We start from the raw sequence: 57,671 nt of genomic DNA on the forward strand, positions 1-57,671 counted from the left end.
ACCCAACAAAATGTGCTCACGTGTTTGTGGCATAGGACCATCAGCTGCGTTCACAACCAAAATAGCGCCGTCCATTTGAGCCGCACCAGTGATCATGTTTTTCACATAGTCAGCGTGACCTGGACAATCAACGTGTGCGTAGTGACGACCTTCTGTCTCATACTCAACGTGAGCAGTAGAAATCGTGATACCACGTGCTTTTTCTTCTGGCGCGCCGTCAATCTCGTCGTACGCTTTGAAGCTGTCTGAGAACTGCTTCGTAATCGCAGCTGTCAATGTTGTCTTACCGTGGTCAACGTGGCCAATTGTGCCAATGTTAACGTGCGGCTTATTACGTTCAAACTTTTCTTTTGCCATAACTAGGGCCTCCTAGGTTTGTATTCGGTCGGCAGTGCCTGACCTGTTGGTTTCAGATCAGGCGAATTTTGCCTGGATTTCTTCAGAGATATTGCTCGGTACTGCTTCGTAGTGTGAGAACTGCATAGTAAAGTTCGCACGACCTGAAGACATAGAGCGCAATGTGTTGATGTAACCGAACATGTTTGCCAAAGGCACACGTGCGTCGATTGCAATCGCGTTACCGCGAGTGTCTTGACCTTGAACCATGCCGCGGCGTGATGTCAGGTCACCGATGATACCACCTGTGTATTCGTCAGGTGTCACAACTTCCACTTTCATGATTGGCTCTAGCATTTTCGCACCAGCTTTGCGCATACCTTCGCGCATACCCATACGACCAGCGATTTCAAACGCCATAACACTTGAGTCAACGTCGTGGAATTTACCGTCGATCAACTCTACTTTAAAGTCGATCACTGGGAAACCAGCTAATGGGCCGCTGTCCATTACAGATTCGATACCTTTTTCAACACCAGGGATGTATTCTTTTGGAATAGCACCACCAACGATCTTAGATTCGAAAGAGTAACCTTCACCCGGCTCAGTTGGGATGATGTTCATCTTAACTTCAGCGTACTGACCAGAACCACCAGATTGCTTTTTGTGCGTGTAAGAAATCTCAGCTTCGTGAGAAATCGTTTCACGGTAAGCAACTTGAGGTGCACCGATGTTCGCTTCAACTTTAAATTCACGCTTCAAACGGTCCACAAGGATATCTAGGTGAAGTTCGCCCATACCCTTCATGATTGTTTGACCAGACTCTAGGTCTGTTTCAACGCGGAATGATGGATCTTCTGCAGCCAAACGACCAAGACCTTGAGACATTTTCTCTTGGTCAGCTTTTGTTTTAGGCTCAACAGCAATCTCGATCACAGGATCTGGGAAAGTCATTGTTTCTAGAACAACTGGTTCGTTCACAGCACAAAGTGTATCACCTGTTGTTGTGTCTTTCAGACCGGCCAACGCGATAATGTCACCCGCAAATGCTTCTGTGATTTCTTCACGCTCGATTGAGTGCATCATCATCATACGGCCAACACGCTCTTTTTTACCCTTAGTAGAGTTCAATAGAGTGTCGCCCTTGTTCAAAACACCTGAGTAGATACGTGTGAAAGTCAAAGAACCAACAAATGGGTCGTTCATGATTTTAAACGCAAGACCAGAGAAACCCATTGTGTCGTCTGCACGACGTGCAATGTCACGTGTCTCTGTTTCGTCGCCTGGCTTAAAGCCCATGTAGTCAACAACGTCCAATGGAGACGGAAGATAGTCGATCACAGCGTTTAGAAGTGGTTGAACACCTTTGTTTTTGAACGCAGAACCGCCCAATACAGGAACGAAAGACATAGACAAACAGCCTTTACGAACCAATGTACGCAAAGTTGCAACGTCTGGCTCATTACCTTCTAGGTAAGCTTCCATTGCGTCGTCGTCCATTTCAACAGCGTTCTCAACCAATTTGTTGCGCCACTCATCAGCAGTCGCTTGCAAGCTTTCACGGATCGGAGCTTTCACCCAAGATGCACCAAGGTCTTCGCCCTGCCACAACCATTCTTCCATAGTTACAAGATCAACAAGACCTTCAAGCTCTGTTTCCGCACCGATTGGGAAAGCAACAGGAACAGCAGTTGCACCTGTACGCTCTTCAATCATGTTTACACAGTTAAAGAAGTCTGCGCCGATTTTGTCCATTTTGTTAACAAAGACCATACGAGGCACTTTGTAACGGTCAGCTTGACGCCAAACTGTTTCAGTTTGAGGCTCAACACCTGCGTTCGCATCCAGCACACAAACAGCACCATCCAAAACAGCCAATGAACGCTCAACCTCAATAGTGAAGTCAACGTGCCCTGGTGTATCGATGATGTTCAAACGGTGCTTAGGAGTGTCGGCTTTTGTGCCGTCTTCTGTGCGTTCCCAGAATGTAGTTGTCGCAGCAGACGTAATAGTAATACCACGCTCTTGCTCTTGCTCCATCCAGTCCATAGTCGCGGCGCCATCATGCACCTCGCCAATGTTGTGAGATTTACCTGTGTAGTACAGGATACGTTCGGAACAAGTAGTCTTACCAGCATCGATGTGAGCCATGATGCCGAAGTTACGGTATAGTTCGAGAGGATATTCGCGTGCCATCTGACTGAGCCTTTTCCTAAATTACCAGCGGTAGTGGCTGAATGCTTTGTTAGCATCGGCCATTTTGTGCGTGTCTTCGCGTTTCTTAACGGCTGTGCCGCGGCTGTTGATGGCATCCATCAACTCGCCCGCAAGACGCTCTTCCATTGTGTTTTCGTTGCGCTTACGAGAAGCACCGATCAACCAACGAATAGCCAAAGCTTCACGACGCTCTGTACGCACCTCAACCGGAACCTGGTAAGTAGCACCACCAACACGACGAGAACGAACCTCGACAGATGGTTTGATGTTTTCAAGAGCTTCGTGGAATACTTCTACTGGCGCACGCTTTGTTTTGTCTTCAACGCGATCAAGCGCGCCGTATACAATGCGTTCTGCAACGGATTTTTTACCGTCCAGCATCAAGTTGTTCATAAATTTAGACAATACCTTGTCACCAAATTTGGCATCAGGCAAAATCTCACGTTTTTCAGCGCGGTGGCGTCTAGACATATCGTGTAACCCTTATTTCGGTTTCTTCGCGCCGTATTTCGAACGACGTTGTTTACGGTCTTTTACGCCTTGTGTATCAAGTACACCGCGCAAGATGTGATAGCGAACACCAGGAAGGTCTTTTACACGACCACCACGGATCAGAACAACTGAGTGCTCTTGAAGGTTGTGACTTTCACCTGGAATATATGAGATAACCTCGAAACCGTTCGTTAGACGAACTTTTGCAACTTTACGCATCGCAGAGTTAGGTTTCTTAGGTGTCGTTGTATATACACGTGTACATACGCCACGCTTCTGAGGACATGCCTGCAGGTGCATAGACTTTTGACGTTTTACTTTCGGCTGGCGCGGTTTGCGGATCAGCTGTTGTATTGTTGGCATTCGGAACTCCCGTATGACCTTGTTTCAAACTCGAATAGGCGCCTGATCTGTCGATCAAACACCGCGACACGGCAGCCCGCACGTGTTGTGGATGGACTACCGCGGTAAAAACCAGAGGATCGAGACGCAAAGTCTGGATCATGACCGCCAGATTGTGGCTTGTATGAGAAAAAAAGCGGACTTTTCCCCTCAGGTAGCGCGCGTATAGATCGAGTCGGGGTAGGTGTCAACAGTTGCCACACTCAAAGAGGGAAACTGTGTCTATGTGAATATCTTCGATATCAGGCTCTTAACCTCAAATAAACACATATTAATCTGACTATCGTCTAAATTGTTTGGCACATTTAGAAAAGCCTATATATCTAGCCATATGAAAAACATTCAAGCATTAGGCATATTGCGGTTTTCTTATGCTGCAAAAGGCGGGTTTCAGGTAAATCATGACTCTGTTGAGGAGCGATTAGAGTATTTATTCGCCCCTGTCCGCATCGAAGAACGCTTTATGTTGTTTGAACACGTGACTTTACCCGCAATCAAAGCCCAGACTGACCCAAACTTTACGCTAGTGATTGTCACTAGTCAGGCCATTCCTGAGGTTTATCTGGAGCGATTGCTTAGCTTGGTGGATGGCATTCCCCAAATCGCTGTTGTTTTAAAAGGGCCACTCAAACACCGTATGGCAATGCGCCGTGTTGCCCGCCCCTATAAAGATGAAGATGCAGATGTAATCGCGCATTTCCGTTTGGATGATGACGATGCTATCGCGATTGATTTTATCGAACGTACAAAAGCAGGCTTTGAAAAATGTCAGGTTGCATATGAAACCCACGGCAGATGTGCATTGGACTTCAATCAAGGTTATGAATTGATGATTGGAGATGGGCGTTGCACTGCCCAAAAGATGGAAATGAGAACCGCAACTGCTGGTTTAGTCGCATATATTCCACAATCAGAACCGCAAACCATTATGAATTATCCGCACCACCGTCTTCATGAACATATGCCAGTGGTCACAGATGTAACACCCGATATGTTTGTACGGTCGTTTAACACCTTTAACGACTCACCTTGGTCGCGAGGACGTACAGTGCCAGACAAACGTATATTGAAAAAGGATATCGCAACGCTGAAAAAGCGGTTTAAGATTTCAATTCCAGATATTTTGAAAATAATCCAAGAATAGATAGGAGAGATCATGCACATCGGATTGATTGGTGGGATTGGCCCTGCTGCGACTGTTGCCTATTATACTCGGCTGATTGAGGTGTTCAAAAATGAGAATATTCCCCTAGAAGTGACCATAGTACACGCTAATATTTCAACATTAACTCAGAACTCAGGAAGTGACCGACGCCACGAACAGGCCCAAGTTTTTGCACGCCATATTCAACAGCTGAAGGGCGCTGGTTGTGATATCGCAACAATTACCGCACTGACTGGCCATTTCTGTTTTGAAGAAACAGAACAATTGTCGGAACTCCCTTTGGTAAACGCAATCACATTGATAGATGAATTCTGCCTCAATAGTAAAATTCAGACACTTGGGCTTTTGGGCAGTCCACCTGTTCTTATGACAAAACTATTTGGATTATTAAAAACACCAAATACTGTCGTTCCCCTCGATGGTTTAGATGACTTAGGCAAAACATATATGGATGTAGCGATGTCTGGCATATGCTCTGAGGCTAACCGTCAGAAATTCATCACGGTTGGATATTCTATGATTCAAGATCAAAATGCAGAAGCCGTACTTTTAGCGGGTACCGATCTTGGTCTTGCTTTTAATGGGCAGAGTTTAGATTACAAAGTTATTGATGCGTTGGAAATACATGTTGCGGGGTTGGCAAAGCTTGCCTCTGGTTAACTCAGATAAGATCCACAAAAAAAGCCCCAACCAAATGGAGGGGCTTTTTTAATTTAGTATATTTGGATTTAGCTAGGTTGCTCAGTACCGTCGCCGCCAGTACCCAATTCGACAACCAAGTCATCACCCATAACGTCGCTTGTATCATCAAACACAGAGTTTGGATCAACGGCATCGTCAGATGTAGGCGCTGCAAGTGCTGCTGCTTGTTCAGCTGCTTGACGCTTATCTTCCAGAACCACTGCGTCACGATCGGCCGCAATTTTCTTGATTTGATGCGTCGCACCACCCGTACCAGCTGGGATCAAACGGCCAACAATTACGTTTTCTTTCAGACCGATCAGCTTATCACGCTTACCGCGTGTGGCTGCATCTGTCAGAACACGTGTTGTTTCTTGGAATGAAGCCGCAGAGATGAATGAACGAGTTTGCAACGACGCTTTCGTGATACCCAATAGGATTGGGCCACCTTTTGCTGGCTCACGACCAGCTGCCATTGCTTTTTCGTTTGCCTCGTCGAACTCGATCTTATCGACTTGCTCACCTTTAAGAAGCGTTGTGCCACCACTTTCAGAAATTTCCCATTTCTGAAGCATTTGGCGCACAATAACTTCGATGTGCTTATCGTTGATCTTCACACCTTGCAGACGGTAAACGTCTTGAACTTCGTCAATCATGTAGTCAGCCAAAGCTTCAACACCCATGATGTTCAAGATGTCATGCGGAGCTGGGTTGCCGTCCATGATGTATTCACCCTTTTGGACAAAGTCACCTTCCTGAACAGGAATGTGCTTACCCTTAGGCACCATGTATTCAACTTTCACTTCTGCATCATCTACAGACTCGATCGCAATACGACGCTTGTTCTTGTAGTCTTTACCAAAGCGCACATAACCATCGATTTCAGCAATGATCGCGTGATCTTTTGGACGACGAGCTTCAAACAATTCAGCAACACGTGGTAGACCACCTGTAATGTCTTTTGTTTTCGCGCCTTCGCGTGGGATACGTGCCAGAACGTCACCCGCTTCAACTTCTTGTCCATCTTCAACAGACAAAATAGCGTCCACAGACATGCCATGTGTTTCTGGATTGCCGTTGTCCAAACGAACAGGTTCACCAGTTTTTGGATCCATAACGATAATCTCAGGCTTAAGATCGCTACCTTTAGTGGCTGAACGCCAGTCGATAACGATTTTCTGAGAGATACCAGTTGCATCATCCGTTACATCACGAACCGAGATACCAGACGTCAAGTCTACGAACTTCGCAACACCAGCTTTTTCAGCCAAGATCGGCAATGTGTACGGGTCCCATTCAAACAGTTTGTCACCGCGTGAAACTTTAGCGCCATCTTTGACGAGTAGTTTCGTACCGTACATTAGTTTGAATTTCGCACGTTCAACACCGTTTTCATCCATAACAGCCAATTCAGTCGAACGACCCATGATGATTTGCTCTTTATCACGGTTCGTCAAAATTGCTGGATTGCGGATTTCAACAACACCATCTGTGTTTGTGTCTTGGAATGACTGCTGACCACCTTGCGCAATACCACCAATGTGGAAAGTACGCATTGTAAGCTGTGTACCAGGCTCACCAATGGACTGTGCTGCGATAATACCAACAGCTTCGCCAGGGTTAACCATTGTACCACGCGCTAGGTCACGACCATAACACATTGCACAAATGCCGTCTTCTGCATCACATGTCAGTGGTGAACGGATTTGAACAGTCACAACACCAGCGGCTTCGATCATGTCAGCCATACGTTCGTCAACCAACTCACCTGAACGACAAACAAGTTCGTCAGTTGCTGGGTTGATCACATCTTCTGCTGTTACACGACCCAATAGGCGCTCTGACAATGAAGAAACAACTTCACCGTCATTAATCGCTGCTTGTGCAGTGATTGAACGCTCTGTGCCACAATCGTTCTGACGAACGATACAGTCTTGAGCAACGTCAACCAAACGACGTGTAAGGTAACCAGAGTTAGCCGTTTTAAGCGCCGTATCAGCAAGACCCTTACGAGCCCCGTGAGTTGAGTTAAAGTACTCAAGCACTGTCAAACCTTCTTTAAAGTTTGAGATAATTGGCGTTTCAATGATCTCACCAGAAGGTTTCGCCATCAAACCGCGCATACCACCAAGTTGTTTCATCTGCGCAGGGGAACCACGCGCACCAGAATGAGCCATCATGTAAACACTGTTTGGTTCTTCTTCTGCACCAGCATCAGATACTTTAACAGATGACATTTCACCCATCATCGCATCCGCAACTGAGTCAGAACACTTAGACCAAGTATCAACAACTTTGTTGTACTTCTCGCCCTGTGTGATCAAACCATCTAGATACTGTTGTTCGAACTCTTTAACCTGATCACGTGTGTCATTCACAATTGTCCATTTGCTTTCTGGGATGATCATGTCGTCTTTACCAAACGAAATACCAGCTTTGAAAGCTTCACGGAAACCAAGTGTCATGATCTGGTCACAGAAGATAACAGACTCTTTTTGACCACAATAGCGGTAAACAGTGTCAATCACTTCAGCAACTTCAGACTTACGCAACAAACGGTTTGTCAAATCAAACGGTGCTTTTACATTCAGTGGCAACATTGAACCAAGACGCACACGACCAGGTGTTGTCTCGAAACGCTGCCATACAATGTTACCCTCTTCGTCAACCTGCTCTACACGGCAGATGATTTTAGAGTGTAGGTGCACAAGACCATTGTCCAAAGCATGCTCAACCTCTTGCGGGTTCGCAAAAGTCATGCCTTGGCCTTTTAGACCTTCGCGTTCCATTGTGATGTAGTACAGACCCAAGATCATATCCTGTGATGGAACGATAATTGGCTTACCATTCGCAGGGGATAGAACGTTGTTTGTAGACATCATCAATACACGTGCTTCCAACTGAGCTTCTAGGCTTAGTGGTACGTGAACAGCCATTTGATCACCGTCGAAGTCAGCGTTAAACGCAGAACATACAAGCGGGTGCAATTGGATTGCTTTACCTTCGATCAGCGTCGGTTCGAACGCTTGGATGCCCAAACGGTGCAATGTAGGCGCACGGTTCAGCATCACTGGGTGTTCGCGGATCACTTCGTCCAAGATGTCCCACACTTCTGGGCGCTCTTTTTCAACGATCTTCTTCGCTTGTTTCACAGTCGAAGACATACCTTTGGCTTCTAGACGTGAATAGATAAATGGTTTGAACAGCTCCAACGCCATCTTTTTCGGCAAACCACATTGATGCAGTTTCAACTCAGGGCCAGTCACAATTACAGAACGACCCGAGAAGTCTACGCGTTTACCCAAAAGGTTTTGACGGAAACGGCCTTGTTTACCTTTAAGCATGTCTGACAATGATTTCAGCGCACGCTTGTTCGCACCTGTAATCACACGACCACGACGGCCGTTGTCGAACAATGCGTCAACTGACTCTTGCAACATACGTTTTTCGTTACGTACGATGATGTCAGGTGCGCGCAATTCGATCAAACGCTTCAAACGGTTGTTACGGTTGATCACACGACGGTAAAGGTCGTTCAAATCAGACGTTGCAAAACGACCACCATCTAGTGGCACCAATGGGCGCAACTCTGGCGGGATCACTGGAAGAACAGTCATAACCATCCATTCAGGACGGTTGCCTGAATCGATAAACGCTTCAACAACTTTCAAACGTTTGATGATTTTCTTTGGCTTCAATTCGCCAGTAGCTTCTGCCAACTCTTCGCGCAGTTGTTCGGCTTCTGCTTCCAGATCGATGTTTGACAACATCTCACGGATGGCTTCCGCACCGATGCCAGCGTTGAACGCGTCTTCGCCATAGACGTCTTGTGCGTCCATGTACTCTTCTTCGTTCATCATTTGACCGTAGTTAAGGTCAGTCAAACCTGGCTCGATCACAACGTATTGTTCAAAGTACAAAATACGCTCTAGTTCACGCAAAGTCATGTCCAGCATCAAACCGATGCGAGATGGCAATGACTTCAAAAACCAGATGTGCGCACATGGTGCTGCCAGATCAATGTGGCCCATACGTTCGCGACGTACTTTTTGAAGCGTAACTTCAACACCACATTTCTCGCAGACAACGCCGCGGTACTTCATGCGCTTATATTTTCCGCACAAGCATTCGTAGTCTTTTACTGGGCCAAAGATACGGGCACAGAATAGACCGTCGCGTTCTGGCTTGAACGTACGATAGTTGATAGTTTCCGGTTTCTTAATCTCACCAAAAGACCAAGATAAAATACGCTCTGGCGATGCCAAAGAGATTTTAATCTCGTCAAAAGACTTCGGTGGCTGGACCGGGTTAAACGGGTTGTTCGTGATTTCTTGGTTCATGTTTTAGATCCTAATCTCGATTTCCTAAGGGAGCAGGCGCGAGCGCCTACTCAGTCTCCGCGTCCAGCAATTCGACGTTTAAGCCGAGAGAGCGGATTTCTTTGACAAGTACGTTGAACGATTCTGGGATACCAGCTTCGAAGTTGTCGTCGCCTTTAACAATGCTTTCGTACACTTTCGTACGACCTGCAACGTCATCAGACTTCACTGTTAGCATCTCTTGCAACGTGTAAGCTGCGCCATATGCTTCCAATGCCCAAACTTCCATCTCACCAAAGCGCTGACCACCGAACTGAGCTTTACCGCCCAATGGTTGCTGTGTGACCAAGCTGTATGGGCCAGTTGAACGCGCGTGAATTTTGTCGTCCACCAAGTGGTGAAGTTTCAACAAGTATTTCACACCAACCGTTACAGGACGTGCAAACTGCTCACCTGTACGGCCGTCGAATACGATAGACTGACCTGATGTTTCAAACCCTGCACGCATAAGTGCATCGTTCACATCAGCCTCTTTCGCACCGTCAAATACTGGCGTTGCAATTGGCACACCGCGTGTGACGTTACCCGCTGCTTCAAGGAACTGATCTTCGTCCATTGGTTTGATTGCAGCGTCGTAAACTTCGTCACCATAAGCTGTGCGCATGGCTTCTTGAACAGGTGTCATATCACCAGAACGGCGGTATTCCTGTAACGCCTCGTCTACCGAGATGCCCAAGCCGCGTGCGGCCCAACCCATGTGAGTTTCAAGAATTTGCCCTACGTTCATACGTGATGGAACGCCCAGCGGGTTCAAACAGAAGTCTACTGGAGTACCGTCAGCCAAGAATGGCATGTCTTCTTCTGGCACAACGCGTGAAATCACACCTTTGTTGCCGTGACGGCCAGCCATCTTATCACCCGGTTGAAGCTTACGCTTCACCGCGATGAAGACTTTAACCATTTTCATCACACCTGGAGGCAAGTCATCACCACGGCGTACTTTTTCAACTTTGTCTTCAAAGCGCGCTTCTAGTGTTTTCTTTTGCACTTCGTATTGCGCGTTCAAAGCTTCAACTTCCGCTGCTTCTTTGTCGTCGCTCAGTGCAAGCTGCCACCATTGACCGTTGCTTAGAGTATCCAGCAACTCGTCAGTGATTGTTGAACCTGATTTCACACCTTTCGGGCCTTTCACAGCCGTCTTGCCGATGATCATAGATTTCAAACGTGCATAGATGTTGCGATCCAAGATGGCGATTTCGTCATCACGGTCACGTGCTAGACGTTCAACTTCTTCACGTTCGATTTGCAAGGCACGTTCGTCTTTTTCAATACCATGGCGATTGAAAACACGAACCTCAACAACTGTACCATAATCACCCGGTGGTAGACGCAATGATGTATCACGTACATCAGAAGCTTTCTCACCAAAGATCGCACGCAACAACTTCTCTTCAGGAGTCATTGGGCTTTCGCCTTTTGGCGTGATCTTACCAACAAGAATGTCAGATGGGCCAACTTCTGCACCAATGTAAACGATACCAGCTTCGTCCAAGTTACGCAGAGCTTCTTCGCCTACGTTTGGAATATCACGTGTGATTTCCTCTGGACCTAGTTTCGTATCGCGGGCAGCTACTTCGAACTCTTCGATGTGAACAGATGTAAAGACGTCGTCTTTAACAATACGCTCAGAGATCAAGATTGAGTCTTCGTAGTTGTAACCATTCCACGGCATAAATGCGACGAGGATGTTTTTACCCAAAGCCAATTCACCGATATCTGTTGATGGGCCATCTGCTACAACTTCACCAGCTGCAACACGGTCACCAACTTTCACCAACGGGCGTTGGTTGATACATGTGTTTTGGTTAGACCGTTGGAATTTACGCAAACGGTAGATGTCCACACCAGGGTCACCAGCTTCCATAGCATCCGTAACACGTACAACGATACGCATCGCGTCCACTTGGTCGATGATACCACCACGGCGTGCAGCAATTGCAGCACCTGAATCGCGCGCAACAACGCTTTCGATACCAGTACCAACATATGGTGCTTCCGCTTTCAACAGTGGAACAGCCTGACGTTGCATGTTTGAACCCATCAATGCGCGGTTGGCGTCATCGTTTTCTAGGAATGGGATCAGCGATGCCGCAACAGACACAAGCTGTTTCGGGCTAACGTCGATATAGTCGATGTTTTCTGGTGGGTTCAACATGAAGTCACCGCCCTTACGGGTAGATGCCAATTCATTTACGAACTTACCATTTTCATCAAGTGTTGCGTTGGCCTGCGCTACTGTGTGGCGCATTTCTTCGGTTGCAGACATGTAGTTAACTTCGTCTGTTACCTGACCTTCGATCACTTTGCGGTATGGTGTTTCAATGAAACCATATTTGTTCACACGTGCGAATGACGCCAATGAGTTGATCAAACCAATGTTTGGACCCTCTGGAGTTTCAATCGGACACATACGACCATAGTGTGTTGGGTGAACGTCGCGGACTTCAAAGCCTGCACGTTCACGTGTCAAACCACCTGGCCCAAGCGCTGACAAGCGGCGCTTGTGAGTAACTTCGGACAATGGGTTCGTTTGGTCCATAAACTGTGACAGCTGTGATGAGCCAAAGAATTCACGCACCGCAGCCGCAGCTGGTTTCGCATTGATCAAATCTTGCGGCATGATCGCATCGATTTCTACAGATGACATACGCTCTTTGATTGCGCGGTCCATACGTAGAAGGCCAACACGGTATTGATTTTCCATCAATTCGCCAACAGAACGAACACGGCGGTTGCCCAAGTGGTCGATATCATCCACGTCGCCTTTGCCATCACGCAATTCAACCAAAGCTTTTACAACAGCTAGGATGTCTTCTTTGCGCAATGTGCGTTGTGTGTCTTCTGCATCTAGTTCAAGACGCATGTTCATTTTCACACGACCCACAGCTGACAAGTCATAACGCTCAGAATCGAAGAACAATGTGTCAAACAATGCTGATGCAGCATCAACGGTTGGTGGCTCACCTGGGCGCATAACGCGGTAGATGTCCATCAATGCTGTGTCACGACCCAAGTTTTTGTCCGCAGCTAATGTGTTGCGGATGTATGGACCAACATTTACGTTATCGATGTCCAATGTTGGGATGTCTGTTACGCCATTTTCCAACAATGTGTGAATTGTACCACCAACGATGTTTTCTTCTTTGTCGAACTCAAGTGTTAGTTCGTCACCCGCTTCTACCCAGATCTCACCAGTTTCTTCGTTGATGATATCTTTTGCAGAAAAACGACCAACCAAGCCTTCGAATGGCACAAGAACGTCTGTTACTTTGCCTTCTTCGATCAGTTTCTTAACTGCGCGCGGAGTTACTTTTTTGCCTGCTTCTGCAATCACGTCGCCTGTTTTAGCGTCGATGATATCCAAAACTGGTTTTGTACCACGAACACGACCAGGGAAGAATTTAGTCACCCATGACTTTTTCTTCTTGTTGAACTTGTAGTTCACTGTGTCGTAATACGCGTCACAAATGCCTTCTTGGTCTAGGCCAAGCGCATAAAGAAGCGTTGTTACAGGCAATTTACGACGACGGTCGATACGTGCGTATACGATGTCTTTCGCATCAAATTCAAAGTCCAACCAAGAACCGCGGTAAGGGATAATGCGGCTGGCGAACAATAGTTTACCTGATGAGTGTGTTTTACCACGGTCATGGTCAAAGAACACGCCAGGTGAACGGTGCATTTGAGATACGATAACACGCTCAGTACCGTTCACAACGAATGTACCATTTTGTGTCATCAAAGGCATATCGCCCATGAATACGTCTTGTTCTTTGATGTCTTTAACAGAACGTGCGCCTGTATCTTCGTCCACATCAAACACGATCAAGCGCAACGTCACCTTCAGTGGAGCGCTGTATGTCATGTCGCGTTGCTGACATTCTTCAACATCGTACTTTGGTTTTTCAAGTTCGTATTTTACGTACTCAAGAACCGCAGTTTCATTGAAGTCCTTGATTGGGAATACAGATTGGAAAACACCATTGATGCCTTCGCCGTCCATATGTGTGTCTTGATCACCGGAGCGCAAGAAAAGATCGTAAGAGCTTTTTTGAACTTCGATAAGGTTAGGCATATCCAAAACTTCGCGGATTTTGCCATAATATTTACGAATACGTTTTGTACCGGAATGCGTCTGAGCCATGCTCGTCTTCACCTTCTTCTAAATTGTTCACCCTGAACCATCGTCGGGTACCGACGTCCAAAGCCAACGAAACACGCTTCAGTCCTATTCTTGCCAAAGATCCCTAGTGCTCTGGCTCCCGAACTTGAACCGTGTCTTTCAAAGGGTCTGATAAAAGGCCCTTGGAAAGACAGGTTCGGCTGGGCCCACAATTTGCAGACCCAGCCAAATTTTTGTTGGGGTTAAACCCCGAAGATTACTTAAGCTCGACTTCAGCGCCTGCTTCTTCAAGTTTCTTCTTGATCTCTTCAGCTTCTGCTTTTGGCGCGCCTTCTTTAACCGCTTTGCCACCAGCTTCCACTAGATCTTTTGCTTCTTTCAGACCAAGACCAGTGATCGAACGTACTTCTTTGATCACATTGATTTTCTTGTCGCCAGCAGATTTCAAGATAACATCGAATTCATCTTTTTCTTCTGCAGCACCACCAGCGTCACCACCAGCTGCGCCAGCAACCATTACAGCGCCACCAGCAGCAGGCTCGATGCCGTACTCGTCTTTAAGAATTGTTTTTAGTTCTTGAGCTTCCAAAAGCGTTAGACCAACGATTTCTTCTGCAAGTTTTTTAATATCAGCCATTTGATATATCCAGTTCAGTTTTTAAGTTCTGTTTCCAGTGATGTCACTATCCGCGACACCGATATTACATTTGCGTTCTTATGCAGCTTTCTCTTCAACCGTTTCCAAGATGGAAGCGATATTCGAAGCAGGCGCGCCAATTGCACCAGCGATGTTGCTTGCAGGTGCTCCGATACAGCCAACGATAGAAGCAATAAGCTCCTCACGTGACGGCATAGCAGCAACGGCTTTAACACCAGCTAGATCAAGTGCTGTCTCACCCATAGCACCGCCAAGAATAACAAGCTTGTCATTCTCTTTAGCGTAATCGTTGGTAACCTTAGCGGCAGCAACAGGGTCTTCTGAATAAGACATTACAGTCATTCCTGTCAGCATACCTGAAATGCTTTCGCATGGTTTGCCATCAAGAGCGATTTTGGCGAGCTTGTTTTTGGCTACACGTACAGAACCACCCGCCTCACGCATGCGCGCGCGGAAGTCCTGCATTTCTGCAACTGTAATGCCGGCGTAGTGAGATACTACAACAACACCAGAGTCCGTGAAGATTTGGCCAAGTTCATCGACCAGGGCTTCTTTTTGGGCTCTATCCACAGTTTTTCTCCAAATTATAGAAGGCTTACGCCCTCCGGCTCAGTTTTCACCAGATCGGCCTAAACCAACCTAGCATCTTAGGGTCCTATATTACGGGTCCCTCCCAAAGTCGCTCGAGGCATATGCATCGGGCTAATTGTTCGTTCCCCATCTCAGGCAGGAGATTAAGTCGTTTGTAGCGACACCCACCGTCTCGGACAGTATGAAGAGTGGCGAACCACTCTTCGTATCAACCGCACCCCAAAGGACGCGATCAAATTCTTTTACCCAGCAATCGCTGCATCAACATTCAAAGTCACACCTGGGCCCATTGTTGAGCTTACAGCGATCTTTTTCATGTATGTGCCTTTTGCACCTTCTGGTTTAGCTTTTTGAACAGCTGCAACGAATGCTTTGATGTTCTCGGCCAATTTTGCTTCGTCGAAAGATGCTTTACCAACACCTGCGTGCACAACACCCGCTTTTTCAACTTTGAACTGCACTTCGCCGCCTTTAGCTGCTTCAACAGCTGCTTTAACGTCCATAGTCACAGTACCCACACGTGGGTTTGGCATAAGGTTACGTGGGCCAAGTACTTTACCCAAGCGACCAACAACAGCCATCATGTCTGGCGTAGCAATACAACGATCGAATTCGATTGTGCCGCCTTGTACGATTTCCATAAGGTCCTCTGCACCAACGATGTCAGCACCAGCTGCTTTAGCTTCTTCAGCTTTTGCATCACGTGCAAATACAGCTACGCGCATTGTTTTACCTGTGCCGTTTGGCAAAGCAACAACACCACGAACCATTTGGTCAGCGTGACGTGGGTCAACACCCAAGTTCACAGCGATATCTACGGTTTCATCGAATTTAGCATTTGCGTTTGATTTAATCAAAGCTACTGCTTCTTCGATTGTAACGTCTGCTTTGCCAGCGAATGCAGCTTTAGCAGCCGTTGTTCTTTTACCTAGTTTAGCCATTACTTCACCTCGATGCCCATAGAACGCGCAGAACCCATGATGATCAGCATAGCTGCATCGATGTCATTTGCGTTTAGGTCTTTCATTTTCGCTTCAGCGATTTCTTTAACTTGCTTCGCAGTTACAGAACCGACAACTTCGCGACCTGGAAGGTTTGCACCAGACTTAAGCTTTGCAGCTTTTTTCAGCATGTATGATGCTGGTGGTGTTTTAACATCCATAGTAAATGATTTATCAACATAGTATGTGATAATTGTTGGACAAGGCGCACCTGGCTCCAACTCCTGTGTTTTCGCGTTAAACGCCTTACAGAATTCCATGATGTTGATACCGCGTTGACCCAATGCTGGGCCTACGGGTGGTGATGGGTTGGCTTGACCTGCAGGGACCTGCAGTTTCATTGTGCCAGCTACTTTTTTAGCCATAATGGCCTCCTACTTTGCTCCGATCCTCAGGGCGCGTCCCTTTAGACCAATTTGGTGTGGTGCGGTTTCAGATCACGCGTGACCTTAGCCTCCCACAAACACCATACTAAGTGATCTTACTCACCTGCATGTATTCCAGTTCTACAGGCGTCTCACGCCCGAAGATCGATACGGTCACTTTGAGACGTGAATTCTCTTCGTCCACCTCTTCGACCATTCCAGAAAACCCTTCGAATGGTCCATCTGTTACATTCACTTGCTCGCCGATGTCGAACACGATTGTTGAACGCGGGCTATCTGCGCCCTCTTCAACTTGGTTCAAGATCGCTGCAACCTCGCGATCGCGCATTGGGATTGGCTTACCTGGTTGACCCAAGAAACCTGTCACACGGTTCACATTAGAGATCAGGTGATATCCGCGCTCAGTCATGTCCATGCGGATCAAGATATAGCCTGGCATAAAGCGACGTTCTGCTGTCACTTTTTTGCCTTTGCGAACCTCAATTACCTCCTCGGTCGGAACCAAAGCTTCCTCGATTTGGTCCTCTAGGCCTTCTTGTTCAACAAGTTCTTTGATCTGTTCAGCAACTTTTTTCTCGTAATTCGAGAGAACACTTACTGAATACCAACGTTTAGCCATTTAGTCCGACACCTTGTGCACTGGCAGCTTCCTGCCAAAAATTCCATTTATTTCAAATACTTAACGTATCCAAACACTGCAACAAAATAGCGCGCATACCGAATCGTTGCGCGCTAAGATCTGTTGAGTACTGGGCTGATACCGCCCTAACCCTTTAATTTCAAGAGGCTAAGTTCACAATTGCATCCAAACCAGAACGTGCTGTGATGTCCACGATTGAAAAGAAAATCGCAAAAATAGTTGCCATGATAAATACCATGACAGTTGTGATGCCTGTCTCGCGACGAGAAGGCCACACGACCTTAGCCACTTCTGCGCGAACTTGCTGTACGAATTGCATTGGGTTAGCCATTGCTATCATCCTTTATGAATCAAATAATCTGATACGCAGGATTGGTGGGGAATTCAAGAGCTCTGGCACCAGAAGTGATGTTAGAGGCTTCGCAGCCCCCAATTTCACCAAATTACTGCGTAGCATCAGCTAAATACGCCAACAAGTTCTCAACATCAGCTTCTTTTTTCAGACCGCCAAAAGACATATTTGTGCCCTTAACAAATGCTTTGGGCTTGGTCAGAAATGCTGTTAAATTTTCAGCGTCCCAAGTTATACCAGACTCTTTCATCGCCTTAGAGAACTTAAAGCCCTCAACAGCCGCTGCTTGCGCGCCTATGATGCCATGCAATGATGGGCCTGCACCATTTTTACCAGCTTTAACGCTGTGGCATGCTTTACACTTTTTGAAAACTTTTTTGCCTTTCTTAATATCACCCGCAAAAACAACTGCTTCTAAAGTGGCTTCCTCTGTTGCAGCTTCTTCCGTAACTGCTGGTGCCTCTTCTGTTGTTGCTGTATCTTGCGCAATGGCTGCGAAGCTGGTTGATGACATCGCAGTTATAACTACTAACATATTAAGTGTTTTTGGCATTTTGCTTTCCTTAGGTATATAAGTGTAAATCACACCACAGTATTTGTGGCTTTTATTTCGTGTTGAAAACAAGCCGCAATGTCACAGGCGATGTGCGTGTGATACCCGGCAGTTTTGCCAGTTCCATCAACTTAGTCACACCATCATTAATACCAACATCTTCTGAACCGATGAAAATCATATCATTCGTTGTGACCACAGCTTTGTCGTCAGCAATACGTGCCACAAACATTTCTGTTTCAACTTCGATGCTTTGACCCAAGAATGAAAGAACGCCTTCGACATCAACAATAGACATAGCGCCAGCTTCCATGTGGGCAATTTCTTCCATATCTACTGTTGCTGAAAGATTTGCAGTTGCTGCACCTTTGAACACGTGCTCGATCATACGTTCGTTACGAATGTCGATGTTTGTTTGAACAGAGGCTAGATCGATGTCGATTGAAACTTCACCTTTTGCAGACACTGTGCCGCTGATTGTTTCAAAGCTGTGTATTTCGCCAACTTTTTCTTTCTTGATCGAACCAAACGCAACTTTCGAATTTTCGCTATCCAAAGTCCACGCTTTTGCATGACCACCAGCATATGCAGTTGAACCCATTGATACGATAGCAGCGATCGTTGCGCCTTTGATAATTGTCTTGAGCATTTTGCCCTCCCTATAACATTTACTTTAGCTGTTAAAACTAATGCTTGTACTCGTAGACACCTAAAGGTTAGAAATTATTCAATGAAACGCGAAAAAACATATCAACAAAATATGGGAACGGCCCTGCAAGAGCATATGCCAGCAATTTGGCGTTTCGCTTTTTCTTTGGCGGGAACACCCGATGTTGCGGATGATTTGGCCCAAGCCACATGTCTGCGCGCCATCGAAAAATCCCATCAATTTCAAGAGGGTGGTGCCTTAATTGGCTGGTGTTTAACCATCTGTCGGTCAATTTGGCTGAATGAACTGCGATCCAAAGCCGTTCGTAATGCCGGCGGCCTGGAAAGTATCGAAGCAAAAGACCTTGCTGATTTATCTCCGTCTGTAGAAACGAATATTTTCGCGTCTGAGGTGTTTACAAGGATAATGGAACTGCCAGAAGCGCAACGAAGCACAGTGGAAATGGTCTATGTTCAGGGATTCAGCTATAAAGAAGCCGCGGAAACCCTGCAGGTGCCAATTGGTACGATCATGAGCCGCCTTGCAACAGCGCGCAAAGCTTTGGCTGATTTAAACAACGAAGAGTTCATATCTTCGAAGGTCGTTAAAAATGAGATATAGTGACGATACATTGATAGAATTCCTAAACGGCACTTTGGCCGAGGATGATGCACGCGCTATTGAAACAGCATTGGAAACCGATGTTGAATTGGGCGAGCGCATGATGGCTCTTGATACATTTGCAACGCCTGTACGCGAAGTTATGGAAACAATTCCAAGCCAAGAGCGCATTGAACGTTTACAAGCAGAACTTGAAGCAATAGCGGCACCTGCTGCAGCCCCCAAATCCAGTTGGGGCTTTCAAAAAATGGCTGCAAGCATTGCGCTTGGTTTGATTGCTGGCTGGTCTGCAAACGCATATCTGACAACTCCAGAACCAACAAAACCAAGCTGGCGTATGGAAGTTGCGAATTACCAAGCATTATATGTGCCAGAAACAGTCGCACATCTGCAAATCGATCCTGATGCGCTGAAGAACCAATTCGAACGGGCATCAAGCGCTGTTAATTTGGATTTGCCACAAGATGCATTGGATAATGTGGCAGATTTAACATTAGCACGCGCTCAGGTTTTAGGGTTTTCGGGCAAACCTCTGATCCAGATCGCATATAAAGACGCAAAAGGAATGCCAATTGCACTTTGTATCATTGCAAAACCAAATGTTGCGCCAAAAGACAGCACAAAGTTTGAAGTGCTTCAAGGGATGGCAAGTGCAACTTGGGAAACGGCTACACACCAATTCTTGTTGATTGGTAACTCCGAGCAAGAAAACATTAAGAATTGGTCTGATGTTATGCAAAAAGCTTTCACAGAGGTTTAAAAGCACACTCACTTATATAAATTGTTTAAGGTTTGTGTCCCATGGCGGATCACAAACCTTTTTCGTTTTAGAAAGATTTTGATTGTAATTTCATTTCTTTTTTGAAATTATACGAACGTATAATAATGTATGTTCACAGGAAATCAATGGCACCCGAAAGACGCAGCTTTAAAAGGGAAACCGCAGACCAACGCCAAAAGGCATTGATCCAGTCCACCCTACGCTTAATTGCCTCTGGCGGTCCAGAGGCAGCAACAGTACGTACAATCTCCGAAGATGCGGGCGTGACCCAGGGCTTAATCCGTCACTACTTTTCATCAAAAGAGGAGCTGTTTCTGGCTGCATATGAACACCATATGACCGAAATGACAAATACGACCAGCGGCGTATTAGCAGCGGATCATCCCAGCGCAGTCGAACACCTAAAAGCGTTCATCGTTGCCGCACTAACCCCCCCTGTTGTTGATGCCCAAGCCGTCTCAATATGGGCGGGCTTCATTCACATGGTACAACGTGACCCTGCGATGCGCGCGATACACGAAAAAACCTATTACCATTTCCGGGATGAACTACAGGTCTTGGTCGCTTCAGCATGGACAGAGGTTGGGATCGAAAAATCACAGACAGAACACCGCGCAGCCGCGATTGCCTGCAATGCTTTGCTGGATGGTCTTTGGCTAGAAGGTGGCGCATTGCCTGACTCTTTTGAAACAGGTGAATTGGCTAATGTTGGCTTGTCCTCTTTGGGTGCCATCCTAAATGTTAATTTTTCTAACGTGGGGCAGTGATCATGAAATATGCATCCGTTACAGACCGTTTGGCAGATTTGGGCGGGCAAAAATGGGAAATACACGCCCTTGCCCGCAAACTTGTAAGCGAAGGTCACGATATTGTTGAGCTGACGATTGGCGAACCAGATGTGTCAACACCATCAGAGTTAATTCAGATCGCATCAAATGCTATGATCAATGGGCGCACTGGCTATTCCAACGGCAGCGGCGAAGCATCATTACTTGCAGCACTTTCAGAACGATATTCCACGCGCCTTGGTCGTAAAATAAATACGGATCAATTCTTATGTTTACCAGGCACGCAAACATCACTTTACACTGTACTTATGGGTTTAACCGAAACAGGTGATGAAGTGTTGGTTGGCGACCCTATGTATGCAACATACGAGGGCGTCATTGCTGCAGGCGGAGCCACTGTTGTACCTGTTCCTTTAAAACCAGAAAATGGCTTTCGCATTACCGCCGCAGATATTGAAAAACGGATCACATCCAAAAGCCGTGCGATATTGCTAAACACACCGCACAACCCGACGGGGGCTATCTTATCGAAACAGGATATCTTGGATATCTGCCTGCTTGCCCAAAAACATGACCTTTGGATCGTATCGGATGAGGTCTATGAAGAGATGGTTTATGATGGGGAAGTTTTCACATCCCCTCTATCCTTCCCAGAGTTCTCTGATCGTGTTGTTGCAGTCTCTTCGATTTCAAAATCACACGCAGCCCCTGGATTTCGCAGCGGTTGGTGTGTGGGATCAGCTGAATTCAAAGCACGGTTATTACCGCTTGCTGAAACCATGTTGTTTGGCAATCAACCATTCATTGCGGATATGACGGCAGAAGCCGTATCAAAGCCATCCGCAGCCGCCATAGATATGACTGCACGCTTTTCACGACGTGCAGATATGGTGTTTGACGCCTTAAACAACGTTTCAGGTTTGCAGGCGCATCGCCCGCAAGCTGGGATGTTTATGCTGCTGAATGTTGCTTCTACTGGTCTGACAGGCAAAGAATTTGCTTTGGATCTGTTGGAAAATGGGGGGGTCGCTGTCATGCCTGGCGATTCATTTGGCACTGCTTTAACCGATTGGGTGCGACTTGGGTTAACCACTGATGATGAAAGCCTTATGAAAGCATGCCAGCGCATCGTGGATTACGTTTCCAATCGCAATACCAACAAAGGTGCTGCATGAAAAGCATCGGTGAAACACTGATTGATCAGCTTCAGGAACATGATGCAGAGGTTGTATTTGGCATTCCGGGGGTTCATACGGTCGAACTGTACCGCGGCCTATCTTCTTCAAACATTCGCCACATCACCCCACGCCATGAACAAGGTGCAGGCTTTATGGCAGATGGCTATGCCCGTGTTTCGGGAAAAACGGGCATCGCTTTTGTCATCACTGGTCCCGGCCTGACAAACATCCTGACACCTATGGGGCAAGCACGTGCAGATAGTGTGCCTATGCTTGTCGTATCCAGTGTGAATGCCACCTATAATTTGGGTCTCGGCTTGGGGCATCTACATGAGCTGCCCGATCAGTTGAAAATGGCGCAAACAGTTGCGCTATCCTCTGAACAAGTCACCAAGGCCGCTGAATTAGTGCCCGCTGTGGACAACGCTTATCGCATCTTAAATACAGAACGCGGCGGCCCTGTTCATATTGAAATCCCGCTAGATGTGATGGCACATCCATTCGATCATAATCCCAAAGAACACACGGCATCATCAAAGCCGTACACACCCATTGATCAAATAAAAGCCGCTGTTGATCTGTTAGAAACAGCCAAATCACCCGTTATTATTGCTGGTGGCGGGGCAAAGCACTCAGGCGATTTAATTACACAGCTTGCAGACAGTCTGGACGCCCCTGTCGTGCAGACCACAAATGCACGTGGCATCATGCATAAACATCCTTTGGGTATTCCTGCCAGTCCAAGTCTTGCTGCAGTACGTTCATTACTAAAACAGGCCGATGTTGTGTTGGGCATTGGAACAGAAGTTGGGCCAACAGATTTTGATATGTATCAGAACGGGGAATTCCCTAAGCTATCCCGTTTTATCCGTATCGATATCAGTTCTGAACAATTAGCGCGCCATGATACCACGATTGGAATTTGTGGACGCGTAGAGGATATATTGCCAGAGTTGCTTTCTATGCTTCCATCAGAACTTAAATCTGATGGCTTAAACCGCGCATCAACGACTAGGGATGCAGCCTATGCAGAGCTTACAGGTGATATGCGTGAACAAATAGGTTGTCTTGAAACCATACGTGACGCCTATCCAAATGCAATTGTTGTGGGGGATTCCACACAACCCATCTATGCAGGCAATCTATACTATGATCACGACCGTGCAGGTGGATGGTTTAATGCGGCAACAGGCTTTGGTGCGCTTGGATACGGTATTCCTGCTGCAATCGGTGCCGCAATCGCTGATCCAAAAACGCAGGTCATATGTCTTACGGGTGATGGCGGCGCTCAGTTTACATTACCAGAGTTGATGACTGCCAAAGATGAAAAGCTGCCAATCCTCTTTATCGTTTGGAACAACAACGGCTACCGCGAAATAGAAACATCTATGATTGATGCTGGTGTAGATGTTGTTGGCTGCGATCCAAACGCACCCGATTTCAAACACGTCGCGGCCTCTTGCGGGATATCGTATCAATCCTGCACCTTGGACGATGGCACTTTGGAAACCACATTAAAATCAGCAGATATGACAAATGGCCCTGCCATGATTGAAATTAAAATCGCCTAGGCGGACACCATGGAGATATGACAATGGCAGAAACATCATATGAATTCACACGCGCAATCACACGCGCGCCTTGTAAAAGTATCATTGATGGCTTGCGCGCTGTTGATATCGGTACGCCTGATTTGGATCAAATGCGTGCAGATCATGAATTATATGTGGCGACGTTAAAAGAAACAGGCGCAACTGTTCTTGAATTGCCTGCGGTTGATGATTTTCCAGATTCCGTTTTCGTAGAAGACACCGCATTATGCCTACCCCAAGGTGCCGTTTTAATGCGCCCCGGCGCCCCATCGCGTATGGGAGAGGTCGCTCATATGGCACCGCATTTGCGCGAACTTTATGACGATGTTCGTGAAATCAAAGGCCCAGGTCATATCGAAGGCGGAGACATCTTAACCACATCAAGAGAAATCTTAGTGGGATTATCAGAACGCACAGATATGGAAGGCGTCGAGGAATTACGCGCGCTTGTGAAAGATTGGGGACACACAGTGCGTGTCGTTCACACACCCGAAGGCGTGTTACATTTCAAAACAGATTGCTCACTGTTGGATGCAGATACAATTCTATCCACCAAACGCCTTGCCGTTTCTGGGTGCTTTAAAGATTACCGTGTTTTGCATACAGCTGACGGCGAAGAAGCTTGCGCCAATGCAATTCGTTTCAATCAATTCGTCCTGATGCCAGCAGGCTTTCCAAATACACGCGATATGTTGCAGGAAAACGGATACCAAGTCCGCGAAATCGGCAATACAGAATGCGCCAAGTTGGATGGTGGCATGTCCTGCCTGTCGCTTAGGTTCTAATGCAAGCCCTCAGCCGATTTCTTTACAAGTTCAGAAATTAGTAGAAACTGTTCTGTCAATGGACTCGCTTTGCGCCAGATCATACCGATTGTACGAGAAGGTTGTTTTCCCTTAAATCGTGCCGCAGAAACTGGCGCAGAGCGTGTTTCAACGGCAACGGCCATTTCGGGTATAAGTGTAACACCAATACCTGTTCCGACCATTTGAACAAGTGTTGATAAAGAGCTTCCATCAAGACCCTCCCGTGGCAATCCAGAGCGAATATTGCAAAATGACAATGCTTGGTCTCTAAAGCAATGCCCCTCTTCTAAAAGCAGCAATCGCATTTCACGCAAAGATGCGCTGTCAGGGACTGGTTTTTCGGCATCTGCATTACTGCGCACGAGAACGAAGTCTTCCTTAAATAGTTCAACTTCAGTTAAAACTGGCTCAGATATAGGTAGAGCTACGATTGCTGCATCCAGCTTACCATCTTCCAACTCTTGGATAAGTTTTTCTGTTAGAGTTTCTCGCACTTGTATTTCTAGGGTTGGGTAAGTCTGCGTCAGATTTCCAATAATTGCTGGTAATAGATAAGGCGCAATTGTGGGGATTACACCAATACGCAGCTGCCGCATCATGCCATCTGTTGAAGCTCTGGCCAGATCACCCAGCTCGTCAACAGATTGCAGAATATCGCGAACACGAACGGCGAACTGTTCACCGAAATTTGTTAATCTAATTTTTCGAGGGGCACGTTCAAATAGATCCGTTCCCAATGTTTCTTCCAGTTCTTTAATCTGCATAGACAAAGCTGGTTGCGAAATAGCGCAGGCATCAGCGGCATGCCCAAAATGCCCATGTCGTGCCAAAGCTTCAAAATATCGAAAGTGTTTGAGCGTTAAGTTTTTCATAAGTATTCCTTATCAAAATCATCAGAAAATACAACTTCAACCTATCTACTTTTTCGGTAATGATATGCGGGACGATTAAAGATTCTCAATAAATGATTACTCTTCTAAACAGCTAAAACACATACGCCATGATTGGAGAAAATAATGGACGGAAATTCAACAGATAACGGTGGCAAATGCCCAGTGATGCACGGCTCTCGTGCGAATGTAACGACATCAGGCACTTCTAATCCTGATTGGTGGCCAAACCAATTGAACCTAAAAATTCTCCACCAACATTCTTCAATGTCTGACCCAATGGGCGATACATTCAACTATGCCGAAGAATTTAAGTCGCTTGATCTCGATGCTATTAAAAAAGATTTATACGCATTAATGACAGATTCCCAAGATTGGTGGCCTGCTGACTATGGTCACTATGGAGGTCTATTCATCCGTATGGCGTGGCACAGTGCAGGCACATACCGTACGTCTGACGGCCGTGGTGGTGCTGGTACGGGCAACCAACGTTTTGCGCCTGTTAACAGCTGGCCTGATAATGGCAACTTGGATAAAGCACGCCGCCTGCTTTGGCCAATTAAACAGAAATACGGCAATAAGATTTCTTGGGCTGACTTGATGATCCTTGCTGGCAACTGTGCTTTGGAAGACATGGGCTTTAAAACATTCGGTTTTGCTGGTGGTCGTGAAGACATTTGGGCACCAGAAGAAGACATCTATTGGGGTGCTGAAACAGAATGGCTTGGTGATGAACGTTACAGTGGCGAGCGTGATTTAGAAAACCCATTAGCTGCCGTTCAAATGGGTCTGATCTATGTGAACCCAGAAGGTCCTAATGGAAACCCTGATCCAGTCGCTTCTGGTTTTGACGTACGTGATACATTCGCCCGCATGGGTATGAACGACGAAGAAACTGTTGCTTTGGTTGCTGGTGGCCACACATTCGGTAAAGCTCACGGCGCAGGCGATCCTGAGTTAGTTGGCGCAGAACCAGAAGCATCAAGCATCGAAGATATGGGCTTAGGTTGGAAAAACAGCTTTGGCTCTGGCAAAGGTATCCACACAACAACCAGTGGTATCGAGGGTGCGTGGAAAGCCAATCCAACACAATGGGACAACGGCTATTTTGACGCTCTGTTTGGTTACGAATGGGAACTAACAAAAAGCCCTGCTGGAGCACAGCAATGGGTGGCAAAAGATGTGGCTGACGAACATATGGTTGTTGATGCGCATGATCCATCAATCAAGCATGCACCGATGATGACAACGGCAGATATGTCCCTACGTATGGATCCAGCATATGAAAAAATCTCACGTCGTTACCATGAGAACCCAGAAGAATTTGCAGATGCATTCGCACGTGCTTGGTTCAAGCTAACGCACCGTGATATGGGCCCAATTGCACGTTATTTAGGCGCAGAAGTGCCATCAGAAGAATTGATCTGGCAAGACCCGATCCCTGCTGGCAATACTATCAGCGATCAAGACGTTGCAGAGCTAAAAGCGAAAGTTTTGGCTTCTGACCTATCAATCTCTGAATTGGTCTCCACAGCTTGGGCATCAGCATCTACTTTCCGTGGTTCTGACAAACGTGGTGGCGCTAATGGTGCACGTATTCGTTTGGCTCCGCAAAAAGATTGGGATGTGAACCAACCTGCACAACTGGCAAAAGTTCTAGGCGTTTTGGAAGGCATTCAATCTGATTTCCAATCAGATGGTAAAACAGTTTCTATGGCTGACTTGATTGTCTTAGCTGGTTCTGCGGCTGTTGAAAAAGCTGCAAAAGATGGCGGCCATGATGTAATTGTTCCATTCACACCTGGTCGTGGCGATGCCACACAAGAGCAAACGGACGTAGAGTCTGTAGCAATGCTTGAACCAGCGGCAGATGGTTTCCGTAACTATCAAAAAGCCCAATACACTGTTTCAGCAGAAGAGCTGTTAATCGACCGTGCACAATTGCTGACATTGACAGCACCAGAAATGACAGTTCTGGTTGGTGGTCTGCGTGTGTTGAACACAAATGCAGATCAATCCCAGCATGGTGTATTCACCTCAAACCCGGAAACACTCAGCAATGATTTCTTTGTGAACCTGTTAGATATGGGTGCCGAATGGATCCCAACATCTGATGCTGGCATTGAGTTCGAAGCACGTGATCGTTCAACAGGTAAGGTATTGCGCACTGGTACACGTATTGATCTGGTGTTTGGTTCAAATTCACAACTTCGCGCTCTTGCAGAGGTTTATGCTTCTGATGACGCAAAAGGTGCGTTTGTAAACGACTTCGTTGCAGCCTGGACAAAAGTGATGAACTTGGATCGTTTTGATCTGGTTTAGTCCACATTAACGATAAGTGAGCTTAGAACTTCTTATTTAAAAAATGACGGCGTTTCAAAATATTGAAGCGCCGTCATTCTGAGTGTCGATCCTAAGGGCAAGCGCGTAATTTAAAATGCATGCGAATAACTATCTTTTGTAAGGAACAATCTGATCTGCAGCTAGAGAATAAGAAACTTTTGCAAGCTGAGTAGACGTTGATGCAGTTCCAAATTGTCCAATCACATTTACAGCTTCATATAGCCCTGTATTTTCATATGGCTTTTCTGTCGTAACAAAAACCAATTGATTGGCTGGAGGTGGCGGCACATGTACACAGGCGCCCACAAAAGGCACGAGAATAAATGCACTCACACCTGTTCCTGAATAATCGATAGGAACGATATAACCTGGTATGCGAACAATCTGACCATTCCATTCGGTACGTGTCCCAAATGACTTGGGTTGTTGGCTCATAGGGTTCTTAAGTTCGTGATCTATTAGGCTTTGTAGCAATGGTGGGGTAGAAACTTGTCCATCAGGTAAAAGATCCGACCAATCCAGATCAATGAAATCTTTGGCCCAAGCGACCTGTGGCGATGCAGTTAATGCACTTATGCCCGCCAGAACAGCTCTGCGATTTAAACCAAGATTACCACACATAGATATCCATCTTGTCCGCTGTAAGTGTATAGCCAGTTTGCGCAATCTCAGTGGCTTGCAACTCATGCTCCAATCGTCCAGTCACCCAAACGGCCTCCCATAAGTCGTCATTGGGCCATGGTATCTTACTCGTGACAAAAACCAGTTGATTTGGCGGTGGTGGCGGTGTGTGAATACATGCGCCAACATACGGCACTAAAATAAAACTAGTGACACCTTTTGTAGACATATCAATAGGAATAATAAAACCAGGCATCTTGATATATTTACCATTCAAATCATCATTCAGCTTTGTAGCATTGGCATCAAAGATAGGGCGCCATGTATCGTTTTCCACGTCCCGTTCACCTTCACCAATAATCTCAGAATATGGTACACCTGGGGGGATAAGATCATCCCAAGTGATTTCGCTTGGTGTTACCGCAAAAGCGGTTCGTGGAAACGTTGCGAAAGCTGTCGCAGCAGTTACAAGGCTACGGCGCGATATATTCATCTTCTCATACCTTTCACTTAAATTTTGACCATCATACCATCGACCAAAGATAAACGATAGGCTCTTAATGCAGGTACTAAGCTCACAATTGCGCTAGCAGCTATTACGGCGAGCAACACACATACTTCGCGTGCGGTAGGTGCGTCGATCGGAAGCCAAAGCCCAAACGCACTATCGACAAGAGGCTGTGCTATTGCTAGCCCCACATAAAGGAATACAAGACCAAGCACCGCTCCGATTGCAGCCATTAAACTAGCCTCTAACACCAGCAACCCAAGAATCACGCGCGGGCGCGCACCCATAGCTCGAAAGATGGCCATCTCACGACGGCGCTCATTCAAGCTAGAAAAGATTGTTGCCATCATTCCTATGAGGGCTGTGATAACAACCATTCCAGAAACACCGATCAATGCCGTTTCTGCGATGCCGACGATTTGCCAAAGCTCTTGTAAGGCAACGCCTGGTAAAACCGCCAGAAGCGGCTCTTGTTTGTATTCATTAATCGCTCGTTGCAAACCGAATACTTGCAAACGACCTTTGACACCGACCAATGCTGCAGTTACTGCTTGAGGCTGCAATTCCATCTGGCGGATAACGTCAGCAGGTGTAGACTTCCCTGGAATCTTGGCACCGCTTTTCCAATCGACATGAATAGCTTCAATAGCCTCTAGGCTAACCATCACAGTACGATCAACTGGTGTGCCAGTTTTTTCCAATATACCAGAAATACGGAAAGGTTGGTCTTCATGTTCTGTAAACGAAGCTAAACCATGCGCAACTACAATCGGGTCACCAACTCGATAACCAAGTGTTGCAGCAACATCCGCCCCAATCACAGTATCGAAAAGGTCAGACATGACCGCACCATCTTTTAGCTTTATTGATTGGCCAGAACGATATTTATAACGATCAAAAAATGCAGTTGTCGTTCCCATTACACGAAATTGTCGATGACTATCGCCTAACGAAATTGGAACGATCCAATCCACTTCAGATCGTGCTGCAATATCTTGATAGCTTTCCCAGCTTAGGTTGCTCGTTGCATTACCAATTCTGAATACCGAATAAAGTAAAAGTTGCACAGAACCGGATCGTGCGCCAACAATCAAATCAGTGCCTGAGATTGTGTCGGCAAAACTAGCTTTTGCTCCAGTACGGACCTTCTCCACCCCCAGAAACAAAGCAACAGATAAAGCAATTGCTAAAATCGTCATTCCAACGGTCAATGCTCGTGCCATCAATGAGCCAAAGGCAAGACGAAAGATCATGCTGATTGTCTTTCTACCTGAGATATATCCGACATCTGTACAACACGGTCAAATTGATCCGCTAACCGTGCATCATGACTTACCATTAAAAGCGTTGTGCTATGTGCCTTTGACTGCGCAAAAAGCAATTTTAGAAAAGTTGTTTGTGTCGCCGCATCAAGAGCAGACGTTGGCTCATCCGCAATAATTAAAGGGGGTTGCCCGATCAGTGCACGCGCAGTCGCAACTCGTTGTTGTTGCCCTACACTCAGCGTTCCCGCTCGAGCATCAATGACATCGCGAGGCAAGCCTAAGTCTTGGCATAGCTGCTTTGCCTCTTCCTTGGGCGTATTCACACGGCTACGACGTTCAGGCGCAAAATCTAAAGGCAGAAGAATATTATCTAAAACACTTGCATAAGGGAGAAGATTGAATTGTTGGAAAATCAAACCAATCTGTTCAGCACGAAATCTGTCTCGCTCACCAGCCGATAATGATGCAATATCAGTTCCTGACACTGACACCATACCAAATTGCGCAGAAACCGTTCCACAAATCAAAGACAAAAGCGTTGATTTCCCTGAACCACTTTCACCTAGTAATAGAACCGTCTCGCCAGACGTCAGGTCGAATTCAGGAACCGTCAAGCCAAAAGAGAATCGCCCAGGCCAGCTGTAGCGAACATCTTTTAGCTTCAAAATAGATGCTTCTTCAAACAATACGGATTGCCTTAAAACATGCCACGCAAATCAAGCATTGGGTTATCACGCTCCACCTCAAATGCATTAGCACCTGTGTTAGATACAACCTGTACTTCAAGCTCTAACGCGTTTGGGAAAACGTCGAAATATGCAAATTTAATCTCAGAAACTGCAGCAGGTTCAGCGCATGTCAAAAGATATTCGGCATGGAATTCCGTGTGCCCACTTTCATCTTCATGTTTCTCATGATCAGCGTGATCTGCATGTTCGTCCTTATGCTCTTTGTCATGATTTGAATGGTCTTCTTCATGTGCATCCTCGCTTTCCAATGCAGCGCTTGCTTGTACGACACTACATTTAGCCACAGCAGGTAAAACAAACAGGTCAAGTGGTACCGCTAATTTTGCAACTGCAGCATCAACTGCAGCACGGTCTTCTGAACTTTCAGCAGCATATTCAAAACCTACGATATCCGCACCTGGTGCATGTAACTCTATTGCAATCTGTTTATCATCAAACGCAATATCCAACTGACCGACGCCATGTTCGTGTGCATCAACTTGGCGCGTTTCTTCAGCCACGGCTGGTGATACTGCAAGAGCTAAAAATAGGAGTGTTTTCATTTCTAAAATCCTTTAGTTTTCATGATAAATTTCAAGTACTGCATCGCCGACACTGGCCATGAATTTCAACGATATGACGCGCAGCATTAAATTTGCTTTTAGCCGAAATTTCTGACAATTCTGAAAGTAACTGTGTCCCATTATGCTCCTCGACAGTTCCACAGCCTTCACAAATAGCAAGTACAGGAACAGAAGAATCATGATTACAACGGCAAGGCACAAAAGCTTTAATGGATTCTAGTTTATGAGCCCGCCCCTGATCTGTCAGCGCAGCCAAAGCCCGGTAAACTGTAGGTGCCGCAAGATCAGGTTCATCTAGCTTCATATGATCCAAAATAGCATACGCTGTCATGGGCTTATCATGCTTTTGCAAGACACCTAAAACATCTAATTGCCGTGTTGCTGCTTGCTTACGCACTTTATGTTATCCATTTTAGCTTGAATGTTTGTTATTTTATAAAGTAACAAATGACAACATAAGAATAGAAACAAAGAGCTTGCGGCATATTTCAGCGCATATATTTCATATGATATAATTGTACTCCTCATAACTTTTTTGATCAATTTTCAGACTGTATATCTTCATCTTCGATTAAGATACGCGATGCATTGCCATCTGGGTCATCAAATTGCTTGGATTTAAGCGCCCAAAAGAACGCTAGCAATCCTATACCGCCTAACAACATTGATATTGGGATAAGATATAATAAAACTGACATTAAGACCTTTCCTTTAAGCGCAACGCATTCAATGATACACAAATTGATGAGGCTGACATTGCAACAGCTGCGAGTAATGGTGTCGCCAATCCAGTCAACGCAATCGGTATAGCAATCGCATTATATCCCGCAGCAATACCAAAATTTTCCAGCATACGCCGTTTGGCTGATTTTGATAGAGATACACAATCATCAATCAATGTTAAGTCATCTTTTATCAAAACAAAATCAGAGGCAGCACGCGCGGCATCAATTGCAGTTGCAGGGGACATTGATACATACGCTGATGCTAAAGCAGCAGTATCGTTTAATCCATCCCCGACCATTAAAACATGATCACCAAGGCTTTTAACTACAGCCATTTTCTGATCTGGCAAAGTGCCCCCAATTGCTTGATCAACTCCAAGCTTAAGCGCCAACTGATCTGTTGCGAATTGCGTATCGCCAGATAACATAACCACTTTCAAACCTCTTGCCTGCAATCGTTTGATCGTAGCTACTGCCGTATCCTTTAGTGTATCTTCAAACAAGAATGGAACAGGTTGCTCTCCATCAATACACAACCAGCTTTGAACATGATCGGTTTTTGGAGAAACACCAATCCAATCGGCGCGTCCTAGTTTAACTATTCTGCCATCCACTTTGGCTTCAAGACCTTGTCCAGGATGTTCAATAATATCCGTTATAGCCGTTAATTTGTTGCTACCGTAATGGCGCAATATAGCGCGCGATTGCGGATGGTCAGAACTTGCGGCTAAACTGGCAGCTATTTGAAGTGCGCGGCCTGTTGGTGCGGATAGAACTGTCATTTCCCCTTTGGTCAACGTCCCCGTTTTATCAAATACCACTGTATCCACATCAACCAAACGCTCCAGTGCAGATCCGTCTTTAATCAACACACCAGAGCGAAATAAACGCCCGCTAGCAGCAGTCATAACAGCAGGGACTGCCAGACCAAGTGCACAGGGACATGTTATAATCAAAACAGCCGTAGCAATACCTACAGCCAATCTTGTATCCCCTGTCCACAATTGCCAAAAAACGAATGCTGCCAAGGCTAGCAGATGAACCACAGGTGCATAAATTTGTGCTGCACGGTCTGCAAGCGTTGTATATTTTGTTTTAAGCGTTTCCGCGGAGGCGACCAATGCCGTAATCTCTGCCAGCTTGGTCCCGTTCCCTATCTGCGTAACGTCCACTTGGAAAGGTGCCGCCATATTAATGGTACCACTGTAAACAGGATCACCAATTTTCACAACATGAGGCATCGTTTCGCCTGTAATCAGGGACATGTCCAATTCACTGCGGCCCTCAGCAACGACACCATCTACGGGTATGCGTGCACCACGGCGAATTAAAACCCGGTCTCCTATGTTCAATTTTTCGACATCAACCGTTTCAACGATACCGTCTTGCATGCGTTGTGCCGTTGGCATTTCCAAAGCGGATAATTCAACAGCTGCTGAACGTGCCTTTGCCCGTGTTTGATGATCAAGGAAACGTCCCGCTAATAGAAAGAATGTTAACGATAGGGCCGCATCAAAATAAGCGTGTCTTCCACTGTGAATGGTTTCATACAGCGACAAAGCTACAGCCATTAAAATCGCTAAGGATATAGGCACATCCATATTCAACCTCTTAGCGGATAAAGCAGCCCATGCATTTTTGAAAAATGGCTGTGATGCATAGGCAACTGTCGGTAAGGCAATCGCTGCAGAAACCCAATGTAAAAAATCACGTGTAGCTCCATCGGCCCCCGCCCATACAGAAACGGATAGCAACATCACATTCATAGCAGCAAAACCAGAAACACCTAGTCGGATCAACAACCCAAAGGCCACATCATCCTTATTTTTGTTCAACATTTTACGATCAAGGGGCTGCGCGTCAAACCCAAGGTTTACCAAACGATCAAGGATCGCATCATCTATTCTCGGTTGCCCATTGTGGTGTACAGTTGCGCGTTTCATAGATAGGTTTACCCGAACCGCAGTGACGCCCTCTAGCTTACCAATTCCACGTTCGATCGCGCTAATGCAAGCAGCACAGTGCACGGTGGGAATTGAAAATTCGGATTGATGAATGCTCTCGACGATATGGTTGATCTGTTCGCTAGACATAGCTGAGCAAGCTGGACATGCTGCAGTCATTACTTCACCTCGCTTTTAATCAAGAGCGGTAAAGTGCGGCGAAAATCAGTGCCATCTAAAGCCATCGTGTGAATTTGCACCTGCCAATTTCCAGCAGGTAAATCGATATCTACGCTATAAACCTTACCATTAAAATCTAATGTTAAGCTGCGGTCCCATTGATGTCCTGTTGCTTTACCAATGCGCACCTTAATCTCTGGAACAACAACTGTAGCACCACCTATTTCAGTCAGCGATAAAACCACTCTACCATCTTTATAAGACACCAAGCTGGTCCAGTTTAACTGTTCTTGCGCGATGCGTCTGGCTTCAAAGCTCTGCGCTTCAATATATGGCTGACGTGTTTCTAACCCTGGGAACGTGCCAAAGGCAGAATATACCAATGCAGTATTCGCCCCAATAATCGTTATAAAAGCCCCCACAAACATAAGTGCAACTTTCCGACCTGTCAGAGGTTTTTTTGAAGCCTGTGTATTCATCTTACATCTCCTGAAAATCCGCTATCTACATGTGTACGCTCACCTGTTTGTCTATCCTCGACCCAGAACCGCACAGATGATGACTTTGCTTTACTTGCTGCATGTTCTGGCTTTGCAAAGATATAGACACGTTGGTGCAACGTATCATCTGCGGGAACCACGACACTCAATGTATCTGTACCCTGCAAATCAACACGCAAAGGGTCATCCGTTTTGATTGAGATATGAAACCTGCGATCTTGGCCCGTTTGATTACTGATCTTCAAATCATAGGCATTACGTACAGTACCGTCAGACATGGTTACAAACCTAGGGTTACGATCAGGTTTCACCGAGGTTGAAAAATCAGATCTGATGAATAGAGCAACAACCATAGCAACCCCGATCCCTGCCCATAATCCAAAATAGATGAAGTTCCGTAAGCGCAACACATGACTCCATATAGATTTCGGAGGTTTGCCTGCACGCTCCAATGGCTCATCACTAAGCGAGCAGTAATCGATCAAGCCGCGCGGACGACCAATGCGATCCATGACGGTATCACAAGCATCAATGCACAACGCACAAGTTATACATTCCACTTGTTGGCCATCTCGAATGTCGATGCCTTGCGGGCAAACATTTACGCATGCCATACAATCAATACAATCACCCTCTGCCTTATCTAATTTACCACGCGGCTCACCTCGCCAATCACGATAAGCAACGGTTAGTGAATCCTCATCCATCATTGCCGCTTGGATACGTGGCCATGGGCACATGTATGTACAAACTTGTTCTCGTAAAAACCCGCCAAAAATAAACGTTGTGACTGTCATCACTGCAATCGTCCCATAGGCCACGAAAGCTGCTTGGCCCGTTAACAGATCACGTAATAATGTTGGGGCATCGGCAAAGTAGAATACCCAAGCGCCTCCTGTTGCCATTGCTATAAACAACCAGACAATCCACTTTGTTACCCTTAATCGAAGCTTACGAAAGCTCCATTTGGCGCGCAACAAACGAATGCGCTCATTACGATCACCCTCGATCCAACGTTCCACCAAAATAAACAAATCTGTCCAAACAGTTTGGGGACAAGCGTAGCCACACCAAACGCGACCCAGTATAGACGTGAAAAGAAACAAACCAAGGCCAGCCATGATCAACAAACCAGCGACAAAGTATAACTCATGTGGCCAAATTTCGATCCAAAAGAAATAAAATCGCGCATTTGCTAAATCAACCAACACAGCTTGATCCGGTAAGTTTACACCCCGATCCCAACGTATCCATGGTGTTAGGTAATAAATGCTGAGCGTAAAGCCCATTAACCACCATTTAAAACGGCGAAACCAGCCACTTACACGTTGTGGAAATACTGGTTCACGCCCCTCAAATAGACGTGGTGGTTGTTCTGATTGGGATGTCATTCCGTCATCCTTTTGTCCTGTTCAAAGGCAAGATAGGTCTAAAACCCAAAGATGATCCTTGATGCAGATCAAATTTGAAAAGAAAAAGCACCAACCCCGATCTGAACAGGACTAGGGTTGGTGCAGGTCTCCTTGCTATATCGAGACCTATTCTCCGCCACCAAGCTGATGAACGTAGAATGTCACTTGTTTAATTTGTGCTTCAGTCAAACGACCCTGCCATGCAGGCATTACACCAAAACGGCTGTTTTTTATCGTATGTGAAATTGCTTCCCGATCTCCACCGTAAAGCCAAAGTGCATCTGCAAGATTAGGGGCACCTTGTTCACGATCACCTTGTGCAGTTTCGCCATGACAAGAACTACAATTATCAGCAAATAGGGATTGACCCTTTACAACGGCAGAACTGTCGTGATCTTGACTAGAAACTGACAGCACGTATTCCGTCAATTGTGCTATTTCAGCTTCTTCTAGTATTTCGCCAAATTTTGGCATTTCAGAATACCGCGTATCATCATCTGCATCGTGGCGAATACCGTGGCGAATTGTGATTTCAATTGCATCTAAATCACCTCCCCACAGCCAATCATCATCCTGCAAGTTTGGATACCCTTTAAAACCTTGCGCTCCTGCTCCGTGGCATTGTGCGCAATACGTTTTGAATACAGAATTACCTCCTGCTGTCGCAAACCTTGATAAGTCTGCATCTGCAGCAACTTGCTCTAATGGTGTCGATAACAACCGTGCTTCAATCTCAGCATTTTGAGCATTTACAGCATCAATATGCTCTCTGACTTCCATACGTGTGGAATACTTCAACACACCAGGTGTCGCCGAATTCACAAGTGGAATAGCGGGGTAAGCAATCACATATCCGATCGAAAAGATAATCGTTAAATAAAACGTCCATAACCACCAACGTGGCATAGGTTTATCATACTCGCGAATACCATCCCACTCATGGCCTGTTGTAGGATAATCTTCATCCTGAAGTTTCTTTTTCTTACTCATTTTATATCCTCCGCTATCTGCGCGGAACCTGTGAAATCATCACGGCATGGTTTTTCATTAAAAGGTATGTTGGCAGCATCTTTGTGCAATGCTTTTGCACCTGGACGAAACAGCATCAACACCGCACCGATAAAGAACAAAAACATGCCCAATAGTCCCCAACTGTCAGCGAATTCACGGAATATCGAATAGGTATCCATCACGCCCTCCTATCGATTTGCTTCTGGTTGGAAGGTGGAAAAATCAACCAACGTACCAAGCATTTGCAGGTAAGCAACAAGTGCATCCATTTCGGTCAATTCTGGTTGCCCATCAAAATTACGCACTTGCGCTTTTGGATAGCGTTCAACCATCTCTTCCCAATCACCATCAGGATCAACTTGTACTTTGAAATCAGATGCCGCCTGTTCAATCATCTCTGATGTATAGGGAACACCAACACGAGCATTTGCAGTAAGCACCGCCGCACTGTCATCGGCATCTAGTTTATTGTTCAGCAAAAAACCGTATTTAGGCATGATGCTTTCAGGCACAACAGATCGTGGATCAGCCAGATGCGCTACATGCCATTCATCTGAATAACGTGCACCAACACGCGCTAAATCAGGACCTGTACGTTTTGACCCCCACTGGAACGGGTGATCATATATACTTTCAACAGCTAATGAATAATGACCATATCGTTCGACCTCGTCACGTAATGGACGGATCATTTGGCTGTGGCAAGTATAACAACCCTCACGAATATAGATATTCCGCCCAGCTAATTCCAACGGTGTATATGGCCGCATACCTTCGACTTTTTCAATCGTATTTTCTAGGTAGAAAAGGGGAGCAATCTCGACAATACCACCAACAGATACCACACCTAGACTTAAAACGAGCAACACGGTTGCATGTGTTTCAACTTTTTTATGATGTTTTAGAAATGACATAATACGCCCCTACTCTGCTGGAACTGCATCAGCAGTGTTATATTTGCGTTCACCTGCTCCTGTGGCTGTCAACCACAGGTTTACACACATGATAACTGCGCCAGCCAGATACAATATCCCACCCAGTCCACGGACTACGTACATTGGGAATTTTGCAGAGACTGTGTCAGCGAATGAATTTACAAGGAAACCTTGGGCATCAACTTCGCGCCACATCAGACCTTCCATAATACCAGTCACCCACATAGATGCAGCGTAGAAAATGATGCCAATTGTGGCCAACCAGAAGTGCCAATTCACCATACTAATAGAATACAGTTTAGCGCGGCCCCATAAGCGCGGCGTTAGGTAATAAAGAGCCGCAAATGTGATCATACCGTTCCAACCCAGCGCACCAGAATGTACATGGCCGATCGTCCAATCCGTATAGTGAGACAGAGAGTTCACAACCTTGATAGACATCACAGGCCCTTCGAATGTGGACATGCCGTAGAATGCAAGACTGATCACCATCATCTTTAATACAGGATCAGTCCGCAATTTATCCCATGCCCCATTTAAGGTCATCAAACCGTTGATCATACCGCCCCAACTAGGCATCCAAAGCATGATAGAAAACACCATACCCAATGTTTGCGCCCAATCGGGCAGCGCAGTATAATGCAAATGATGCGGGCCAGCCCAGATGTATAAAAAGATCAACGACCAAAAATGAATAATAGACAGCTTGTAACTGAATACAGGCTTATTCGCCTGTTTTGGCACGAAGTAATACATCATGCCCAAGAAGCCCGCAGTTAGAAAGAAACCAACTGCGTTGTGTCCGTACCACCACTGGGTCAACGCATCTTGAACACCAGAGAAAAGTTGCACTGATTTAGAACCAAAGATCGAAACAGGCATACTCAAATTGTTTACAATATGTAGCATCGCAACAGTAACGATGAAGGCTAAGAAAAACCAGTTTGCAACATATATATGGGGTTCTTTTCGTCTTATAATTGTGCCCATGAATACCAGTAAATATGCCACCCAAACGATGGTAAGCCATATATCCACATACCATTCAGGTTCTGCATATTCTTTGGATTGTGTTGCACCTAACAGGTAACCAGTAGCAGCTAAAACGATGAATAATTGATAACCCCAGAAAACAAACCAACACAGATTACCACCCCAAAGGCGTACAGCTGATGTGCGTTGCACGATATAAAAAGATGTAGCAATCAATGCATTCCCACAGAACGCAAAAATCACTGCGGACGTATGCAATGGCCGCAATCTGCCGAACGTTGTGTATGATAAATCTAAGTTCAGCGCAGGAAACGCCAATTGAAAAGCAATATAAACACCAACAAGAAACCCAACGATGCCCCAAAATGCAGTTGCAATTACCCCCGCACGCACGACGTCATCTTGATACCCCGCAGCAAGTGTGGGTATCGGCTCGCCAACCTGCCGCAATGTTCTGATGAACACATAAGCTGCACAAAGCATTATGATAAATGCATGAACTGAATAAGGCCAGTCATGCCCCAGATTTGTGGCCATAGCTGCAAACACAGTTATGAATGCCAAAATGGTTAACTTTAAAATATCCATTTCTACCCCTTAGGTCCTGCTCTTCACCATTTATGCAAAGGGCTAAGGAGAGTTTCTTTGATCCAGATCAAAGTTTATGATCATTTTCCGATCTAGTTTTCATTGAAACTTATTAGGAGTCGTCAAATGGCATATCGATCAATCTTAAGTATTTGGGATGGTAAGAAGAGCAGCCTTTCCTCTTTGAGAAAAGCAATAGAACTAACAAGTGCATCAAATGGGCACCTACATGTTATATGCCCTGCGTACATCAGAGTCCCTAGCCATGATGGGTTTCCGTATAGCGAGCTGCCCACATCACTTAGCATGAGCGAACGGGAAGATGCTTTGGAAAAGGTTGATGCTTTAGGAGCTGGAGCAAAAAAAATCCTTGAAAAAGAGGACGTCTCTTACACTGTTGAAACCGCAATAATGAACCGCGATCAACTGGCCTCGTTTATGTCTAATGCAGTTAAGTATTGTGATCTTACCGTCCTTCCTCAACCTTTTGGTCGTGACCGATGCACAGCGGATGAAAAAATCACTGAAGGAACTTTATTCTCGTCAGATTGCCCTATTTTGATTGTTCCCGAAAAAGTACCCGATAACAATCTACGCGTTCTCATTGCTTGGGATGGAGGACAGGAATCGTTACGTGCCGTACGTTCCGCTATGCCTTTTTTACGAGAGGCTGAAACAGTCGATGCCTTAACCATTTCAAGTAAAAAACCAGATACTAAAGCAAAAGATATAGCTTCTGATCTCGCGATTTTTCTTTCTCGTCACAGGGTTAAATCCAACATTAATGTTATCCCCAAGAAACAACCTAAAATATCGGAAAACATTCAGACATATGCGAAGGATTTAGATGCTAACTTAATAGTAATGGGTGGATACAGCCACTCGCCATTGCGCGAATTCTTCTTCGGCGGGCCAACACGTGATATGCTAAACAATTGTGATGTGCCTATCTTAATGGCCCACTAAGCATCTACTCGAAATAACCACCATCGGCATCATCACCTGTTTCATTCAAAAGGCGGGTGATGTCTTTTACAAAAACATGCCGTTTGCGTTCTAACTCAATAACACCGTCTTTTTTCAGAGCATTTATTTGGCGACTAACTGTTTCTAATGTCAGCCCCAAATAATCAGCCATTGCTTCGCGAGTTAAGCTAAGCTCAAACTTTAACTCCTCCACATTTTCTATGGGCTTCAAAGTGTTTTGACGTTTTGCAATAATCATCAATAGACTAGCAATTTTTTCACGAGCGGTTTTACGGCCTAATAGCAGCATCCATTCACGCGCAGCATCCAATTCATCAAGAGCCATTTCCAACATACGTTCCCGTAAGTGAGGCATATCATTAAGGAGTTTCTCAAACGGTTTGCGTGCAAATTTGCACAAAGTCACGTCAGTTGTCGCTTCAACATTGAACGCAGCATATTCACGGCCAGGCCGCCCGACAAAATCGCTTGGCAATAACAACCCAACCATTTGTCTCCTGCCATCTTCCATTGTCTGAGAAAGTGTTGCTACACCCGTGACAACAGACCCTACAAATTCCATATGATCTCCAACAAAAGTAATCGGTGATCCAGCCTCATATGTTTTATATGATTTGATTGTTTCCAGCAGCAATAATTCAGTTTTATCACAATAAGCACAAACCGCACGATGCTGTATCGGACAATCCGAACATTTTTCAAGAGACTTAGCTGGGCTTATATTTGGCACTGGCTGCATGGCCCTATATGACGCAATAATTTGATCCAGATCAAGGCAGAACATACGGACTGCGCTATCATGCAGCATGACACACGATACAGAACTTTCAAAATTGGGCGTATATGACGCACGTGCGCCGCGATACACGAGTTATCCAACAGCCGTACATTTCGGAAATCAAATTGGCCCTGACTTTACAAAGAACCAATTACAAAACCTTCCTATTAAACAAGCAGTTTCCTTGTACATTCACATTCCTTTTTGTGAACGACTTTGCTGGTTTTGTGCCTGTCGCACCCAAGGTACCAAAAGCGCCTCTCCGATCACAGCATATCTGGACACCTTAGTAAAAGAGATCACAATGATAAGCGATGAGCTTCCAAAGGGCGTTAAAGTAGCAAAAATACATTGGGGTGGCGGAACACCTACAATATTATCACCTGATCAAATCCACAGGCTGGCAACAACACTACAGGATGCAATCCCGCAAACCAAGGATGTTGAGTTTTCTGTAGAGATTGATCCCACTTTAATCGACCCCGAAAAAATTAAAGCATTAGTTGAAACGGGTATGTCACGCGCCAGCATCGGTGTTCAAGATTTCGCCATAGAAGTTCAAAAAGCGATTGGGCGACAACAAAGCTATGAAACAACCAAGCAATGTGTCCAGCTACTTAGAGATGCAAATATCAATTCATTGAACATGGACATTTTATACGGCCTTCCTCATCAAACCAAAGAAAGTGTTCTAAAAACAATTGATATGGTTTCATCCTTGTCGCCAGATCGCATAGCACTTTATGGGTATGCACATGTCCCTTGGATGGCAACTCGGCAAAAACTTATAAATGAAAATGATCTGCCTGATGGAAAGACGCGCCGACACCTATTTAACCTAATGGCTGCAAAGCTTGAAAAGAGTAATTATACGCCCATAGGAATTGATCACTTTGCAAAAGCAAATGATCCAATGGCTATAGCAAAAAATAACGGCAAATTGCGGCGTAATTTTCAAGGATACACTACAGATGAACAAGATTTCCTTATAGGCATAGGCGCTAGTGCAATTTCTAAATACCCAAACGGATACGTTCAAAACATTGCTAAATCATCTAATTATTCACGAGCAGTCCACGATGGTAAATTCCCTTCGTATCGTGGTGTAGAAATGACAAAACAAGACCATCTAATTGCGCGTGTTATTGAAATGATCTTATGTGACTTTGAAGTGGATTATTCAAAATTAACTGATGAATACGAAATTGATTTGAAGCCTGTTATGGAGCCAATGTTTGAGCTTCAGAAGCGTTTCAGTAATGTCGTACAGATTACACAGGACGGTTTTAAAATAATACGCTACAAGCGTGAATTAGCACGTATCATCGCTCAGTTGTTCGATAAATACGATCAAACCAAAGCACGTTATAGCTCGGTGAGTTAAATTCGTTATTTCAATATTGATTGATGGCCGAAAATCTTGGCCATGATACACTTTGGGTATTAAGGCATCCGTTTTTGCCTCTGGGTGTAAAATCAACTTAGCAATACACAATCCACTGCACTTATTATCATTCACGTACGCTTAACAAATAAACCTTTAATTACCACATAGAACACTGGCGTAAAAAACAGACCAAGAATAGTCACACCCAGCATTCCAGAAAACACTGCTGTACCAAGAGCTTGACGCATCTCTGCTCCGGGGCCAGTTGAGATCATCAACGGAACCACCCCTAAAATAAAAGCAAAAGCAGTCATTAGAATAGGACGCAACCGCAACCGGCTAGCCTCTATTGCCGCATCAACAGCGCTCAAGCCTCTTTCTTCTTGTGCTTGCTTTGCAAACTCTACAATCAAAATAGCATTCTTTGCCGCCAAACCAACAAGTACGATCAAGCCAACCTGTGTGAGAATATTGTTGTCCATTCCACGCGTCATGACACCCAAAAGTGCTGCAAGCATCGATAACGGTACAATCAAAATAATTGCGAATGGTAAGGTCCAACTTTCATACAAAGCCGCCAAGAATAGAAACGCAAATAAGATTGAGAATGCAAAAATATAAATAGCGGTATTCCCTTGGTTGCGTTCTTGATAAGCAAGTTCTGTCCATTCATAATCTACACCATGGGGTAAAATTGACTCTGCCAGTTTTTCCATCGCGACTAAAGCCTGACCTGTTGAGATACCAGGTGCAGCAGAGCCTTGAATCGGGACTGAAACCCGTTGATTGTATCTTTGCACCAAAGAAGGTCCCGATGTATCGCGAATTTCCATAATAGTCCCAAGAGGCACCAAAGCTCCCGTCACAGAACGCACTTTCAGAGCTGCAATATCCTCTTTTTCAAGGCGGAATTTTTGATCCGCCTGTGCCCGCACCTGAAATTGGCGACCAAATGAATTGAAATCATTCACAAAGGAGGAGCCCAGATTAATAGCAAGTGTTTCAAAAATAGCACCTATAGGCACATTCAATATCTGAGCTTTTACGCGATCAATTTCTAAGTAAACTTGTGGACTACCTGCGGAGAATGTAGTGAAGACACCAGTCACATCTTTGGATTGGGCAGCAGCTCCCATAATTGCATAAGCGGACCCTAAAACCCGAGACATATCTGAGCCTTCGTTCTCTTTAAGTTGCAATTTAAAACCACCACCATTACCGACACCACGAACTGATGGCGGTGCAATTGCAATAATAAAAGCTTCCCTCAAACCCTGCATACGGCCGAATAGGTTCCCAACAATCTTCTGGGCACTAAGCCCGCTTTTCAATCTATCATCAAAGCTATCAAATGGCGTGAAAATCACGCCTTGATTAGATGCATTGGTAAATGTAGCGCCTGAAAATCCTGCAAAAGCAACGGCATTGGCCACCCCCGGCGTTTCAAGTGCAATCTGCGATGCCTCTCGCATCACTTCATCAGTACGCTCCAAAGACGCACCATCTGGTAATTGAACAACGACAATCGCATACCCTTGGTCTGTCTGTGGAATAAACCCTGTTGGAACTTTTTGTCCAATCCATACTGTACCAACCAACAGAGCAACAAAAACAATTAAGCTCGCACTGATCATCTTCCACGATCCGATCAAAAAGGCGACGATCTTTACATAGACCTGCGTAACCACATCAAAACCCTTATTAAACGCAGTTGTGAAAATAGACAGGAACTGTCCCAAAGGGTTTTGACTGGGCTCTTTGCCTTTGGCTTTCAGCAAAATTGCAGACAATGCTGGAGACAAACTAAGAGAATTGATAGTCGACAGAATGGTAGCAACAGAAATTGTTACCGCAAATTGCGTATAGAATTGACCGGTAATTCCAGGAACAAACGCAGATGGGATAAACACAGCAATCAAGACCAATGACGTCCCAATAATGGCATTAGAAACTTCATCCATTGTGCGGGCAGATGCATCACGTGCAGACTTACCCTCTTCTATGTTCCTCTCAACATTCTCCACCACAACAATGGCATCATCGACCACGATACCAATTGCAAGAATAAGACCAAACAGTGTTAAGAGATTCAAGGAATACCCCAAAGCAAGCATGACGGCAAAGGTACCAACCAACGAAACGGGGATGGCAAGCAGCGGGATAATGGCCATACGCCAACTTTGTAGAAACACCAAAACAACTACAATCACTAGCAATACAGCCTCAAAGATCGTTTTATAAACGGCATTGATTGATGCAGAAATAAATTCCGTCGGATTGTAAACAATTTGATGCTCCAACCCTGGCGGAAAATCTTCACTCAGCTCATCCATTTTATTGATGATCTCTTCAGCTGTTGCTAAAGCATTCGATCCAGGTCGCTGAAATACACCTAAAGCAACAGCAGGCTTGTTATTTAGATAGGAATTAGTCACGTAAGAACGCGCGCCGATTTCTACGCGTGCAACATCCCTAAGCCTTACAACACGACCATCTTCCGTTGCGCGAACAATCACACTTCCAAATTCCTTAGGTGTCTCCAAGCGCCCCGCTGTTGTGACCGTAACCTGAAATGCACTATCGCTATCATTTGGTGGGGCACCAAGGGCACCACCTGAAACTTGTACATTCTGCTCTCGTAAGGCCCCAACGACATCACTCGCGACAAGACCTAATGATGACATCTTATCTGGATCTAACCAAACACGTGCAGCAAATTCACGTTCGCCGAAAATAAGTATATTACCAACCCCATCAGATCGGATCAGTAAATCTCGAACTCTTGCACGCGCATAATTCGATACATAGAGCTGGTCGTACGTTTCATCAGGTGACAACATATGGATCACCATCATCAAATCTGGAGATGATTTAGTTGTCGTCACACCAAGATCACGGACCTCTTGTGGCAATCGTGGCAATGATGTTGTTACTCGGTTCTGAACGAGAACCTGCGCTGAATCCAAATTGGTGCCAATTTCAAATGTAACAGTCAAACTCATTGAACCATCTGCGGTAGCATATGATGACATATACAACATTCCCTCAACACCGTTGATGGATTGCTCAAGCGGTGTTGCGACTGTTGCAGCAACAGTTTCAGCATCAGCTCCAGGATAGTTTGCTTGTACCACAATAGAAGGTGGGGCAATTGGCGGGTATTGTTCTACAGGCAGCTGGGTATACCCAACCGCACCTAGAATTGTCATGATAACAGATAAAACAATCGCAAAAACGGGGCGATCAACAAAGAATCTTCCCATCCTCTTATTCCGCAACCAATGGTAATTCGATTAGTTCAGGCGTTACCGTCGCACCAGGGCGCGCGCGTAATAAACCTTCGATAACGATTTGCTCGCTGCCGTCCAAACCAGAGCGGATGATCCGATAGCCATCATGCATGGGACCTGGGCGAACAACCTTCCCTTTGGCTTTACCCTCTTCATCGATCACCATAACAACGCGTCGGTTTTGATCTGTAGCCAATGCCGCGTCTGGGATAAGGATACCTTTGTAAGGCAAAGACCCAGGAACGATAACTGTACCAAATAAACCTGGTGTTAATATCCCATCAGGATTATCTAAAATAGCACGTACACGCATTGTACCAGTTTGCTCATCTATGCGATTTTCAGAAAAATCCAAAAAACCTTTTTGCGGCGCAATCTTATTGTCAGACAGCTTAATAGTAACTTCAAGTCCACCAGCTCCTTCTTGGATAACACTGCCGCGCGCACGCGCATCTCTTGCATAAGCAAGGAAATAACGCTCATCGATATCGAAAAAGAAATGAATCGGATCGCCAGAGACAATAGATGTCAGCACGGTTTCATTCTGGTTAATTAAGTTGCCCGCAGATACTAGATTTTGATCAATACGGCCTGAAATTGGTGCGCGAATTTCAGTAAATTCCAAATCAATCTTTGCCAATTCTTCTGCAGATTTAGCTTGCTCCAAAGTACCTTGCGCAGCCAAAAAAGCTTCTTGGCGCTCATCCACAGTACTTCGTGAAATATTACCGTTTTTCACTAAAGCTTCAGCACGCTCCAACTGTTCTTTGGCAAATTTATGTGCTGCTGTTGCAATATTAATTTGCGACTGCGCCTGGCGCAAAGCCGTTTCGAATGTGCGTTGATCAATTGTATATAAAAGATCACCTTTATTTACCAATGCACCATCTTTGAAATGTACGGCACTTAAATATCCAGACACGCGTGCACGTAGCATCACCTCAGACTTAGAAGCAAAACGCCCTACGAACTCATCCTGTTCGATAATGTTCTTAACCACAGGTTTTGCAACTGTAACAGGCGGCGGCGGCTGCTGTGCATTTGCAGGAGACATAAAGTTCCCTAATAAAAACAAAGCCGCAAAAGTACTAAATCTCATAGTCGATATTCCTTGGGAGAATCTATAAATCACATAGAGCATTATTAAAAAAATGGTGACACATTTTTAATAACCATAATATATATATTATAGAGTACAATGCGCATAAGTGCACATGTTATGGCAAAATAATTGGCGCCCTTAAAAAAATAGGTGGCATAATGTGCCACCCACTCAATTTATAAGCAATTGTTTAGTATAATTAAAATAGTTTACACATTATTTATATTTTCGCAGAAATTGGGCGCAAAGCATTTAACATATCACGCCCAATTCCAACCATACTCTCTATGTTTGTTTACCAGCGACAATTCGGTCAAGAATTAGAGCACAAAACAGAATTGCTAAACCTGCTAAGATTCCTTGCCCTGCTGCTGCATACTGCAAAGCTTCGAGTACATCTTCACCAAGCCCTTTTGCACCAATAAGCGAGGCAACAACGACCATTGCTAATGACAGCAAAATTGTTTGGTTAACTCCAGCCATGATCGTTTTAGCGGCCAATGGTAAGTCTACACGCCACAATAGATATCGTGGTGTTGCACCGAAAGCCAAAGCAGCTTCACGAACAGTGTCAGGAACTTGCTGAAGGCCTAAAACCGTAAAGCGAATGACAGGTGGGCTACCAAAAATCATCGTTGCCACAACACCGGCTGGTTTACCTGAACCAATAAAAGCAACAACAGGGATAAGATAAACGAAAGATGGCATCGATTGCATGAAATCAAGAATTGGGCGCACAATCGCAAACATCCTTGGACGGCGTGCACAGTAAATACCAAGAGGGATACCAAGCGTGATGGAAATCATCGCCGCAGCACCCAACAAAGCAACTGTTGTCATCGCTTTTTCCCAGAAATCCAAAAGGCCAAGATAAGCCAGCGCAGCACCAGTAAAGATCGCAACTCGGGCACCCGCTGACAGATACGCCAACATAACAATAATCAACGTTACGACAGGCCAAGGAGTTTGAACCAACACAACTTCAATCCAGTCAAGCAGTGTACGCATACCAGTTGTAATCGCATCAAAAAAGCCACGCCCATGAATCTTTGTCCAATCAAAGCCAGCTTGCACTCCGTCACCAACATTCAAGCGCCAATTTCGATCAGTTGGAAATGCAGACAGTATTGGAAAGGCATCGGGTTGCGCAAATTTTGCAGCTGAAATAACGACGACAAAAAGAGTCAAAAGTAATGATACGACCATTCGTCTCATTGAAAACCCATTCAAGACATTACGGTTAGACCGCCACCGTGTAAATTGATTTTCCAATGACCAATTGGCCAATACCGCTGCTCCGAACTTAATGGCAAGCAGTAGAACAATACCCGTTAAGATATATATTGATCCTGTCGCATCCGCAGATGTTGCAGCCTCGCTTGCCTTCGCCAATGCACTCTCTAAGGATGCAGCCGCTCTTTTAAGGGCCTCTAATGATGAGGACCCTGATTGTTCAGCTGCTGCAATCTGCTGGTATCGCAAATCTAATGTTGATGCGATACTTTCAGCACGTTGTCGAAATTCGCGCCCCAAGTCGCCAAACAAACCGCGCCCTATTTGGATATATGCAAAGGTTTCCAATAGCAAAAATGTCAAAAACCATGACCATAAACCACGAGCACCGAACCAAACTGGACCGAGCAAACCCGCGACCCAGTTTATTGTAAACCTATAGCCAGGTGCTTCCATCATATAACCGAAAACTTTCCGATAGTAGCTTTGCCCTTGCCCTACAAATTCATCGATTAGGGTATTCATTTGCTCTTGAGTTTTTTCTTGTATTTGTCCCATCTTATCCCCCGATCACTATTGGCTGTTCTGGATTGCACGGATCAAACCCGCACGATTAATAACGCCAACGGTTTTATTCCCATCAGAAACAGCAACAATACCGTGACCATCCACGCACAAGTCCATCAAGTCATTTAAATCCATCGATGTATGCGCCTCTTTGGCATCCTTAGGAATATCACCATGTTTCTTTTCAAATTCATCAACAGATTTCATCACATTATGCGCCGCAACCATGCTCAACTTGGATATACCAGCAACAAAGTCGGACACGTAATCATCAACAGGGTTCAGAATAATCTCTTCTGGCGTACCTGTTTGAACAATTCGACCATCTTTCATAATGGCAATACGATCACCGATACGGATCGCTTCATCCAGATCATGCGTGATAAACATTGTTGTTTTTTTCAGTTTTTGTGACAGGTCCATGAATTGATCTTGTAATTGCTTACGGATCAAAGGGTCGAGTGCCGAGAATGGCTCATCCATCAATAGAATTTCAGGGTCAGATGCAATCGCACGAGCCAAACCTACGCGCTGCTGCATACCACCAGATAATTCATGGGCGTATTTATCTTCCCAACCTGTCAATTCGACAAGCTCTAGCACACGGTCAGCTTCTTCCCAACGGCGCGCTTTACCTGTGCCACGAATTTCTAGCGGCATAGCAACATTATCTCGCACCGTTCTGTGCGGCATCAAACCAAAACTTTGAAAAACCATGGCGACACGACGGTTGCGCAAATCACGTAATGCAACATCATCCAGTCCCATGACATCGTCATTACCAATCAAAATTTTACCTGCAGTTGGTTCCAACAAACGGTTTACATGGCGAACAAGTGTAGATTTACCCGAGCCAGAAAGCCCCATAACACAAAATAATTCACCTTCCTGAATTTCAAAGCTGGCATCTGCAACACCGACAACACATCCATATCTTTCGAGAACTTCTGCTTTACTCAGCCCTTCGGCATGAATAGCCGCTAAAGCTTCTTCTGCTCTATCTCCAAATATCTTCCACACCCCACGTGCATCGATCGCAATATTATCCGACACTTTTTCATCCTTTCATTTAAAAGCCTTGGCGGTGAAAAACCGCCAAGGAAGTCAGGGAGAGATGCCTTAGTTTACACCAAGCCAAGTATCGACAGTGTCACCATTTGCTGCAATCCACTCAGCAACAACACCATCAATTTCATTGCCTTGCACAACAACTTTATATGTGAGCTCAGACAAAGCGTCAGAATTCATATCGATGTTAGCAAGGAAAGCTGCGGCGGCTTCATTCCGTGAATTCAAAGAATTTGAATACGCAACTTTCACTGTCTTAACTTTATCACCTGTCGTGATTTTTGATTTATTAAACCAGTCCGCATCTTGGTCTGGTGTTACCATTTTAAAGCCATCCTCTGTGTGCTCTGGCTCTTCCAAGATCGTGACAGGATATAATGCATGAACGTAGTGTGGTTTATAGCAATAGAAGACCACGCCTTTTTCATCTGCGATAGCGTCTTTTAAGCCAGCATAAAACACTGTTTCATCCTCTGTTGTTGGCTCAAGGAAGGTATCAATACCATAATCGCGCGCTTTAACTTTGTGGATGTTTGTTGATGCCCAACCAGATGCGCCGATCCAGATTTCACCTTTGCCATCGCCATCTTTATCATACAAATCTTGTGCTTCCGGTGTCCCTAAATCGAATACAGACTTAATATTGTGCTTTTCAACCATATAGTTTGGTGTGCAAAATCCTGTACGACCTTCATATGAACCAGAAGACAAGGAAACTGATTTTTTCTGGTCGACATATTCATCTGTGAAAGATGATTGATTTGGCAGCCAAACATCTGGGTGCACATCGATATCACCACGGCCACCGTCCATAGCAGCAAAAATAACAGCATTTGCGCCTGGTGCGTAGCCCACTTCGCCACCTAAACGATCTGTAATAACTTGGCCGATAAGGTTCGCCATAATTTTAGCACCTGGCCAGCTTGGCTCACCAATCATAACTTTTTCTTGTGCCATAGCGCTTGAGGCAGTTAATGCCACAGTCGCAGCAATGGCGAATGACTTAAGATGTTTCATTATTATCTCCTAGTTGGTTATTTTTTATAATTTACACGTGGTTACGCACGTGCACGTTTACGTTGCGGATCCACAAATGGGATATCCGTTACCGTTGCTTTGAGGCGCTTCATATGACCGCCCATCTGTCCAATTTCTAATATCGTTCCATTTTCAGCTTGCTCAATCGCAACACGCCCGATTGCAATTGCTGTTTCTAATGTTGGGGACCGCGTGGCCGAGGTCACTACACCCACAGGGCGCTCATTTAAATAAATATGTGCGCCATGATGCGGGATATCATCACAGTCTAAAATCAAGCCTTTCAAAACGCGTCTTGGATTTTCAGAATTACGTTCAAGCGCAGCTTTACCGATAAAATCAGCTTTACGCAGATCAACGGCAAAGCCTAAACCTGCTTCAAAAGCATCAACATCTGCTGCAAATTCTGCGCCACCTGCGGCCAAACCTGCTTCAATACGAATGGTCTCTAAGGCCGCAGTACCCATTGGGGCAATCCCAAACTCTTCGCCAGCTTCCATAAGCGCATTCCATAATTCTGGGGCATGTGATTTATCGCAGAACAACTCATAGCCAAGCTCACCAGTATATCCTGAACGAGACAACATAAATGGTATCCCATCTCTATTGTTCAGACGCGCCATAGTCACGCCAAACCATTTCAAATCATCAAGAGCAGGAACGTGAGGCTGTGTAAAAACAAGTTTTCGCAATACATCACGTGATCGCGGGCCTTGTAATGCAAGATTAGGCAAAGCGCTGCGCATTGCATTAATTCGCACTTGTAGGCCATCAGTTTCTGCAAGCTCAGTTAGCACGCGTGCGCTTTCTTCCGTACCACAGCACCAACGGAACAATTGTGGTCCCAACCTAAATAATGTGCCATCATCAATAACCGTACCCTGTGCGTCACAAATCAACAAATAAGAGCCGCGCCAAACTGCCAATTTTGCTACATCGCGCGTCATTGCCTTTTGCAATAATTTTTCAGCATCAGGCCCTACGATATCATATTTTCGCAAGCCACTCATATCTTGTAATGTCACAGCATTGCGACATTTCCAATATTCCCCCAAAGTCCCCAAAGATGGGTATGAAATAGGCGCCCAAAGGTCGCGTGCTGGCGCAAACTGCTGAGTAAGCTTTTCTGTACAACTTTGAAATGCGGACTCTTCACTTATAGACAAAACTGCATTTTCCTTTTCTCTATATCCTATTGACCGTCTTATCGGCTCATCTGATTTATAAATTCTGACGTGAATATCTGTTGGGTTCCAACCATTGATCGGATCAATATCGTCTGGGCAAGCGGTGCTGACACAAACTAAATCATCCATTGCTTTTAACGCAATATAGTCCCCTGCTCGCGACCACGACTCTTCGGACTGGATATGATTATCCCCATGATCGATCCATGAATTGAAAAAGAAATTGATCGCAGGCCATGCATTTCTGCGTTGCACTCCATAGCTTTCAACGGCACTTGAAATATTATCCGAACAATTTACATGCCCTGGAAATCCACGCTCTTCATAACCGCGAGCGGTGCATGCCAATGCAAATGTATCGTGACGCCCTACTGTATCTTGAACAACATTTAAAAGTGGGCGCATTTCCGAATCGTAAAATTTATCGAACATACCAGGTGTTGGGTATGCGCCGCCAACCATAGTACGCGTGACGGTACTATCAATCCGCTGCTCCAACCCTTTCATCAAACCATCTGCACGGAAAGCCATGAAATCTGAACATTGCTGACCTTGCACATCAATGACTTGGACAACCTCACCTTTTTTTAATTCATAAGATTGGGCTGTTGCACGTGAGATCGTAAATTCATCTCTAACCTCAGCTAATGGAGGAGGTAATAATAATGAGTTTGGGCTCGCCCTTTGCATACTGACAGAAATGGCCCCAACAGCACCACCAGCAATAAAGTTATCGACATTTTGGGTAAGTGCAACCCACACTTGGCATTTAGATTTTGCTTTAAGAATTAGAAGGTCTTCATCCGTTAAAACATGTTTACATGGAATGTCTTGATTTAAATCACCACCGTTAGCGACATACCAACCTGTAAATTGCCTCGCATCAAATGATGCTAAATTTAAGCAGGCGTTGGATATCAAATTGATCGCAGATAATGCGTCACGGCCATTATCATCAAAAGCAACGATTGAAATTTGGTCGATGGACGAAAGCCCCGTTAGAGACAACAAATCACCCTCATTAAGATCAAACATTTTCGCTTGGCGCGGGTCTAATTCCCACGATAGCGAAGTATGTGGTGCATCCATTCCAGGAAACACACGCCCAACGGGGTCATGCATCCCATTCTTGAAACTGAATAAATTTTGGATTTCCAATTTTTAACTCCGCAAGTCGAATCAATGTAACCGTTTACATGCGTAATAAATGTAAACGGTTACATGAGTCAATCACCCATTTAACTTTCGAAAGATTTGTTTATTATAGTAGAATGAGCAGTATAAGAAATTTACCCAAAAAGAAGGCAACGCTAAAAGACGTTGCGCGTACAGCAAACGTTTCTATTGCAACAGTTTCACGCGTTTTAAATAATTCACCAAGCGTTACAAAAAAAACAAAAGATCATGTAAATGATGTGATCCAAAAATTAAGCTTTTCACCAAGTCCGATGGCACGCGCCTTGAACTCAGGGCGCACCCGTACAGTTGGCGCCTTAGTGCCAACATTAGATCACGCCATTTTTTCTAAATTTCTGGAAGCATTAGAAAAACGGTTGTCAGATCACAAACATTCCTTAGTTATCTCTACAACCAATGGCAGCCCCAAAACAGAATTCGAACAAGCCACAGCATTGCTAAACATGGGCGCTGAAGCATTGATCGTATCTGGCAAGCAACGTAGCCTAGAATTTGATGCATTAGTTAAACGTTTTAACGTGCCAGTTATCATAACATCATATTATGATCCTAATGCAGATTACCCCTCTATCGGTTATGATAATGCGGCCATATCAAAGCTTGCCTTAAACCATTTTATTGAAAAGCAGTATAATACTGTCGCTGTCATACACGGACCAACAACCGATAATGACCGTACACGTGACCGTTTAGAAGGTATCAAGTCAGATAACCGCTTTAGCGATGTAAACTACATGGAAGTCGCATTAAGTATAGATGGTGGCTGCCAAGCAACTCGAAGAATAATTTCATCGGGCCAAAGGCCAGACGTAATCTTCTGTCTATCAGATGTGTTAGCTTTGGGCGTATTATTTGAATTACAGCGCAACAATATCAGCATTCCAAATGATGTTGCAGTAATGGGTTTTGACAACTTAGAATGGGCTGAGCACACTGTCCCTCCACTGACATCGATTGAACTTTCTGTAAAAGACATGGGAAAACATGCTGCTGACGAAGTCTGTAGTTTCTTAAACACAGGAAAGCCAATTGATAGCGTTAAGTTATCAGGGCATCTTTTAAAAAGAGAAACCACTTAAGTGCGAACAAGCCTATGCTCGCATCAATGTAAAGACCAGCACCAAGCCTTGTTCACGACTACTCACTCACGGGTCTGTAGTTTTCATCCTAAGGTAAAGGGTGGTTTCTAGGTATTCCAATGCCACCTTTTTATTACCCAACAGCGAAACACGTGAATACGAGGAAACGGTCTTTTCCATTTTAAGCGCGCCTTTATGCGGGCTACTCGCACGTTACAAAGGACATTTGGCGAAAGACATTCAATAATTTACTTGAGCCCTGAATCACAGCTTGTTAGAATCGATTTATGACATGCTGCCTTATGTTAAACGACGACCCTAAAAAAACCTCTGCTCGGTTTTACCGAATAGAGATTTGCGCAAATCTTTTCGAAGAATTCTCAGTTCTTCGGGAATGGGGCCGTGTTGGTGGTAATGGGCGACAAATCATTGATCTTTTCCCGGATCTATTAAGTGCATCACATGCAGCTGACAGCATTCGTAAAACGAATCTTCGTCGCGGGTATCAAAAAGTTTAATTTCAAAAGCATCTGATCTGTTTTCCCCAAGCCTATTACACATATGTAGATTGGGTCACTTCACGCTGATGTCATAAATGATATTCACACAAACACAGACCTGTGAAACTTAATGTAATTGACCACACGCCTATGAGAATTATCGTGAGAATTTATTTACATTTACGTTATAAAACAATAACTTACAAAAAATTTACTACCATCAAATGAATAAATCACCCAAGAAAGCGTTAACGCAACTTCACTTTATGGGAGATATTCACAATGAAGAATTCGTTATTGTGCACAACAGCAGTAGCCATCGTAGGTTTTACTGGTGCAGCAAATGCTGCAGACAATGCATTAGAAGTTAAAGTCGGTGGTTTTTATAACGCCATCCTAAGTTTTACCTCGGTCGATGGCCCTGCTGGCACTGATTTTGATGGCGCGGATGTTTTTACAAATGCTGAAATTATTTTCAAACCATCACTTACATTAGACAACGGTATCAAAATTGGTGCCGAAATTCAGCTAGAAGCTGACTCTGGTGCAAATGGCGATCAAATCGATGAATCATTCATCACAATCACAGGTAACTTTGGTCAACTTGTTATCGGCTCTGAAAACTCTGCTGGATACAAACTTACAAAAAGTGCTCCAGATGTATCACTCATTTTCGCTAACTCTAGCTCACTAACAGCCTTTATTCCATTTTCTGGAGCAGCCGGCGGTGTAAACACTGGTGATGATTTTTTCCGCGGCACACTAGGGACAACATTCCTAGAAAATGCTCGCAACAATGACGCCAACCGTATTACATACTTCACTCCGAAATTCGCAGGCTTCAAAGCAGGTATTTCATACGCGCGTGACGGTGGCGAAGGTAGTGGCCCAGTTGATAATAACGCAGTTGCAACTGGCCCAACAGACTTTGTAGATATTGGTGCATCTTATGATCATTCATTCGGTGGTTTAGATCTCGGATTATCAGCACGCTACGGCATTGCAAGCGGCACAGCTGGTACACCTAATGATCCAGAAATCTGGGGGGGTGGTATTAACCTAGGTTGGAATGGATTCACTATTGGTGGTTCATATGCAGAACAAGATGGTACACCAACAGACGATGGTCGTTCATATGACGTAGGTATTGGTTACTCGAATGGCCCTTGGGGTTACTCTTTAACTTATTTCAACGGTGAGAACATCGATGATGAAAACGCTATTACAAACTCTCGCGAAGAGCTTGATATACTTATTGCGGCAGCAACATATACTGTTAACAAAAACTTTAAAGTGTCCGCATTCCTTGCTGATGTAGACTTTACTGAGCAGTTGAATGATGCAGGCGTAGCAAATGGTTCCGATGATGTAAGCGGTACTGTTCTTGGTTTAGGCGCTAAATTCAGTTTCTAAACAACCCGCCAGGATATCCCAATCCAAGAAAACTGACCTATTCATTTAGGTCAGTTTTTTATTTTACACACAATCCTCACCCCAAAAATCTGCAGCACGTCTCTTAAAATACGGGATCAACAAATCTTTAAAAGCTCGTACTTTTGGCGCTTTGCGCAAATCCGCATGCGTTAGAACCCAAATATCCCAATATGGTTGCGGCTGTAGGATCGGAAGCTGAACAACACCATCTGATTGCCCCAAAAACATTGGCATTCGGGCGACCCCTAGGCCCGATTGAACTGCGCCTAATATCGCGGACATATCATCAAATCGGTAAACAATTTCTGCATTCGGATAATTTCGCAGCGATGCTTTTGGCGCACCTTTTGTATTTAACAACCCAACCCATGGAATAGGCTGTGTTGGGGTTTCTCTTAACATCTTAGCGAGACCAACAGATGCAAATGATGCTGACCTTTGTCTTGCCAATCGTTGCCCAACCAATGTCTCATCAGGTGTATTACTAATACGAATTGCAATATCAGCCTCTGGTTTATTCAAGTCCAAAGCATGATTTGTAGCCCTGATATTCAGTTCAACATTTGGGTACCGTTCTTTAAAAGCTGCAAATACATCCGTAAGAAAAGGTCCAACCAACAAAGGTGGAACAGTAATTGTCAACACACCACTTAAGACATCTTCCCGTGCTAGAAGTGATCGTTGTAATTCACTATTGTGTTCGTCCATACGCCTTGCTGTTTGGCCAACCTGTAGTCCTGCTTCTGTTGGCTTATATCCTGATTTAGCCTTTAAAAATAATTGTTGGCCTAAGGTTCTTTCAATACGCGTAATACGGCGCGCTACAGTCGTATAATTCACGCCAAGCATTTCACCAGCTTTCGCTAATGATCCACCTTCTATCAAGCAAAGGACAGTTTTTATATCTTCCCAATCAGCGCCCATACATGCATTTTTGCACATACTTAAATATTTTTCACGTGTTTTTGCATGCATTAAACACGGCTATGTCATTTACATCACAAGGAGATAGATATGGTTTATGTTTACCTAGACTTAAAAATTACCAACCCAGAAACTTTCGCAAAATATAAAGAAGTCGCTGCGCCAGCTTTGCAAGCGCATGGATGCTCTGTTCTTACTGTTGGTAAAGCCAATGAAATTATAGATGGCTCAAGGCAAGCACCCGATATTGCTGTAATTTTAACTTTCCCAGATAAACTTGCCA

The 57,671-nt window shown here is 45.0% G+C and carries 52 protein-coding genes (1 of these 52 running past the window's edge); 15 read left to right on the forward strand and 37 right to left on the reverse strand.

All coding sequences use genetic code 11. The features are described 5' to 3' along the window. The 4 genes from F9L33_RS06280 to rpsL form a co-directional block, all read right to left on the reverse strand. On the reverse strand, positions 1 to 357 hold a 357-nt coding region (locus F9L33_RS06280), incomplete at its 3' end, for a GTP-binding protein (protein WP_152141920.1). Between the two features lie 57 nt (positions 358 to 414). Continuing rightward, positions 415 to 2,532 (reverse strand): elongation factor G, encoded by a 2,118-nt coding sequence (fusA, locus tag F9L33_RS06285; RefSeq protein ID WP_152141921.1) that lies wholly within the window; start codon positions 2,530 to 2,532, stop codon positions 415 to 417. A 21-nt stretch (positions 2,533 to 2,553) separates the two neighbouring features. Next, on the reverse strand, positions 2,554 to 3,024 hold the full coding sequence (gene rpsG, locus F9L33_RS06290) for a 30S ribosomal protein S7 (RefSeq protein ID WP_152141922.1): 471 nt from the start codon (positions 3,022 to 3,024) through the stop codon (positions 2,554 to 2,556). A gap of 12 nt (positions 3,025 to 3,036) precedes the next feature. Beyond that, positions 3,037 to 3,408, reverse strand: coding sequence for a 30S ribosomal protein S12 (gene rpsL, locus F9L33_RS06295; protein ID WP_152141923.1), 372 nt, complete (start codon positions 3,406 to 3,408; stop codon positions 3,037 to 3,039). 370 nt (positions 3,409 to 3,778) lie between these two features. On the opposite strand from rpsL, the gene F9L33_RS06300 reads away from it, so the two are divergent. Both F9L33_RS06300 and F9L33_RS06305 read left to right on the forward strand, forming a co-directional pair. After that, the gene (locus F9L33_RS06300; RefSeq protein WP_152141924.1) at positions 3,779 to 4,591 is read left to right on the forward strand and encodes a glycosyltransferase; all 813 of its coding nucleotides are present in this window, start codon (positions 3,779 to 3,781) and stop codon (positions 4,589 to 4,591) included. Positions 4,592 to 4,603: 12 nt separating this feature from the next. Then, positions 4,604 to 5,272 carry an aspartate/glutamate racemase family protein gene (locus F9L33_RS06305; protein ID WP_152141925.1) on the forward strand — a complete coding sequence of 223 codons (669 nt, stop codon included), beginning with the start codon at positions 4,604 to 4,606 and terminating at the stop codon, positions 5,270 to 5,272. A 68-nt stretch (positions 5,273 to 5,340) separates the two neighbouring features. Here F9L33_RS06305 and rpoC read toward each other — a convergent pair whose 3' ends face one another. The 10 genes from rpoC to F9L33_RS06355 all read right to left on the reverse strand — a co-directional run bounded on the left by rpoC (position 5,341) and on the right by F9L33_RS06355 (position 18,625). Continuing rightward, positions 5,341 to 9,633 (reverse strand): DNA-directed RNA polymerase subunit beta', encoded by a 4,293-nt coding sequence (gene rpoC / locus F9L33_RS06310; RefSeq protein ID WP_152141926.1) that lies wholly within the window; start codon positions 9,631 to 9,633, stop codon positions 5,341 to 5,343. A gap of 46 nt (positions 9,634 to 9,679) precedes the next feature. Further along, a complete protein-coding gene (gene rpoB, locus F9L33_RS06315) occupies positions 9,680 to 13,816 on the reverse strand; it encodes a DNA-directed RNA polymerase subunit beta (RefSeq protein ID WP_152141927.1) in 4,137 nt (1,378 codons plus the stop codon). Between the two features lie 235 nt (positions 13,817 to 14,051). Continuing rightward, positions 14,052 to 14,432, reverse strand: coding sequence for a 50S ribosomal protein L7/L12 (gene rplL / locus F9L33_RS06320; RefSeq protein WP_152141928.1), 381 nt, complete (start codon positions 14,430 to 14,432; stop codon positions 14,052 to 14,054). A gap of 78 nt (positions 14,433 to 14,510) precedes the next feature. Continuing rightward, entirely contained in the window at positions 14,511 to 15,023 is a 513-nt protein-coding gene (gene rplJ / locus F9L33_RS06325; RefSeq protein WP_152141929.1) for a 50S ribosomal protein L10, read from the reverse strand. Between the two features lie 263 nt (positions 15,024 to 15,286). Continuing rightward, entirely contained in the window at positions 15,287 to 15,985 is a 699-nt protein-coding gene (gene rplA / locus F9L33_RS06330; RefSeq protein ID WP_152141930.1) for a 50S ribosomal protein L1, read from the reverse strand. Then, on the reverse strand, positions 15,985 to 16,410 hold the full coding sequence (rplK, locus tag F9L33_RS06335) for a 50S ribosomal protein L11 (protein ID WP_152141931.1): 426 nt from the start codon (positions 16,408 to 16,410) through the stop codon (positions 15,985 to 15,987). The genes rplA and rplK overlap by 1 nt, the downstream gene beginning before the upstream one ends. Before the next feature lie 106 nt (positions 16,411 to 16,516). Beyond that, positions 16,517 to 17,050, reverse strand: a complete 534-nt coding sequence (nusG, locus tag F9L33_RS06340; RefSeq protein ID WP_152141932.1) for a transcription termination/antitermination protein NusG — start codon at positions 17,048 to 17,050, stop codon at positions 16,517 to 16,519. Between the two features lie 160 nt (positions 17,051 to 17,210). Next, the gene (gene secE / locus F9L33_RS06345; protein WP_152142500.1) at positions 17,211 to 17,408 is read right to left on the reverse strand and encodes a preprotein translocase subunit SecE; all 198 of its coding nucleotides are present in this window, start codon (positions 17,406 to 17,408) and stop codon (positions 17,211 to 17,213) included. Between the two features lie 106 nt (positions 17,409 to 17,514). Beyond that, a complete protein-coding gene (locus tag F9L33_RS06350; protein ID WP_152141933.1) occupies positions 17,515 to 17,976 on the reverse strand; it encodes a cytochrome c family protein in 462 nt (153 codons plus the stop codon). Between the two features lie 52 nt (positions 17,977 to 18,028). Next, positions 18,029 to 18,625: a YceI family protein gene (locus tag F9L33_RS06355; RefSeq protein WP_152141934.1), complete on the reverse strand. Its 597-nt coding sequence runs from the start codon at positions 18,623 to 18,625 to the stop codon at positions 18,029 to 18,031. Positions 18,626 to 18,706: 81 nt separating this feature from the next. Here F9L33_RS06355 and F9L33_RS06360 point away from each other — a divergent pair, with 81 nt between their 5' ends. The 6 genes from F9L33_RS06360 to F9L33_RS06385 all read left to right on the forward strand — a co-directional run bounded on the left by F9L33_RS06360 (position 18,707) and on the right by F9L33_RS06385 (position 24,370). Continuing rightward, complete coding sequence (locus tag F9L33_RS06360) at positions 18,707 to 19,246, forward strand: RNA polymerase sigma factor (protein WP_152141935.1); 540 nt, start codon at positions 18,707 to 18,709, stop codon at positions 19,244 to 19,246. Continuing rightward, positions 19,236 to 20,006 carry a hypothetical protein gene (locus tag F9L33_RS06365; RefSeq protein ID WP_152141936.1) on the forward strand — a complete coding sequence of 257 codons (771 nt, stop codon included), beginning with the start codon at positions 19,236 to 19,238 and terminating at the stop codon, positions 20,004 to 20,006. The genes F9L33_RS06360 and F9L33_RS06365 overlap by 11 nt, the downstream gene beginning before the upstream one ends. Positions 20,007 to 20,152: 146 nt before the next feature. Further along, on the forward strand, positions 20,153 to 20,794 hold the full coding sequence (locus tag F9L33_RS06370; RefSeq protein ID WP_152141937.1) for a TetR/AcrR family transcriptional regulator: 642 nt from the start codon (positions 20,153 to 20,155) through the stop codon (positions 20,792 to 20,794). Between the two features lie 2 nt (positions 20,795 to 20,796). After that, positions 20,797 to 21,990, forward strand: coding sequence for a pyridoxal phosphate-dependent aminotransferase (locus tag F9L33_RS06375; protein ID WP_152141938.1), 1,194 nt, complete (start codon positions 20,797 to 20,799; stop codon positions 21,988 to 21,990). Next, positions 21,987 to 23,564, forward strand: coding sequence for a 5-guanidino-2-oxopentanoate decarboxylase (locus F9L33_RS06380; protein WP_152141939.1), 1,578 nt, complete (start codon positions 21,987 to 21,989; stop codon positions 23,562 to 23,564). Before F9L33_RS06375 ends, F9L33_RS06380 begins: the two co-directional genes overlap by 4 nt. Positions 23,565 to 23,587: 23 nt before the next feature. Further along, complete coding sequence (locus F9L33_RS06385) at positions 23,588 to 24,370, forward strand: dimethylarginine dimethylaminohydrolase family protein (RefSeq protein ID WP_152141940.1); 783 nt, start codon at positions 23,588 to 23,590, stop codon at positions 24,368 to 24,370. Here the strand turns inward: F9L33_RS06385 and F9L33_RS06390 are convergent. Next, on the reverse strand, positions 24,367 to 25,263 hold the full coding sequence (locus F9L33_RS06390) for a hydrogen peroxide-inducible genes activator (protein ID WP_152141941.1): 897 nt from the start codon (positions 25,261 to 25,263) through the stop codon (positions 24,367 to 24,369). The genes F9L33_RS06385 and F9L33_RS06390 overlap by 4 nt on opposite strands. A 144-nt stretch (positions 25,264 to 25,407) precedes the next feature. Here F9L33_RS06390 and katG point away from each other — a divergent pair, with 144 nt between their 5' ends. Beyond that, positions 25,408 to 27,603 carry a catalase/peroxidase HPI gene (katG, locus tag F9L33_RS06395; protein WP_152141942.1) on the forward strand — a complete coding sequence of 732 codons (2,196 nt, stop codon included), beginning with the start codon at positions 25,408 to 25,410 and terminating at the stop codon, positions 27,601 to 27,603. 129 nt (positions 27,604 to 27,732) lie between these two features. Here katG and F9L33_RS06400 read toward each other — a convergent pair whose 3' ends face one another. The 14 genes from F9L33_RS06400 to ccoN all read right to left on the reverse strand — a co-directional run bounded on the left by F9L33_RS06400 (position 27,733) and on the right by ccoN (position 39,617). Further along, positions 27,733 to 28,245 carry a DUF3299 domain-containing protein gene (locus F9L33_RS06400; RefSeq protein WP_152141943.1) on the reverse strand — a complete coding sequence of 171 codons (513 nt, stop codon included), beginning with the start codon at positions 28,243 to 28,245 and terminating at the stop codon, positions 27,733 to 27,735. After that, positions 28,235 to 28,738 (reverse strand): DUF3299 domain-containing protein, encoded by a 504-nt coding sequence (locus F9L33_RS06405; RefSeq protein ID WP_152141944.1) that lies wholly within the window; start codon positions 28,736 to 28,738, stop codon positions 28,235 to 28,237. Before F9L33_RS06405 ends, F9L33_RS06400 begins: the two co-directional genes overlap by 11 nt. Before the next feature lie 17 nt (positions 28,739 to 28,755). Beyond that, positions 28,756 to 30,006 (reverse strand): ABC transporter permease, encoded by a 1,251-nt coding sequence (locus F9L33_RS06410; RefSeq protein ID WP_152141945.1) that lies wholly within the window; start codon positions 30,004 to 30,006, stop codon positions 28,756 to 28,758. Further along, on the reverse strand, positions 30,003 to 30,704 hold the full coding sequence (locus F9L33_RS06415) for an ABC transporter ATP-binding protein (protein WP_152141946.1): 702 nt from the start codon (positions 30,702 to 30,704) through the stop codon (positions 30,003 to 30,005). Before F9L33_RS06415 ends, F9L33_RS06410 begins: the two co-directional genes overlap by 4 nt. An 11-nt stretch (positions 30,705 to 30,715) precedes the next feature. Beyond that, positions 30,716 to 31,309: a DUF2796 domain-containing protein gene (locus tag F9L33_RS06420; RefSeq protein WP_152141947.1), complete on the reverse strand. Its 594-nt coding sequence runs from the start codon at positions 31,307 to 31,309 to the stop codon at positions 30,716 to 30,718. Between the two features lie 31 nt (positions 31,310 to 31,340). Then, entirely contained in the window at positions 31,341 to 31,727 is a 387-nt protein-coding gene (locus tag F9L33_RS06425) for a Fur family transcriptional regulator (protein WP_152141948.1), read from the reverse strand. Between the two features lie 142 nt (positions 31,728 to 31,869). Then, on the reverse strand, positions 31,870 to 32,028 hold the full coding sequence (gene ccoS / locus F9L33_RS06430) for a cbb3-type cytochrome oxidase assembly protein CcoS (protein WP_152141949.1): 159 nt from the start codon (positions 32,026 to 32,028) through the stop codon (positions 31,870 to 31,872). After that, positions 32,028 to 34,178 carry a heavy metal translocating P-type ATPase gene (locus F9L33_RS06435; RefSeq protein WP_152141950.1) on the reverse strand — a complete coding sequence of 717 codons (2,151 nt, stop codon included), beginning with the start codon at positions 34,176 to 34,178 and terminating at the stop codon, positions 32,028 to 32,030. Before F9L33_RS06435 ends, ccoS begins: the two co-directional genes overlap by 1 nt. Beyond that, a complete protein-coding gene (locus F9L33_RS06440; protein ID WP_152141951.1) occupies positions 34,178 to 34,657 on the reverse strand; it encodes a FixH family protein in 480 nt (159 codons plus the stop codon). The genes F9L33_RS06435 and F9L33_RS06440 overlap by 1 nt, the downstream gene beginning before the upstream one ends. Next, complete coding sequence (gene ccoG / locus F9L33_RS06445) at positions 34,654 to 36,069, reverse strand: cytochrome c oxidase accessory protein CcoG (RefSeq protein WP_152141952.1); 1,416 nt, start codon at positions 36,067 to 36,069, stop codon at positions 34,654 to 34,656. The genes F9L33_RS06440 and ccoG overlap by 4 nt, the downstream gene beginning before the upstream one ends. Before the next feature lie 147 nt (positions 36,070 to 36,216). Continuing rightward, the gene (gene ccoP, locus F9L33_RS06450; protein WP_152141953.1) at positions 36,217 to 37,080 is read right to left on the reverse strand and encodes a cytochrome-c oxidase, cbb3-type subunit III; all 864 of its coding nucleotides are present in this window, start codon (positions 37,078 to 37,080) and stop codon (positions 36,217 to 36,219) included. Beyond that, positions 37,077 to 37,280 carry a cbb3-type cytochrome c oxidase subunit 3 gene (locus tag F9L33_RS06455; protein ID WP_152141954.1) on the reverse strand — a complete coding sequence of 68 codons (204 nt, stop codon included), beginning with the start codon at positions 37,278 to 37,280 and terminating at the stop codon, positions 37,077 to 37,079. The genes ccoP and F9L33_RS06455 overlap by 4 nt, the downstream gene beginning before the upstream one ends. A 9-nt stretch (positions 37,281 to 37,289) precedes the next feature. Beyond that, positions 37,290 to 38,015, reverse strand: a complete 726-nt coding sequence (gene ccoO / locus F9L33_RS06460) for a cytochrome-c oxidase, cbb3-type subunit II (protein ID WP_152141955.1) — start codon at positions 38,013 to 38,015, stop codon at positions 37,290 to 37,292. A 9-nt stretch (positions 38,016 to 38,024) separates the two neighbouring features. Then, positions 38,025 to 39,617, reverse strand: coding sequence for a cytochrome-c oxidase, cbb3-type subunit I (gene ccoN / locus F9L33_RS06465; protein ID WP_152141956.1), 1,593 nt, complete (start codon positions 39,615 to 39,617; stop codon positions 38,025 to 38,027). 126 nt (positions 39,618 to 39,743) lie between these two features. Between ccoN and F9L33_RS06470 the strand changes: the two genes are divergently transcribed. Beyond that, positions 39,744 to 40,583 carry a universal stress protein gene (locus F9L33_RS06470; RefSeq protein WP_152141957.1) on the forward strand — a complete coding sequence of 280 codons (840 nt, stop codon included), beginning with the start codon at positions 39,744 to 39,746 and terminating at the stop codon, positions 40,581 to 40,583. Positions 40,584 to 40,587: 4 nt separating this feature from the next. Here F9L33_RS06470 and fnrL read toward each other — a convergent pair whose 3' ends face one another. After that, positions 40,588 to 41,343, reverse strand: a complete 756-nt coding sequence (fnrL, locus tag F9L33_RS06475; RefSeq protein ID WP_152142501.1) for a transcriptional regulator FnrL — start codon at positions 41,341 to 41,343, stop codon at positions 40,588 to 40,590. A 67-nt stretch (positions 41,344 to 41,410) separates the two neighbouring features. Between fnrL and hemN the strand changes: the two genes are divergently transcribed. Beyond that, positions 41,411 to 42,766, forward strand: coding sequence for an oxygen-independent coproporphyrinogen III oxidase (hemN, locus tag F9L33_RS06480; protein WP_152141958.1), 1,356 nt, complete (start codon positions 41,411 to 41,413; stop codon positions 42,764 to 42,766). A 131-nt stretch (positions 42,767 to 42,897) separates the two neighbouring features. Here hemN and F9L33_RS06485 read toward each other — a convergent pair whose 3' ends face one another. The 6 genes from F9L33_RS06485 to F9L33_RS06510 form a co-directional block, all read right to left on the reverse strand. Then, complete coding sequence (locus F9L33_RS06485) at positions 42,898 to 46,032, reverse strand: efflux RND transporter permease subunit (RefSeq protein WP_152141959.1); 3,135 nt, start codon at positions 46,030 to 46,032, stop codon at positions 42,898 to 42,900. Positions 46,033 to 46,036: 4 nt separating this feature from the next. Beyond that, on the reverse strand, positions 46,037 to 47,158 hold the full coding sequence (locus tag F9L33_RS06490) for an efflux RND transporter periplasmic adaptor subunit (protein ID WP_152141960.1): 1,122 nt from the start codon (positions 47,156 to 47,158) through the stop codon (positions 46,037 to 46,039). Positions 47,159 to 47,446: 288 nt separating this feature from the next. Beyond that, a complete protein-coding gene (locus F9L33_RS06495; RefSeq protein WP_152141961.1) occupies positions 47,447 to 48,952 on the reverse strand; it encodes a proline/glycine betaine ABC transporter permease in 1,506 nt (501 codons plus the stop codon). A 15-nt stretch (positions 48,953 to 48,967) separates the two neighbouring features. Beyond that, on the reverse strand, positions 48,968 to 50,014 hold the full coding sequence (locus F9L33_RS06500) for a glycine betaine/L-proline ABC transporter ATP-binding protein (RefSeq protein WP_152141962.1): 1,047 nt from the start codon (positions 50,012 to 50,014) through the stop codon (positions 48,968 to 48,970). Between the two features lie 66 nt (positions 50,015 to 50,080). Then, the gene (locus F9L33_RS06505; protein ID WP_152141963.1) at positions 50,081 to 51,046 is read right to left on the reverse strand and encodes a glycine betaine ABC transporter substrate-binding protein; all 966 of its coding nucleotides are present in this window, start codon (positions 51,044 to 51,046) and stop codon (positions 50,081 to 50,083) included. Positions 51,047 to 51,087: 41 nt separating this feature from the next. Then, on the reverse strand, positions 51,088 to 53,412 hold the full coding sequence (locus F9L33_RS06510) for a DUF1989 domain-containing protein (RefSeq protein WP_226804003.1): 2,325 nt from the start codon (positions 53,410 to 53,412) through the stop codon (positions 51,088 to 51,090). Positions 53,413 to 53,525: 113 nt separating this feature from the next. On the opposite strand from F9L33_RS06510, the gene F9L33_RS06515 reads away from it, so the two are divergent. The 3 genes from F9L33_RS06515 (at position 53,526) to F9L33_RS06525 (ending at position 56,443) form a co-directional block, all read left to right on the forward strand. Continuing rightward, complete coding sequence (locus F9L33_RS06515) at positions 53,526 to 54,530, forward strand: LacI family DNA-binding transcriptional regulator (protein ID WP_193221986.1); 1,005 nt, start codon at positions 53,526 to 53,528, stop codon at positions 54,528 to 54,530. Between the two features lie 302 nt (positions 54,531 to 54,832). Beyond that, positions 54,833 to 55,048 (forward strand): WGR domain-containing protein, encoded by a 216-nt coding sequence (locus F9L33_RS06520; protein WP_226804006.1) that lies wholly within the window; start codon positions 54,833 to 54,835, stop codon positions 55,046 to 55,048. 264 nt (positions 55,049 to 55,312) lie between these two features. After that, the gene (locus F9L33_RS06525; RefSeq protein ID WP_152141966.1) at positions 55,313 to 56,443 is read left to right on the forward strand and encodes a porin; all 1,131 of its coding nucleotides are present in this window, start codon (positions 55,313 to 55,315) and stop codon (positions 56,441 to 56,443) included. 63 nt (positions 56,444 to 56,506) lie between these two features. Here F9L33_RS06525 and F9L33_RS06530 read toward each other — a convergent pair whose 3' ends face one another. Further along, positions 56,507 to 57,439 carry a LysR family transcriptional regulator gene (locus tag F9L33_RS06530; protein ID WP_152141967.1) on the reverse strand — a complete coding sequence of 311 codons (933 nt, stop codon included), beginning with the start codon at positions 57,437 to 57,439 and terminating at the stop codon, positions 56,507 to 56,509. A 39-nt stretch (positions 57,440 to 57,478) separates the two neighbouring features. Here F9L33_RS06530 and F9L33_RS06535 point away from each other — a divergent pair, with 39 nt between their 5' ends. Then, positions 57,479 to 57,671 carry the 5' portion of a DUF1330 domain-containing protein gene (locus tag F9L33_RS06535; protein WP_152141968.1) on the forward strand. Its footprint extends 89 nt past the window's final position, so the window shows 193 of its 282 coding nt (coding positions 1–193); it begins with the start codon at positions 57,479 to 57,481; its stop codon lies off the right edge, out of view.

The organism is Amylibacter sp. SFDW26 (genome assembly GCF_009184395.1).
In the GTDB taxonomy this organism is placed as follows: Bacteria; Pseudomonadota; Alphaproteobacteria; order Rhodobacterales; family Rhodobacteraceae; genus Amylibacter.

Coding starts and splice junctions, on each gene's coding strand:
- F9L33_RS06375 (WP_152141938.1), top strand. CDS start 20,797: ATGAAATATGCATCCGTTACAGACCGTTTGGCAGATTTGGGCGGGCAA.
- F9L33_RS06370 (WP_152141937.1), top strand. CDS start 20,153: ATGGCACCCGAAAGACGCAGCTTTAAAAGGGAAACCGCAGACCAACGC.
- ccoS (WP_152141949.1), bottom strand. CDS start 32,028: ATGTCAGTTTTATTATATCTTATCCCAATATCAATGTTGTTAGGCGGT.
- F9L33_RS06515 (WP_193221986.1), top strand. CDS start 53,526: ATGAGCAGTATAAGAAATTTACCCAAAAAGAAGGCAACGCTAAAAGAC.
- F9L33_RS06380 (WP_152141939.1), top strand. CDS start 21,987: ATGAAAAGCATCGGTGAAACACTGATTGATCAGCTTCAGGAACATGAT.
- F9L33_RS06440 (WP_152141951.1), bottom strand. CDS start 34,657: ATGAATACACAGGCTTCAAAAAAACCTCTGACAGGTCGGAAAGTTGCA.
- nusG (WP_152141932.1), bottom strand. CDS start 17,050: ATGGCTAAACGTTGGTATTCAGTAAGTGTTCTCTCGAATTACGAGAAA.
- ccoO (WP_152141955.1), bottom strand. CDS start 38,015: ATGTCATTTCTAAAACATCATAAAAAAGTTGAAACACATGCAACCGTG.
- hemN (WP_152141958.1), top strand. CDS start 41,411: ATGACACACGATACAGAACTTTCAAAATTGGGCGTATATGACGCACGT.
- rplA (WP_152141930.1), bottom strand. CDS start 15,985: ATGGCTAAACTAGGTAAAAGAACAACGGCTGCTAAAGCTGCATTCGCT.
- F9L33_RS06530 (WP_152141967.1), bottom strand. CDS start 57,439: ATGCATGCAAAAACACGTGAAAAATATTTAAGTATGTGCAAAAATGCA.
- rplL (WP_152141928.1), bottom strand. CDS start 14,432: ATGGCTGATATTAAAAAACTTGCAGAAGAAATCGTTGGTCTAACGCTT.
- F9L33_RS06470 (WP_152141957.1), top strand. CDS start 39,744: ATGGCATATCGATCAATCTTAAGTATTTGGGATGGTAAGAAGAGCAGC.
- rpsG (WP_152141922.1), bottom strand. CDS start 3,024: ATGTCTAGACGCCACCGCGCTGAAAAACGTGAGATTTTGCCTGATGCC.
- F9L33_RS06490 (WP_152141960.1), bottom strand. CDS start 47,158: ATGAGATTTAGTACTTTTGCGGCTTTGTTTTTATTAGGGAACTTTATG.
- ccoN (WP_152141956.1), bottom strand. CDS start 39,617: ATGGATATTTTAAAGTTAACCATTTTGGCATTCATAACTGTGTTTGCA.
- F9L33_RS06420 (WP_152141947.1), bottom strand. CDS start 31,309: ATGAAAACACTCCTATTTTTAGCTCTTGCAGTATCACCAGCCGTGGCT.
- rpoC (WP_152141926.1), bottom strand. CDS start 9,633: ATGAACCAAGAAATCACGAACAACCCGTTTAACCCGGTCCAGCCACCG.
- F9L33_RS06520 (WP_226804006.1), top strand. CDS start 54,833: ATGTTAAACGACGACCCTAAAAAAACCTCTGCTCGGTTTTACCGAATA.
- F9L33_RS06410 (WP_152141945.1), bottom strand. CDS start 30,006: ATGATCTTTCGTCTTGCCTTTGGCTCATTGATGGCACGAGCATTGACC.
- F9L33_RS06300 (WP_152141924.1), top strand. CDS start 3,779: ATGAAAAACATTCAAGCATTAGGCATATTGCGGTTTTCTTATGCTGCA.
- fnrL (WP_152142501.1), bottom strand. CDS start 41,343: ATGCAGCCAGTGCCAAATATAAGCCCAGCTAAGTCTCTTGAAAAATGT.
- F9L33_RS06505 (WP_152141963.1), bottom strand. CDS start 51,046: ATGAAACATCTTAAGTCATTCGCCATTGCTGCGACTGTGGCATTAACT.
- F9L33_RS06305 (WP_152141925.1), top strand. CDS start 4,604: ATGCACATCGGATTGATTGGTGGGATTGGCCCTGCTGCGACTGTTGCC.
- ccoG (WP_152141952.1), bottom strand. CDS start 36,069: ATGACATCCCAATCAGAACAACCACCACGTCTATTTGAGGGGCGTGAA.
- F9L33_RS06355 (WP_152141934.1), bottom strand. CDS start 18,625: ATGCTCAAGACAATTATCAAAGGCGCAACGATCGCTGCTATCGTATCA.
- fusA (WP_152141921.1), bottom strand. CDS start 2,532: ATGGCACGCGAATATCCTCTCGAACTATACCGTAACTTCGGCATCATG.
- F9L33_RS06405 (WP_152141944.1), bottom strand. CDS start 28,738: ATGAATATATCGCGCCGTAGCCTTGTAACTGCTGCGACAGCTTTCGCA.
- katG (WP_152141942.1), top strand. CDS start 25,408: ATGGACGGAAATTCAACAGATAACGGTGGCAAATGCCCAGTGATGCAC.
- ccoP (WP_152141953.1), bottom strand. CDS start 37,080: ATGAGTAAGAAAAAGAAACTTCAGGATGAAGATTATCCTACAACAGGC.
- F9L33_RS06360 (WP_152141935.1), top strand. CDS start 18,707: ATGAAACGCGAAAAAACATATCAACAAAATATGGGAACGGCCCTGCAA.
- rplK (WP_152141931.1), bottom strand. CDS start 16,410: ATGGCTAAAAAAGTAGCTGGCACAATGAAACTGCAGGTCCCTGCAGGT.
- F9L33_RS06435 (WP_152141950.1), bottom strand. CDS start 34,178: ATGACTGCAGCATGTCCAGCTTGCTCAGCTATGTCTAGCGAACAGATC.
- rpoB (WP_152141927.1), bottom strand. CDS start 13,816: ATGGCTCAGACGCATTCCGGTACAAAACGTATTCGTAAATATTATGGC.
- F9L33_RS06385 (WP_152141940.1), top strand. CDS start 23,588: ATGGCAGAAACATCATATGAATTCACACGCGCAATCACACGCGCGCCT.
- F9L33_RS06390 (WP_152141941.1), bottom strand. CDS start 25,263: ATGAAAAACTTAACGCTCAAACACTTTCGATATTTTGAAGCTTTGGCA.
- F9L33_RS06350 (WP_152141933.1), bottom strand. CDS start 17,976: ATGCCAAAAACACTTAATATGTTAGTAGTTATAACTGCGATGTCATCA.
- F9L33_RS06365 (WP_152141936.1), top strand. CDS start 19,236: ATGAGATATAGTGACGATACATTGATAGAATTCCTAAACGGCACTTTG.
- F9L33_RS06485 (WP_152141959.1), bottom strand. CDS start 46,032: ATGGGAAGATTCTTTGTTGATCGCCCCGTTTTTGCGATTGTTTTATCT.
- F9L33_RS06400 (WP_152141943.1), bottom strand. CDS start 28,245: ATGTGTGGTAATCTTGGTTTAAATCGCAGAGCTGTTCTGGCGGGCATA.
- F9L33_RS06495 (WP_152141961.1), bottom strand. CDS start 48,952: ATGGGACAAATACAAGAAAAAACTCAAGAGCAAATGAATACCCTAATC.
- F9L33_RS06455 (WP_152141954.1), bottom strand. CDS start 37,280: ATGGATACCTATTCGATATTCCGTGAATTCGCTGACAGTTGGGGACTA.
- rpsL (WP_152141923.1), bottom strand. CDS start 3,408: ATGCCAACAATACAACAGCTGATCCGCAAACCGCGCCAGCCGAAAGTA.
- F9L33_RS06525 (WP_152141966.1), top strand. CDS start 55,313: ATGAAGAATTCGTTATTGTGCACAACAGCAGTAGCCATCGTAGGTTTT.